The following is a 57,671-nucleotide window of genomic DNA, read 5'->3' on the forward strand; positions in this document are numbered from 1 at the left end:
TCAACACGCTCTACAACGCGTAATTTAAAGGCTAAGGTGTAATCTCGTTGTGTGCGCTTACGGCTTGAGTTAATTGATGTTGTCATAAAGAAGTCCTCTTTATGTCAACGTATTTCAGGACGGGACAGATAAAGCAAAAAAGCCCTGACGTGAGTCAGGGCTTTTCTGTTTTTTGGTACCCGAGGCCAGACTTGAACTGGCACGCTGTTACCAGCGAGGGATTTTAAATCCCTTGTGTCTACCGATTCCACCACTCGGGCAAACTCTTCATATTAACGACGGGAATCATGTCATTAATATCTTTATCTTTGGAGGCGCGACCCGGAGTCGAACCGAGATCGACGGATTTGCAATCCGCAGCATAGCCATTCTGCCATCGCGCCCATACTGCCAAATTTATTAGATTTGGAGCGACATATCGGGTTCGAACCGATGACCTATACCTTGGCAAGGTATCGCTCTACCAACTGAGCTAATGTCGCCTATCATTGAGCTTAATCATTAGAAGCCATGCTAGGCATGCTTTCCCCTGACTGCGGATTGGCATTCTACCGATTTAGACCTCAGAGTCAATCAACAATTTTTAAAAAATGATCTAGGCCGCATCATTTGCCCAATAAAGCGCCACAAGTCCGCGAAGTTGATGTTTCCTTCATCAATTTAGGCTTTTTTGCCGATACGGCAGATGATTAAGTGAGGCAGAAAAGCTGTGGTTGATTGTGAGGATTGAGTCGAACTCAATTAAATTGCCTGAGTATAGAAAAAAAAAGCGCCCTGCTGGGCGCTTTATGTGAAGATTATGCGCAGTTTTCAAGACTCCGCATAACTTACTCCGGTGATTTACGCAGCTAACTTATGCTGGTAGAGATAGCGTCGTTAAACCTAACATAGTTTGCATTACGCCAACCACTTGGCAGCTATAACCAAACTCGTTGTCATACCATACATAAAGAATGGCACGCTTGCCTTCTGCGATAGTCGCTTGTGAATCAATCACGCCCGCGTAGCGAGAACCCACTAAATCGCTCGATACAATCTCAGTAGAGTCGGTGTAATCGATTTGATTTTGTAGCGGTGATTGCAGCGCCGTATCTTTCAGGTACTCGTTCAGCTCATCTTTACTGGTTTCAGCATTCAAGTTCATGCTGATGATGGCCATAGAGACGTTCGGCGTTGGCACACGAATCGCGTTACCGGTTAACTTGCCCGCTAACACTGGCAGTGCTTTAGCAACGGCTTTAGCGGCGCCTGTTTCAGTGATTACCATGTTTAATGGTGCACTGCGGCCACGGCGGTCAGCGGTGTGATAGTTATCAATCAAGTTTTGATCGTTGGTATAAGAGTGAATCGTCTCAACGTGACCATTCTCAATACCATATTTATCATTCACGGCTTTCAGTACCGGCGTAATGGCATTGGTCGTACAGCTTGCCGCTGAAACGATAATGTCTTCTGGGGTAATGTCGCCTTCATTCACACCGTAAACTATGTTCTTGATTGCGCCTTTTGCAGGAGCTGTAAGCAACACTTTGCTCGCGCCTGGGCTCTTAAGGTGTAAACCAAGACCTGCTTCATCTTTCCAAATACCTGTGTTATCAACAACGAGTGCATCGCTGATATCGTATTTAGTGTAATCCACTTCGTCAGGCGAGTTCGCGTAAATCACTTGGATATAGGTACCATTGGCGATGATGGCATTGTTCTCTTCGTCAACTTCCACAGAGCCATTGAAAGGCCCATGGACTGAGTCACGGCGCAATAAACTGGCACGTTTCTCTAAATCACCTTTCTTACCGCCACGTAATACGATAGCGCGTAATCTTAACTTATTGCTGCGGCCTGTGCGTTCAATCAGCAGGCGTGCTAATAAGCGACCGATACGGCCAAAACCATAAAGCACGACATCACGCGGCGCGATATCATCAGCATGGTCGATGGCATCGGCCAACTCTTTTGCCATATAGTTTTCAATTTCGCTGACATCGGTGTGATCGCGCCAGTAATTGACTGCAAGCTTACCAATATCCACTTTACATTGTTTAACTGCGAGTTTGCTCAAAGCTTGAACGAAGGGGAAACTCTCGCGTAAACGTAATTTTTCACCGACATGACGACGAACTAAACGGTGCGCTTTAATGATTTCAATCGTAGAAGCATTGAGTAACGGCTTGCCGTAGACCACGACTTCAACGCCTTGGTTACGGTACAACTTGCCTAACAAAGGCTGCATCGCCTCTGCCATTTCAAAACGTTCTTGCCAACTTTGTAGGTGTTTATCAGCGCTCATTTACAGATCCTTTATCTCACTTTTCAATAAAATGTACTGAAAGGTTTGAGTAACATGACGAAAAGACCAATAATCTAATGCGGGTTTTAGGGAAAACCCTGTTTTGGTCGGCGCCATTGTAATGAAAGTCGCGCTTTGTTGCCAGTAAGATATTTTATGTAAATCTGTAATTTTATTAGATAAATTATCGTTTGGAGAGTGTTTTGAGACAAAATCTAGTAATAATTACATCATTTACCTTAGGGATGAGCCTTTTTGGTCTTTTCGGTTGTGATAATGACCGAAATATCTCAGCAATTTGTAAAAATAATCCTGAAATTTGTGCCGATTTGCATAAGGATGGCTGGTGTTTGGCCGAAAAAACCAAACTTATCCAGAACCGCTACGAATTAAAATACAACGAAAACCCCACAGGCAAACAACTCTACCTGCAATTGACCTACCTTGAGGATTACAGCCGTTGTATTGAACTCGCCTCTGGCGTGCAGCATATCATCCACACCAATCGCACCGCTGATAGAGCCAGAGCTTTTAGATTAAGCACCCAGAATTTAAGCTTGCTCCAAGATCAAACCCGCGAGCGACAAGATCCTTTCATGTCCTATTACCAATGGACACGCTTTGGCGATACCGCAGCGCTAAATCGATTGTTAGAACATGAAAGCGCCGGCGAAGTGACTGACTCTTTCTTACTTGCCCAAGTTGCCACCTATTACAGCAATCGAAATGCCATCAAAGCGCAACAACTCTATCTTAAAGTCTTTGCAGACATCCAATACGATGATTTCGACGTTAACTGGTTACTTGGGCTCGCATCAGCCTATCGCCAGCAACAGGTATTCGATAAAGCCTATATGCTGACGAAGGCAAATTTACTACTTACGCAGCAGAAGTATTCAGAGGAAAAAATGCTAGCCTTGCTCGGTGGCAATAAAACGCTGGCGACTGAACTCGATTTAAAAGCCCAAGCCCTTATCGATGCGCTAAAAAACGGGACTTATTCTCAGAGTCCAGTAAGACAATGGCTTGATCCTCAAGCGGTTGACCAAGCGCCAACTACAACCGAGGCTGTGCCGCCTGCGCCTGTCGAAAAAACAGACTAAGCAATCGATGGCAAAATGTTTGCCATCTTGTAATTTTTTACCCAATTAACGCGTAAAAAATGGCGATTTCGCGACCGATGTAAAAAAAATACCTAATTTGTTAATCAAGACAGCGGTAAAATGCCGATTTAACTTGACGATAGCTGTCAGTTTGGTAATTTTACTACCAGTTGAATTTTATAATCACCAGAGGGATATGAGATGACTATCCGTGTAGCAATAAATGGCTATGGCCGTATCGGTAGAAACGTATTACGCGCCTTGTACGAAAGCGAAAAAGCTTATCCAATCAAGATTGTCGCTATTAATGATTTAGGCGACGCTTCAATCAACGCTCACCTGACAAAATACGATTCTGTTCACGGTCGTTTCAATGCCAAAGTTGACCATGATGCCGAAGCTATTTATGTGAATGGCGACAAGATCCTCACTTTCCAAGAACGTGATCCTGCAAAACTGCCATGGGCTGAGTTGCAAGTAGACGTGGTTTTCGAATGTACTGGTATCTTCACTTCTAAAGAAACCGTTCAACCGCATTTAACCGCTGGTGCGAAGAAAGTCATTATTTCTGCTCCAGGCAAAAACGTCGATGCCACTGTTGTTTACGGTGTGAACAACAACGTGCTGACGTCAGACATGACAGTGATTTCAAATGCTTCTTGTACAACTAACTGTTTAGCGCCTTTTGCTAAGCCGTTAAATGACGAGATTGGTATCGAATCAGGCTTGATGACCACGATTCACGCTTATACCAACGATCAACGTTTATCTGACGTATACCACACAGATTTACGTCGTGCTCGTGCTGCAGCACTGTCAATGATCCCAACTAAAACTGGCGCAGCAGCAGCTGTAGGTTTGGTTGTACCTGAATTACAAGGTAAATTCGACGGTTTAGCGGTTCGTGTACCTACAGTTAACGTATCACTGGTGGATTTATCTTTCATCGCTGCCCGTGATACGACAGTTGAAGAAGTGAATGCCATTATTGAACGTGCTGCCAGCGTTGCGCCATTGAGCGAAGTGTTAGCGGTAAATAAAGAGCCATTGGTTTCTATCGACTTTAACCACAATGCGTTCTCTTCAAACTTTGACGCCACTCAAACCCGTGTGAACGGTCGTTTAGTGAAAGTGATGTCTTGGTATGATAACGAGTGGGGATTCAGTAACCGTATGTTAGATAACGCGGTTGCACTGATGAACGCCAAGTAAGTAAGCGTGAAGTAATCTAGTCACTAGATCTCGCGTTACTCAATCAAGCCTCGCATTTTGCGGGGCTTTTTATTGCCTTAGTTTTAATAAAAACAACAGACATAAAAAATCCCCACTCTATGGCGGGGATTTTTATCAAACGGAGAAAAAGCTAAAGAACGGGCTTAGGCATTACCCTTCACTTTCATATTCAGTGTCTTGGCAAAATCCAGCATGCGCGTCAGCGGGATCAGCGCTTTAACTCTTAAGTCTTCATCCACAAAAATCTCATGGGTGGTTTTATCGCTGTCGGCGAGTGACGCTTCAATGGCCTGTAGACCGTTCATCGCCATCCAAGGACAGTGGGCACAGCTCTTACAGGTTGCACCGTTACCGCCTGTTGGCGCTTCGATTAAGATTTTACCTGGCGCCGCCTGCTGCATTTTATAGAAGATGCCGCGATCGGTTGCCACGATAAAGCGCTCATTCGGCATTGTCTGCGCCGCTTTAATCAACTGACTGGTCGAGCCAACGGCATCGGCCATTGCCACCACACTGGCTGGCGACTCTGGGTGCACAAGGATAGCTGCATCGGGATAAACGCTTTTCATATCGCGCAGCGCGTTCGATTTAAACTCGTCGTGAACGATACAATCGCCCTGCCACATCAACATTTCTGCGCCCGTCTGTTTAGCAATATAGCTGCCCAAATGACGGTCTGGTCCCCAAATGATCTTTTTACCTTCGCTGTCTAAGTGCTCAACGATTTCGAGGGCAATACTGGAGGTCACCACCCAGTCGGCGCGCGCTTTAACGGCAGCCGAAGTATTGGCGTAAACCACCACAGTATGATCTGGGTGCGCATCGCAAAAAGCACTGAACTTATCGATTGGACAACCTAAGTCCAATGAACAAGTGGCTTCTAATGTCGGCATTAAAATGGTTTTTTCTGGGCTTAAAATCTTGGCGGTTTCGCCCATAAACTTGACCCCAGCAACGATTAAGGTTTTTGCTGGGTGATCGCGGCCAAAGCGTGCCATTTCTAAAGAGTCTGAAACGCAGCCGCCGGTTTCTTCGGCAAGGGCTTGGATTTCAGGATCGGTATAATAGTGGGCAACCAGAACGGCATCTTTTTCAATGAGCAGTTGTTTGATACGCGCCTTATAATCGGCTTTTTGCGCATCGGACAAAGGAACTGGCTTAGGCGGAAACGGGTAATCAATGGTTTCTATTGTTGGAGCAAATGGGCTGGGGGCAAACTGACTCATAACACATCCATCAGGATAACTACGTCCGGGAATTATACGTAATTGGGATCAAAAGATTAACCCATTTGTGCAAAGCAAATAAAAAAGGACGCTTTTAGCGTCCTTTTAGTGTCAGTTATTCATGCCAGCGGCTTAGCGCATCGCTAATAACATCTCTTGCGGCTGCTCAAGATATTGTTTCCACAGATTACAGAAGCGAGCAATGATGCCACCATCGATCACTCTGTGGTCGCCTGACCAGCTCACTTGCATGATTTGGCGAGCTTCGACTTCCCCTTTCGCGTTAAAGCGCGGTAGGGTTTGCAACTTACCTAAGGCCACAATTGCCACCTCAGGTTTGTTGATAATAGGCGTTGCCACTGTGCCACCTAAGGCGCCAATGTTAGAGATTGAAATCGTGCCGTCTTTCAGATCCGCTGGCGCCACGCGGCCACTGCGGGCTGCTTGGGTCAGACGGGTGATTTCTGCCGCCACTTCTAAAATGCTCTTGTCCTGCACATCTTTGATGTTGGGCACCAAAAGACCGACTTTAGAATCCACCGCCATGCCGATATTGTGGCGCGCCTTGTAGGTCAACTCAGTGCAATCAGCATTCACTTGGCTATTCATCACAGGGAACTGACTTAACGCGAGTGACATCGACTTCATGAAGAAAGGCATCATGGTCAGCTTCACTTCATCGGATGAATACTTCACTTTCATGCTTTCACGCAGTGCGACTAAGTCTGTTAAATCAAACTCTTCGCAATAGGTAAAGTGCGGAATGCTCGACACCGACTCAACCATCATGCGTGCCATCACAGCTTTTACGCCGCGAATAGGCTCAACCGTGTCAGCGCGTTGAGTCACTGTAGATGTTTGGACTTGGGTTTGAGATGCTTGCGTCGCTTGAACTGGCGCCTCTTTTACCTGAGTCGTACTTGGAGCAGAAACATTGCTCGCGCCTTGTTGGAAACGAGTGATGTCTTCCTTGTACACACGGCCGTGCTTTCCTGTGCCAGGTACTTGGCTCAAATCGATATCTAACGACCGCGCCATCCGGCGAACCGCAGGGCTGGCTAAGGCTTTACCTTGACGAGCAGGCTCTGCACTCACAATCTGCGCTGCTGGTGCCGCATTGGCCACAGTATCAGTGTTTGTTGTCGCCGCAGGTGCAGAAGTCACCTGTTCAACTTCAATGGCAAATAAAGGCGCATGCACTTTAGCTAGCTGACCTTTGCGATAATGCAGTTTGGCAATTTTACCCGCTTTAATGGCAGGAATTTGCACCAGCGCTTTATCTGTCATCACGTCGGCAATCGGTTTATCTTCCTCAACCCAATCACCTTCGCTCACTAGCCATTCGACGAGTTCACATTCAACAATACCTTCGCCGATATCCGGTAGTAAGAATTCTTCAATGCTGACGGATGAACTGGATGACGTATTGGCAGTTGTTGCCACCACAGGCTCAGTCACTTTTACAGTCGTCGCAGCAGTAGGTTCATCCGCAACAGATTCACCTGCGATTTCAACGGCACCTTCAATTTGTACGGCATAGAGCGGCGCATGCACTTTCGCAATATCGCCCTTGGCGTAATACAGCTTAGTGACCACGCCCGCAAATGGCGCAGGGATTTGCACTAAGGCTTTGTCTGTCATGACATCGGCAATCGGCTGATCTTCAACGACTGTGTCGCCTTCTTTGACCAACCATTCAACCAATTCACATTCCACTACACCTTCGCCAATATCCGGCAAAATAAAATCTTTAATCATACCGGACTCCTAGAAGGTCACTGATGCTTTGATGGCTTCAAACGTTTTGAACACATCAGGCATATATTCTTTTTCATGAATGAGTGGGTACGGGGTATCTAAACCACAAACGCGGCTGATGGGCGACTCTAGATACAAGAAGCATTCTTGCTGGATTGTCGCGGCAATTTCACCGGCAAAACCACCAGTTAATGGCGCTTCATGGTTAACCAGCAAACGTCCTGTCTTTTTGACTGAATCGGCAACGGTATCGATATCCCAGGGTGACAAGGTGCGTAAATCAATAATTTCGCAGGAGATCCCTTCTTTAGCGGCCATGTCGGCGGCTTTTTCAAGGATTTCCATTTGCGCGCCCCACGCCACTAAGGTGATATCTTTACCTTCGCGAACCACTTCAGCCTTGCCCAGTTCAATTTCATAATCGCCCGTTGGCACTTCGCCAACCGATGCGCGATACAAACGCTTAGGCTCAAAAAAGATCACTGGGTTTTTGTCACGAATTGACGCCAGCAGCAGGCCTTTGGCTTGCTCGGGGTTACGTGGCACCACCACTTTTAATCCCGGTGTCTGGGTAAAATAAGCTTCGGGTGATTGAGAGTGATAATGGCCGCCAGCGATGCCGCCGCCATAGGGCGTACGGAACACTAACCCACCGACATCGAATTCATTGCCGCTGCGGTAACGGAACTTGGCCGACTCGTTGACGATTTGATCGAACGCCGGAAAGATATAATCGGCGAATTGGATTTCAGCCACAGCAGTCATGCCATTTGAGGCTAAACCATTGGCAAAACCCGCAATACCTTGCTCTGTCAGCGGGGTATTAAAGCAGCGATCGCGACCGAATTTTTCTTGAAGACCGGAAGTGGCGCGAAATACCCCGCCAAAGTGACCCACATCTTCACCAAAAACCACCATGCGCTCATCGGCTTGCATGGCGATCGACAAGGCCTCATTGACGGCCTGTAACATATTCATTTCAGCCACGGCTTATAGTCTCCCTGCACTTTTTGGATAGGCTTGCGGATATTTCTTGATATGTTCTTTAAGATCGGCGAGTTGCTTTCTCAGCACTGGCGTAGGCTTGTCGTACACATCTTCAATAATTTCATCCAGCATAGGCACAGGAATTTTTTCAGCCACTTTTACCGCAGCCAATACTTCTTCACGATATTTCTCATGCAGTTTCACATCATCCGCTTCAGCTAACCAACCTTTGTTGATAAGCCATAATTTGAAGCGTTTAACCGGATCGTGTTGCTGCCACTTGGCTTCTTCATCTTTCGAGCGATAACCAGATGGATCGTCTGATGATGAATGCGCGCCGAGACGGTAAGTCATGGCTTCAATCAGCACAGGCGCATTATGCTCAATCGCATAGGCGCGAGCTTGCTGCGTTGCGGCTAACACGGCCAGCATGTCATTGCCGTCAACACGAATAGTGTGCATGCCATAACCCACACCGCGACTCGCAATACCGTTACCGGCAAACTGCTCTTCGGTTGGGGTTGAAATGGCGTAGCCATTGTTACGGCAGAAGAAAATCACTGGGCATTTCAGTACCGCGGCCATGTTTAGGCCAGCATGAAAATCCCCTTCCGATGCAGCGCCTTCGCCAAAATAACAAACCGCGACTTTGCGCTTACCTTGCATTTTTAAGCTGTAGCCCACACCCGTCGCCTGCGGGATTTGTGTCGCAAGGGGTGAAGAGATCGTTTGATAATGCAATGCCGCACTGCCGTAGTGAATTGGCATTTGGCGACCTTTACCAAGATCTTTCTCGTTACTGAACATCTGATTCATAAACTGTTCAGTGGTAAAGCCGCGATAACGCAACGCCGCATGCTCACGGTATTGCGCGAGGATAACGTCTTCTTGATCGAGAGCGGCCACACTGCCGACAATCGCCGCTTCTTCACCCGTACAGGTCATATAGAAGCTGATGCGCCCTTGACGCTGGGCACCTAACATACGTTCATCGAGTACCCGAGTGAATACACAGGTATCGTAAATTTTAGTGGCTAAGGTTTCATCTATCACAGGCAAAACCGCGGTTTCATAAGTGGTGCCGTCGGCTTGTAGAATTCGAAGGATAGGAATGTGTAGCGATGCCTTATCCAAGAAGCCGACACGGTGCACTGTATCAGTGTTGAGTGTTGCTTTGCTCATATTGTGCTCTTGTTATCTCATTACGCACCAAAGCGTTTTGATGCGTCTGTTTATACGAATATGCCCGACGAACATTACGTTAACGTAAACTACCTATCAACCATTGGCATAGCTCAAACCACAAGTTATCCCTGCCTCGCATGTATATATTGCTTTACAAGCCTAACGCACGTCCGCATTCACCGCAGGGATCAGGCAAATCACAGTGCGATTGCCAATAGGCACTTTGGCATTAGGGAACACGACAGACTCAAACTCATGTTCCACTTTAATGTCTTGCCCACCTTCCCGCGCTAATACAAAGCCCTTCGGGAAAGATCTGAAGTTTTCGACATCGGTGGCGAAAGTAAATTCAAAATCATCGAAATGTTTATTGATAACGCGGCACACTTGGTACAAGTTGACCTTATCGGCATCAAATGCATCTAGCTCCAACGGCTTAGCGGTGATCAAGCGCATGAACATTTCATGGGTGGCGATAAAACGCGTCATGTCGTTCTGCCCCATGGGATACACTTTACCAAGCTCAATGGTAAAGGCATCAGCGCCGTAACGTTCAGAAGAAAAATAGCTGAAGGTCGTGGTCGGTTCGTGGTGGAAAAGTACTGTATCGACGCCGCTTGCGGCTAAAAACATAATTTGCTCGCCGCTAAAGGCGCGCCCTGGACGATAGGGATAGATAGCGAACTTTTCATGCTTCGAGGCGCGCATCGCCGTGTGCAAATCATAATGGATGCGCTGACGTCCATCGGCAACCGTAGTATAAAAACGATCGACATAGGCTTCGAGTTTTTTCGCGCGTACTCGCTCAGGGTTCACTAACCCTGGTGGATTGGAATGCTCACCACTAAATAGACGATTCATGTTTTCGTCAATAATCCGCGTGCCGTTATTAATCGCTAATGGGTTACCAATGAGAAATAAAGTGCGCTGCTTTGCGATGATCTTTTGCTGTAGAAGTTGTTTAATTAAGCTATTGCAGAGTTCAATGGGCGCGGTCTCGTTACCGTGAACACCGCAGGAAAGCACAATATCTTTTCCTTCATTCTTTACTGGTTCGAAAACAATAACACCGGTATCCCACACATCCACTTGAGTATGATCGCCTAAGTTAAATGAAAATTCGCCATCGAACTGTTCAGGATGGGCTAAGGTGAGCGCTAAAAAATCCTTTGAATCTAACAGAGCTTGTAACACAGAATTCTCCTTATAATGATGTGTAACAGTATTGGCGCAATAGCATAAGTACAGGCAGTAATAACCACTTAAGCATTTATCTCATCGCGGTTAGTCTCACTCGCACCTAAAAAACGGCTTCAATACTAACACATGTTTTTAATGCTGTTCTCAGACATTTATCGCCATAGGACCCAGTTTTGAACGGAATAAGATCAACGCGGCGCTTTGCTATGCCGAGTGTAAATTTCCCATCACCTTATCGAAAAATCGTCCAGCATAAATATTCCTGCTAGAGGCTTGCTTTTGCGCGCGAGTTTTATCACAATCCTTAGCCATCTAGACTTCTATTGGATTTAATTATGGCGTTAGCAACCTTTGGTGCCGGCTGTTTCTGGGGCGTAGAGTATTTTTTTAGACAAGTGAATGGCGTATCGAATGCCACCTGCGGTTACATGGGCGGCAATAATAGCGCGACCACCTATGAAGAAGTCAAAAAAGGCAAAACGGGCCACGCCGAAGTGGTACAAGTGGAGTTTGACCCTGCCCTGGTCAGTTATGAAGACTTACTTGACGTGTTTTGGAAAAACCACAATCCAACCAGCCTGAACATGCAAGGTGGAGATATAGGCACTCAATATCGCAGCACGATTTTCTTCCATGACCGTGAACAAAAAGCCGCGGCTGAAACATCTAAACTCGCCTTCGCCCGCTCGGGGCGTTGGGGATTACGCCATATCGTGACTGAAATTGTGCCATTGCAACAGTTCCATGTGGCAGAGGAATATCACCAAAATTACATCGATAAGAATAACTTACCGAGTTGTCATATCGAGTACTAAATACGGTCAAATCAGCATGAGATCAACTACTAATAACTGACATTAGACACAAACAAAAACGCACTCAAATCTGAGTGCGTTTGTTTTTGATACTTTATAAACTTAATGCTGCATTAAGCGTTCAGCGCCTTATCAATTAATGCCTGTGCATCTTTGATAATTTCAGCTAAATGCTGCTCACTGATAAAACTCTCGCCGTAGATCTTAAATAACGCTTCCGTGCCCGATGGACGCGCGGCAAACCAACCATTCGCCGTAGTCACTTTGATGCCACCAATGGCCGCATTATTGCCCGGCGCATGGGTTAACACGTTTTCGATTACCTCACCCGCAAGCACAGTGGCATTTAAGGTTTCTGCATTCAATAACGCAAATTTGGCCTTGTTTTCAAGACTGATTGGGCTATCGATACGCTTATAGAAACTTTGGCCAAATTGTTCTACTAGCTCTTGATGGCGTTGACCTGGAGTTTTACCTGTCACCGCAAGAATTTCTGCGGCAAGTAACCCTAGAATAAAGCCGTCTTTATCCGTGCACCACGTAGTGCCATCACGGCGTAAAAATGCCGCGCCAGCACTCTCTTCACCGCCAAAGGCGATGGTGGCTTCGGCTAAACCATCGACAAACCACTTAAAGCCCACAGGCACTTCGAGTAATTTTTTGCCATGGAAAGCACAGATTTTATCGATAAGTGCACTCGAGACTAAGGTTTTACCTATGGCTAAGGTATCGCTCCAATCCGGTCTGTGTGTCAGTAAATAATCGATAGCGACCGCAAGGTAGTGATTAGGGTCCATCAAGCCGGTACCAGGGCAGACAATGCCGTGACGGTCATAGTCAGGATCGTTACCAAGGCATAAATCAAAGGATTCTTTATGGGCGAGTAACCCTGCCATCGCATAGGGAGACGAGCAATCCATGCGGATTTTGCCGTCTTTATCCAGCGGCATAAAGCTAAAGCTTGGGTCAACTTTATCATTGACTAAGGTGATATCGAGCCCATAACGCGCGGCAATCGGTGCCCAGTAGAAAATCCCTGAACCACCGAGCGGGTCAACGCCGATACGCAGCTTAGCGTTGGCAATCGCCTGCATGTCGATAACATTTTCTAAATCAGCCACATAGGGAGTGATCAAATCAATGGCGTAGACATAGCCTGAAGCCAGCGCTTCGGCATACGCTAATTTTTGCACGCCAGCTAACGCTTGGCGCAAGTAATCATTGGCCCGCGACTCAATCCAAGCCGTGATATTTCCTTCGGCTGGTCCGCCATGGGGTGGATTGTATTTGATCCCGCCATCTTGAGGCGGATTATGGGAAGGCGTGATAATCAAACCATCGGACAGTGCCGCACCAGTGATATTTGCTTCGCGATTGGCGCAAATCACCCCATGGGACACCACAGGTGTTGGCGTGAAACCATCATTCTGCTGGATGTGCACTGTGACTTTATTTGCCGCCAACACTTCAATGGCCGATAAATAAGCGGCGTAGGATAACGCATGGGTGTCAATCCCGAGGATCAACGGCCCATTGATATTCACCGATTGGCGATAATCCACCACAGCTTGGGTAATCGCCCAAATGTGTTGTTGGTTAAAACTGCCATTAAAAGCGCAGCCTCTGTGCCCAGAAGTGCCAAAGGTGACGCGTTGTTGTACGTCATCCATATTTGGCGTGATGCTGTAATAATGGCTCATCAGTTTTGGAATATTGACCAGATCCGTCTGATTAGCGATTTGTCCTGCCCTTTGATGTATTGCCACCTATGGCTCTCCTGCACTTAATTACAATTAAAAACAATGGTTAAACTTAGATCAATAGCTGATTAAATGGCTCACCCGCGGATTAAACGCGCTCGGCAATGCCCGCAGCAACCGTTGCATCACAACCAAATTGCACTAAGACTTCGGATAAAATAGTGCGTTTCTTGGCGGTATTGTTGTTGCTCGTCACCCAGAAACCACTGGTACCGATTTCTTTAGGATTCGCCGAAGCACTCGCTTCCAGTAATTGCTCTTTCGAACGGGCAAAATACAAACGATCGCGCCCTTGGATCTGCAAAATTTGTGAGAATTGCTCTGGGGCTAATTGATACAAACTTTCGAGCAAAAACAAAAAACGCCCTACCGCTCCTTTTTGTTGCGATAACAGATGTTCATCGACTAAACGACTAAAATCATTCACAGCAGGTGCAGTTTGCACTACGGCAGCTTGAATTGGTTCAGCCTCTAAACTTGGTTGGCTTATCGCCAAAGGCTGAGGTGGTTCGACCGCATCGACGGACAGGCCGAGTAATCGACGAAGAATGTCAGAGGCGCTCTCACCAATACGTTCTGTTTTGCTGGCAATATGACGATAGAGCTCTTCATCAACTTCGATATATTTCATAACCTTAATTATCCTTTGTTATTCGACAGGCTTAACCGAAAAAAGTGTATCACAGCGATCGGGGCAGATCATTGCGATCGGTTACCAGTGTATCCATGTCTATCAATCTGATAAAGCGCCATTATTCTAAAAATGCGTGAAATAGCACAGCAAACTAGCAGATAATCGACAATTGCCGAAAAAGCGCCCAAGTTCATCGCTGCATACACGCCAAAGTAGCAACTGACTTGTCAAGCCAACGGCATTAAGGGCACAATTCGCGCCACGTTAAGCTAAACATATTCAACAGGAATCACCATGAACTTTGTTTCTACAGGCCAAGGACCCGCAGTACTCTTGATCCACGGCTTGTTCGGCAACCTAGATAACCTCAAAGGCCTAGGGCAAGTATTAGAAAGCCAGTATCAGGTTATTCGTGTCGATGTGCCCAATCATGGTTTAAGTGAGCATTGGGATGAGATGGATTACCCTCGCCTCGCCACAGCCATGGTTGCATTACTCGACGAACTGGCTATTGAACGCGCCCATATTGTGGGTCACTCCATGGGCGGTAAAATCGCCATGGCGACAGCGTTAGCTCATCCAGAGCGCATTATCAGCATGGTGGCAGCAGATATTGCCCCCGTCGCCTATGAGCCAAGACATGACTTAGTTTTTGCCGCATTAGAAAGTCTGCCCTTAGAAGGTCATACCGACAGACGCTTTGCCCTTAACCACTTAATAGACAAATGTATCGACGAAGCCACGGCGCAGTTTTTACTCAAAAACCTGCAACGTACCGATACGGGTTTTCGTTGGAAGCTGAACTTAAGTGGTCTAAAGACTTGTTACCCAAACATTATTGGTTGGCACAATCAAGCGCCAAATCCAGTACAAAGCTATAGCGGACCAAGTCTATTTATTCGTGGTGGTGACTCAAATTATGTCACGAGTGAGCACAGAAGCGCTATCATGGCGCAATTCCCTGCGGCGCAGGCGAAAACTCTCGAAGGCTGTGGTCATTGGTTACATGCACAGAAACCCGCCATCTTCAACCGGATTGTGTCTGAATTTATTGACAAACAAGCAATGTAAATCAGCAGCAAACTCGACCTAAAGCATATGGCAGCCGCCATCTTGATGTGATATATTCGCGCCTCTTTTGGCCTTAGAACACTCTCGAGGACTAAGAAAGTATGTTATCTCAGTACATGGAACAAATTGAAACCATCGGCCTGAACCTGTTTTTTGCCTCGATATTTTTCTTTATCGGCATGGCCATCCACGATGTGCTTAAACAAGGTAACGTGCCGAAATTTGGTCGATTTATTGTTTGGTTAGTGTTATTTCTCGGCTGCGCCGGGTTTATTGTAAAAGGTATTATCCAGATCACTTGGGAAGGCTCAGGGATCGGTTAACAATAAGAACATGGCAAAAGAAGCGACAGACAGAACCACCATTGACCTTTTTGCCAATGAAAAGCGCCGGGGCCGCCCACGAAGTAATCCTTTGTCCCGTAGCCAGCAGCTTAAGGTCAACAAACGCAATCAAATCCAGCGCGATAAAGCCAACGGATTAAAGCGAATAGAGTTAAAGGTGTCACAAGATTTGTATGACGCCTTGAATGAGCAGGCATTGGCCAGTAACATCAGCCGTAGCCAGTTAATCGAATTAATTCTTCAGCAACAAGTTGAGTGCTGAACGAGTACCAGCAAGATTAACGTAATAAGTGAACTAGACATTAAAGGATAGACAATGGCAACTGTAGGTCTTTTTTTCGGTAGCGACACAGGTAACACCGAAGCCGTAGCCAAGATGATCCAGAAAAAACTGGGTAAAAAAATGGTTGAGGTGAAAGATATCGCCAAAAGTACCAAAGAACAGATTGCAGAGTATGACTTGCTGCTGTTCGGCATCCCGACCTGGTATTACGGCGAAGCTCAATGTGACTGGGATGATTTCTTCCCTGAATTAGAGCAAATTGATTTTACTGACAAACTTGTCGCTATTTTTGGTTGTGGTGATCAAGAAGACTACGCTGAGTATTTCCTTGATGCCATGGGTATGGTTGGCGATATCGTTCAGGCGCGTGGTGGTATCATCATCGGCCACTGGCCAACTGCAAGCTACAACTTCGAAGCCTCTAAAGGTCAAGTTGATGACGACCACTTTATTGGTTTAGGTATCGATGAAGATCGTCAGCCAGAGCTGACCGAAGAACGTGTCGATGCTTGGGTTAAGCAAATTTACGAAGAAATGTGCTTAGCTGAATTAGAAGACTAATTGGGCTAACCATTCGATTAAAGCGGCCTTAACGCCGCTTTTTTTATGCTTATATTTCTGACTAAGAATAACGACATACCACACTCATGACCAACACACCCCGCTGCACTCATTGGGATATCTTTTGCACCGTCGTCGATAACTACGGCGATATTGGCGTCACTTGGCGTTTAGCCAAACAAATGGCTAATGAGTACCACGTTCCCGTTAATTTGTGGGTCGACGACCTCGCAAGCTTCTCGCATATCTTACCGACACTCGATCCACTAAAAGCCGTTCAAAGCTTCAATGGTGTGAATATTAGTCATTGGACTAAGCCTTTACCTATAGAGTTTGTCGCTGGGGAAGTACTCATCGAAGCCTTTGCCTGTGAATTACCCGAACAGGTAAAAGAACAGCTAGTTTATTTACATCAGAACGACCCCGAATCTGTGCCTATCTGGTTGAATTTAGAATATTTAAGCGCTGAGGATTGGGTCGAAGGCTGCCATGGTTTGCCTTCATTACAAACCAATGGTTTAAAGAAGTATTTTTACTTCCCTGGCTTTGGCGCAAAAACCGGTGGGCTCATCTGCGAGCAAGATTTGTTTGCCGAGCGCGATGCTTGGCAAGCTAACTCAGCTAACAAATTACAGCTTTTTAGTCAGCTAGGTCTTAAGGGGATTGAGGCTAAAGATACTGTGATTAGCATCTTTAGCTATGAGACCGAGGCACTGCCGGCATTATGCGAGTTATGGCAGCAATCGGCCGAGAAAATTCATGCGTTAATTCCCAAGGGTCGCAGCTTAAACAGTCTGACGCATTTACTGCCCTGTGATATTGCCGCGCTAGTGCCGGGTCAGCAGATAAATCATGGCAATTTAACCCTGCATATTTTACCCATGACAGACCAACAGGGGTTTGATCGTCTGCTCTGGAGCTGCGATTTTAATATCGTCCGCGGTGAAGATTCCTTTTTACGCGCCCAATGGGCCGCAAAACCCTTCATTTGGCACATTTATCCCCAAGAAGATGATTATCACCTCGTAAAATTAGAAGCTTTTCTCAAACTTTACTGCGATAATCTGCCACCTAAAATTGCTTGTTATTGGTCTGAATTGAATCTTGCGTTTAACCAAGCACAGCAATCTGCCGTGAGCCTTCACTGGCAAAACCTTAATCCTGTTAATTTGCCCTTGTTGCACCATGCTAAACAATGGCCAATTAATGCATTAAATGCTGCAGATCTCGCTACTCGACTAGTTCAGTTCGTTAAAAACAGCTAAGATACTGCGCGAAAACAGAAAAATCTAAATATAGGAAATAGTGTAATGAAAACTGCTCATGAAATCCGTCCTGGTAACGTGATCATGTTAGATGGCAGCCCATGGGTTGTGCAGAAAACTGAAACAACTCGTTCTGGCCGTAACGCTGCTATCGTTAAGTTAAAGTTGAAAAACTTACTGCTTAACTCTGGTACTGAAACGACTTTCAAAGGTGAAGATAAGTTAGAAGACATCATCCTAGATCGTCTTGATTGTACTTATTCTTACTTTGCTGATCCTATGTTTGTATTCATGGATGCAGAATATAACCAATACGACGTAGAAGCTGAAAACTTAGGTGATGCAGCGGCTTATATCGTTGACGGTATGGAAGAAACTTGCCAAGTGACTTTCTACGATGGCAAAGCTATCTCTGTTGAAATGCCAACCACTATCGTACGTGAAGTGATCTACACTGAGCCTTCAGCTCGTGGCGATACTTCAGGTAAAGTGATGAAGCCAGCAACTATCACTGGCGGCGGCACTGTTACTGTTGCTGACTTCGTGAAAGTTGGCGACAAGATTGAAATCGATACTCGTACTGGCGAATTCAAGAAGCGCGTTTAATCGCCCTTCTCGTTTCCAGTCGAAGAAAAGCCAGTGCTTGCACTGGCTTTTTTGTTGCTGTTTTTTAGTCGCGTGATTTGTGGGATGTATTTATGTCGAGTCACTCAAGGAAATAAGACGTTATCCAGCAACATCCCTTCAGCAAATAAGCACTAGCATTGCGGCCCTAAGAAACGTCGCTCCCAAGCACCTATCTCACTCAAATAACTTTGAAACTCAATCTCCTTCACCGACACAAAACCCGTGACAAAATCATCCCCGAGTAAGCGCCTTGCCGAATCACTTTGGCGCATTTGCGTTAATGCAGCGAGAAATGTCTGCGCTAAGTCATGGCTGCTCTCATAAGCACTACCGGTTTCTGGCGCGCTGGGTGCGAGTCTTTCTTCCATTCCCGCAAGACCCGCAGCCAAAGATGCGGCAATCATCAGATACGGATTAGCATCGGCGCCCGCAATGCGATTCTCTACCCGTCTCGCCACCGGCGCACTCAATGGCACTCGTAAACCTGTTGTGCGATTATCGACGCCCCAGCTTAAATTAATCGGCGCTTGGCTACCGGAAATGTAACGTCGGAATGAATTGATATTAGGTGCGAATAACAACATTAAATCAGGTAGATATTTCTGTAATCCGCCGATGTAATGGTGAAAACGTTCGCTGTCACTACCATCAGCATGGCTGAAAATATTGTTGCCTTTATCATCGACGACACTTTGATGTAAATGCATAGAACTGCCGGGTTGGCCCGCTATGGGTTTCGCCATAAAAATTGCATTCAAGCCATGTTTAATGGCAATTTCTTTCGCCGCATATTTAAACATAAAGGCTTGATCTGCAAGAGCCAACGGATCGCCATGCACTAAGTTAATTTCATATTGCGATAGCCCCATCTCATGGATCCAAGTATCACCTTTGATCCCAATCGCATCGATGGCGGCATTAAACTCATCCCAAAATGGCGCGAGTTCATTGAGCATATTCATGCTAAACGCAGATTGACCGTTTTCAGCTCGGCCACTTTTTGAAATGGGCGCCTGATACGGCACACTCGGATCGGTATTGGCTTCAGTCAGATAAAACTCAATCTCAGGGGCCACCACGGGCGTTAACCCAAGGGCTTGGTAACGGGCCAACACATTTTTTAAAATAGAACGCGGCGCAAATGGGCATAAATTGCCATCGAGCAACACACAGTCATGGATGGCAAATGCGCGCGGCACTGTGCTCCACGGGATCATTTTTAGGGTGCTGTAATCGGGGACGAGTAACAGATCAGGATCAGCATCGGGGAAAATTGGATCGTAGGAATACTCACCGGTAATCGCCTGCATCGAAATCGCTTGGGCAATACGTAACTCAGCACCCTGAGCAAAGCTTCGGGCTGGCATGAGCTTCCCCCTTGGATAGCCTGAGATATCAGGGAATAAACATTCGACATCACGTATTGTGCCGTGCTGGAAAAACGCAGTAAGAAGGGTTGAGTCCATTTGATTCATTTGCCACTAATGTTGAAAATAACACCATGAAGGATGCAAAGTATAATCAGGCTTTGATTTGAAAAGCTACATGGCGACGATGAAATTTGTAAAATATAAATGACAATTCCGTAAAATATAATTTGACACCAGCTGAGCGTCTTCATTTAAGAGTGTAATCACGGTTATCCTAGTTCAAGCCTAGCCACTCTCCACTCGCCTTTTACCAACTTTAACCGCCGAACCCAATGACGGCAGATATAAAAAAACCAGCCGCAGCTGGTTTCTTATTCTAACAGTGACTAATTCTATTGTGACTTAGTTTACGCAATCACTATAAAGCCGATAAACGCCAGTACAGCGGCGATCAGCGCATAAGGTAACTGAGTCACTGCGTGGCTCACTAAGTTACAACCAGAGCCTTGGGCGGCCAATACGGTTGAATCTGAGTAGAAGCACGCTTGGCTACCAAATGATGATGCCGACAACAAGGCACCAATCACTAATGGGATATCCGCGCCCACCGATTGCGCTAATGGCATCACGATAGGAATGGTCACCGCAAAAATGCCCCAGCTCGAACCCGTCGCAAACGCGAGGATCGCCATGGATAAAAACACCACAGCAGGCAGCAATTTAGGTGTCATAAACGGGCTTAAGGATTCAATCACGTACTGCGGCAGTAATAACTGATCGCATACGTCCTTAAACACAAATGCCGCAATCACAGTGCTAATCGCCGGTAACATGCTCTTAAAGCCATCAATCATCTGGTCCATCATCTCGGATAACGGCATCAAACGCTGCACAGCATAATAAGGGATAGTGATGACTAAAGTCGCCAGCAAGCCTTTCCACACGTCGATATCAAAGTACACGGTAAAAGCCACTAACAAACCAATCGGCACTAAAAAGTTATGCAGCTTGCCATGATTATCGGCGTGCTTAAATTCCTCTTCTATGGCTTTAACCGCATATTCATCCGAGGTTTGCACTTGGTCGAAATCCACCTGGGCTTCTGCTGGCTCGCCTTGGGCGGCGCGCAGCTGCGCAGTTTTCATCGGACCAATGGCAGGCACTATGCCAAGTACCACAAGTAGCACCATAGCCACGGCTAACCAAGCGTAAAGCATGTAAGGAATCGCTTGCATGTAGACAGCAATGCCCTGACCTTCGGCCGCAACACCGTTATCGACCAATAACCCACCAAAGAATACTGCCCAAGTCGATAATGGCACTAACACGCACACAGGCGCGGCAGTGGAATCCACAACATAGGCGAGCATCTCACGGGACACTTTAAATTTATCCGTTACACGCTTCATGGTTTCACCCACGGTCAGCGCATTGAGATAATCATCAATAAAAATCACGATCCCAAGAATAAACGTCATCAACAGGGAAGATTTGGGTCCCTTAGCAAATCTCAGTGCATTACGGCCGAACGCTAAAGCGCCGCCGGTGCGGACCAAAAGCGCAATCAGCGCACCAAAACCGCCACACACCAGAATCAACCAACCTATGGTTTCATCGGCCATGACCTTCAATGACACACTGGCAAAATTGTTTAAGACTTGACTGGGATCGAGTAACAGGAAACCGGTTACCGCACCTATGATCAGAGATAAAATGGGACGGCGTAACCAAATAGCTAACACCAATACCACCAAAGGTGGGATGAGACTTAACGCTGTCGGTTCAGACATGCACTTAGGTCCTCTAAATAAATCGCCTAAAAGGCAAATGGTTTTAGAATAACGTCTGAAATCAATATGATTCAGAACGTCAACACAGCTGCTTCATGATGACTAACCCTGAAGATAAAACCCGCTAATTGCTTGCTATCTGAGGTGCCTTGCCAAAAACATCGCGCAGAAAATAAAGCGCATCGAATATTGAGTCAACTATAAATTTAACTTGATAGAAAATAATTTTAACGGTCGCAGACAAAACCAACATAACACTTTAAATTTAAAGCATTTTAACTCAATCGCAACGAAACCGTTAATGATCCTATTAGCTTAATAAGCATTCAATAAATATGCCTATTTATCACAAGGTCATATACAGTTTGCATAAGTTGATCTTATCGAGGAACTGTAATTAAAAATCAATCATTAAGCTTTTGCTAAAATACAATTTTCCCCGACTAAGATTTATAGGACGAACAAAGGAAACGAAATAACCGTCAACCACTGAAAATGCATTTCTGTTAAGCGTGATTATTTTCTTCTTACATCTAAAAAACACGTAAAGCAGGTTTTATTTACCACCATCGACAGTCTAACGCTCTTTAAATAATATAAAAATCAGAATATAAAACTTGTTCTTATTTCATTAATTGACTGTTAAAGCATATTTAACTAAGCAGTTTTTATAAAAAAAGTCCCATTCTGTGCAGTTCCCCCCTTTCATCTACAGTGAAATTTCGTTATGGTGCGCTAACTTAAGCCAAAACTTTATGCATGTTCCGAGGTGTAAATGCGCCCTATCATCAAATCCAACAAGCTGGATAGCGTTTGCTATGACATCCGCGGCCCAGTGCACAAGGAAGCCAGACGTTTAGAAGACGAGGGTCATCGGATCCTCAAACTTAACATTGGTAATCCGGCACCCTTCGGTTTCGAAGCGCCTGAAGAAATTGTGCGCGATGTGATCCTTAATTTACCCAGTGCCCAAGGCTACTGTGAGTCAAAAGGATTATTCTCTGCCCGCAAGGCCATAGTGCAGCATTATCAAGCCCAAGGGATTTTTGGTGTCGATATCGAAGATATCTATATAGGCAACGGCGTCTCAGAACTCATTATGATGGCGATGCAAGGTCTGCTTAACACCGATGATGAAATTTTAATCCCCTCACCTGACTATCCACTGTGGACGGCGGCGGCCAATCTCGCTGGCGGTAAAGCGGTGCATTATCGTTGCGATGAAGAAGCGGACTGGTTCCCCGATCTCAACGACATTAAAAGCAAGATTTCATCGCGTACCCGCGGTATTGTGCTGATCAACCCGAACAATCCTACGGGCGCGGTTTACAGCAAAGAATTACTGCTGCAAGTGGTTGAGCTTTGCCGTGAACACAGTTTGATTTTATTTGCCGATGAAATTTACGACAAAATTTTGTATGACGAAGCCAAGCATGTTCCTGCGGCTGGCCTGTCGGACGATATTTTAACTGTTACCTTCAATGGTCTATCAAAGGCTTATCGCGCAGCGGGCTTTCGCGTCGGTTGGATGATGTTGTCTGGTAATCTTAAAGCAGCGAAGAGCTATATCGAAGGTTTAGAAATGCTGTCCTCGATGCGCCTATGTGCAAACGTGCCCAATCAACATGCGATTCAAACCGCGCTCGGTGGCTATCAAAGTATTAACGAGCTGATATTACCTAAAGGTCGCCTGACAGTTCAACGGGATGCCTGTTACGAGCTGTTGAATCAAATCCCAGGCGTCAGCGTGAAAAAGCCTAAGGGCGCACTCTATGCCTTTCCGAAACTGGATATGAAGAAATTCAATCTGCGGGATGATGAGCGCTTAGTGCTGGATTTACTCAGAGAAAAGAAAATTTTGTTAGTGCACGGCACCGCCTTTAATTGGCCTGAGCCCGACCATTTACGAGTGGTTTTCTTACCCTATAAAGAAGATCTGAAAAAAGCATTTACTGAGTTTGGGGCCTTCCTCGAAAACTATCGACAGTAGATTTAGCCTTAGTTAACGGTTTGAGTCATAAAGCGATCCTAGTGGTCGCTTTATTTTTAGCGATTTCGACAAATCCTCCACGCTCATACTCACGTGTCACCCAAGGCTGTGATAATCTAAGACTTCATTAGCGTCAATACTGCTTATTCAACGCGTGTCACGTCTTCCAATGCAGCTTGTCGCCTTTCTACTCACTCATTAGTAGGCAAACTAAGAGTCATTTATGTGCCGTTTTTAGAACACGAATGACGCTTATCCAACGCTGGCCCTCGAATTAACAGGAAAACTATGAGTCACTTATTTGCCCATTTAGCTCGAATGAAACTTATCCAACGCTGGCCTTTGATGTACAACGTTCGCACTGAAAATGTTCAAGAACACTCGCTGCAAGTTGCCATGGTGGCCCATGCACTTGTCATCATCAGTAATAAAAAGTTCGGCACGACGCTTGATCCCCATCAAGCCACGAGTCTGGCGATTTTTCACGATGCCAGTGAAATTCTCACGGGTGACTTACCGACGCCGGTGAAATACTTCAATAAAGAAATTGAAGCCGAGTATAAAAAGATTGAGGCGATTGCAGAGCAGCGCATGCTGGATATGGTGCCTGAGGAATTTAAAGAGGATTATCGTAGCCTCTTTATAAGCGATTACGCCGATCCCGTTTACAAGACCATAGTGAAATCCGCAGATACTCTGTGTGCCTATCTTAAATGTCTTGAAGAAAACCGCGCCGGCAACAGTGAATTCAATACCGCCCGTAAACGTCTCGAAGACATGCTGGCGACAAATCCGGACCCCGCAGTACAGTATTTTATGAGCTGCTTTGTGCCAAGTTTTACCTTGAATTTAGACGAAATTAACAAGATGCTTTGATTTTCCACTCTCGCTAGGAATGCATATGACTTCAAGTGTTTGGCAAGAACGCCGTCATGGTGAAGATAAACAACGGCGTAACGATCACCGCAGCCCTTACCAAAGAGACAGAGCGCGTATTCTCCACTCCGCCGCCTTTCGCCGCCTGCAGGCCAAAACCCAAGTGCTCGGCGTTGGCATGAATGACTTCTATCGCACTCGATTAACCCACTCACTCGAAGTCTCGCAAATTGGCACCGGCATAGCCGCCCAGCTCAGACGCAAATATCCACAACATAAGCAGCTGCTTTGCTCTATGAGCTTATTAGAGTCACTGTGTTTAGCCCACGATATTGGTCATCCTCCCTTCGGCCACGGCGGCGAAGTCGCATTGAATTACATGATGCGCGACCACGGCGGCTTTGAAGGCAATGGCCAAACTTTTCGAATTCTCTCTAAGCTTGAGCCCTACACGTTAGATTTCGGGATGAACTTGTGTCGGCGTACCATGCTCGGGATTTTGAAATACCCCGCGCCGCACTCGAAGCTATTTGTCGCGGGCGAGCATAACGAAATCACCAACCATAGACAGCTCAAACCGTCACAATGGCCGCCGGTTAAGGGCATTTTCGATGATGATAACGACATTTTTGCTTGGGTGCTTGAGCCGTTATCTGAGGCAGACCGCAGTCGTTTCACCTCGACGCAGCAAGGATCACACCCCGCCCTGCACCACTATCCGCATCTGCGCACTCAGTTTAAATCCTTCGATTGCTCGATAATGGAACTGGCAGATGATATCGCCTATGCAGTACACGATCTCGAAGATGCGATTGTGATGGGCATAGTCACGGCATCGCAGTGGCATCAAGATGTGGCGCCGACACTCACAAACAGCGGCGATGCGTGGATACGACAAGAGCTTGCCGATATTGGCAATAAGCTGTTCTCCCATGAGCATCACCTACGTAAAGATGCCATAGGCACACTCGTTAATGGCTTTGTCACCGCGATTGTTATCTCAGAAGATGATGTGTTTGAAGAACCATTATTGCGCTTTAATGCGACCTTAGAGCCCGAATTTGCCATTGCGCTCAATGTGCTCAAGCAACTGGTTTATAAATATGTGATCCGTAAACCTGAGATCCAAATGCTTGAATATAAAGGCCAGCAGATTGTGATGGGCTTATTCGAAGCCTTCGCTTCCGATCCTGAGCGTTTACTGCCACTGAACACCCAAGAGCGCTGGCGCGAAAGCGAGCAACAAGGCTTAAACAGTCACAGAATTTTAGCGGACTATATTTCAGGGATGACAGATGAGTTCGCGGGGCGACTGTATCAACAGTTATTTAGCCCCAAAGCCGGCTCAAATGTGGAACTGAGCAAGGAAATGTAGCCAAGCAGACATTGCGCTGCCCGACTTGCTATAAAGCCAGACCGTTTGTAAATGTGCGAATTTTTATAAAAGCTAAACTTTCTATAGCGCCCGCTGTCACAGACATTCTTTATCAAAGGCGAAAGATGAAAGACAAAAAACCACCTTGCGGTGGTTCTTGTTTTGATAAAAATCAAATAGTTAAGAAATGATTGTAATGTGTCACACAACTAAGAGATTAGCTATGTCACACATAAACCACACAATTAGACGCAATGAGGTCTATCACTTCAACCTCCGCATTGGTGAAAAAACATATAGAAAGTCACTTAAGACTGATTCACCTAGCCTATGTCGCAGGTATTTATCTGCTATCATGCCACACATTAGTAATTGTAAACGCTTAGGAAAGGGAATGAATAAAGCGGACATAGATGTTTTTATTGAGATGCTTATTTCTAACAAAGTTAACGAGGTTGTTAGATTAGGTAAAGCGATGACACAACCATTATCACTTACAGCAAACAGTTATTTTGAACAATGGTTCAATGAGACAAGCACTCAACGCGATAATCAATACAATTACGACTCAACGGATTGGGGTTACTTGAATATAACGCCTCCACCTTACCCAGAATACCCTAGCTATGCGAATTGGTTATCATCTCGCTTAGACAGAGTTGCAGCATATCAACCAGACTATCAAGCGTTTACCTCTTATGATGTAGATAATGACGATGTTGCTGTTGACACTGAGCATCCCCATTATGATGACTTACAACATCCGACTATTCATCAAGCTAAATACGATTATCTAAATGCACAGGTAACTAAATTCACAAATAACATAAATAAAGCACATAGAGAAGATAACCCAATTCAGTTAAGAATAACGCTGAACGAATTAACAGAAAGATTTACAGACTTGTTACCCAATACCCCACCCTTAGTACAAACACCATCGGATAACAACAAGTTAGGTACTCTATTATTTAAAGATGTTGTTGAAAAATATATAGAATACGCTGAGAATAAAATGCCAAAGAGGCAACAAGCAGACCCTAAAAGACATATGAAATTATGGTTACAGGACTTTGCAGACACGCCAATTGATAATGTTAATCTTGGAGATATTCTTGATGCGTGGGAGACAATCAAGAGCTTTCCTAAAAATACTAAAAGTGAATCAATCGAATCCGTTTGGGAACTGACAAAAACATGTGATGTCTCGGGGCAACCAATGACATTTCAGAATGCCAAAAAGTATAAACAAGAATTAAGAAAATTCTTTACTTGGGCTTGTGATTTACAACATCTCACAACGAATAACCCTATCGCTACAGATAATGCATATAAATTATTGATAGACGATAAAAATAAACAAACCCCAAGAACGAAATTCAACAACAACCAAGCATTAAATATTATAAACCACTGTAAAAACAATTTAGAAAGTCCATTTAGTTGGGCAGTTTTATTAATGGCATATCATGGCATGCGTAATAGTGAAGTAACAAGTTTAACTAAAAGTGATATTGTTACCGACCCTGATAGCCAAATATGCTACATCAACATAAAAAATGGTAAAACTGTAAACGCTAAACGTAAAGTCCCAATCCATAATGAGATTATAAAATTAGGATTTATTGAATACGTACAACAATTTGAATCCCTGATATTCAATTTTGGCTCTACCAAACTAACAAGTTACTACTCCCATGAACTCAGACCGTTACTCAACATCCCTGAGCTTGCTGAAGATGGCTCACGTTTATCACTATATTCATTTAGACATGCAGTCATTTCAAAGTTAACTGCCGCAGGTTCTAATAGAGGTATTCAAAATGCAATTGTAGGGCATGCTCAAAGCGAGACACAAGCAGGATATACGCATATTGACCTTCATCAACTACAAACATACGTGAATATAATTACCTACTAAGAAGACTGTTTAAATGTATTGTCAAAACTCGTCAGAGAGCACATAAGCAACGTTTCAGTCTAAAAGGTAGTCGTGCAAGCGTATTACAAAAAAAGTCACAGAAGCTCATTCTGTGCCTATAACCAAGGGGTGAGAATTATCCTAATAAAAGTCAATTCATAGTCATAAACATACACGTTCTTACCGCACAAATAGCGCAAAGACTCTTAAAATCAAGTAAAAATTCAAGTAAAAAATCAAATAACCAGCAATAAAAATCAATGTCAGAGGAACTGTAACACCATAAAAACATCATATTTAATAATAGCATAGACTCAGAGCGGCATCAGCAAGCTATGCTATAACTTTATATCTAAAATAATTAAAACATGAGCAAGTAATAGTGAGTATGGTAATACGAGCTACATATAGAGTAATATCCTATATTACACATCATAATAAGTTAAGGACATGCAATGACTGAAACCACAGAACAACGAACTAAACGTAAATTTAAGGATGTATTTAAGGAGTATAAACCCAAATATCTAACATCCATTCAATTTAATGCTGAAGCCTCTGAGCAACCGGAGTGTATCATTGAACTTTACCAGAAACTTAGAAAGTCCATTAGTAAAAAGCATGATGGTGTATTGATATTCTGGCTTAGAACCTTGAAGGCTAAAACTCAATTTAGGTTTCCAATGATTTGTATTTTTACACAAACAGCATTAGATATTGATAAAGTTAAAATGACTGATGAATGCTTTGTATATAAAAAGCTAAACAAGCAATGGGATGAATCGGATTTTAACTCTTGGATAAACAAAAAGGAAATGTTTAATGATAATGTTTATAGAGACTTTTACAACTTAAGTCCCGAAGGTAAGCGCAGTATTAGCAGACTGGCAATCATCAATAAAAGTCTAGCCTTAAAAAATCATAATGAAGAAGCAATCAATATCAACAACATGCATCTTGATGATATTGATAGATATACACCTTTCTAAAATTGATTTATTGCAAAGCATCTATTAACATGAAGTTAATTATAGATAACTTCTCCACCAACGATTAATTCAGTGACTTGTTCGCCATTAACAATGCAAGATATTCTACTTTTACCCCATGTTCCATATACATTTTTAATTTCAGCATCCATAGCGACTCGATAACGACGACCATCTTCATAAGGTACGACTACCGTATTTGAGCCCCACGGCACTTTCGCTCCATACGTTGCAGCATCTTCTAGGGCGATTTTACAATAAACTTGCGCATCAACATTTGAATTAGTTTTACTTGCAGAGGGTTCTTCACTTGTAGAGGATGAATTATCACCCATATATCCCCCACTAAACAGAAAGAGCATAAATATAATACCAACTAGCCACCAAACTAAATTCTCGGTAGACCTTTCTTTAACAGGACGCTGCTCGCTTGATTGACTATTACTAACCTTTGTAATTCCATCATTTATTTTCGGACTTGGTTTTCCACTCCATAAATCTAAAGCATTTTCTTTATCGTGGCCATTATCAGTCAACTTAAGGTCATTTGAACAGGTTGAGTCTACACCGATACTAGAAGGTTTAGCTTTTGTATAGTTATCATAAAGAATGGAATAGTATTTTACATCCAACTTTGCATTAGCCTTCTCACCAGTAATAAGTTTAATTTCTATATAGACAACATTACTTATTTGCTCAGTTTTGGTTAAAACCTGAATATCTGAGTATTGAATGTTCCGTGAAGTGAATACATTGCCGTAATGTGTAATGCAGCTTTTATCAATAGCCCATATACCTTTTTCTAAATCACCACTTAATACTTCCAATCGTTCAAACATGGCTAAACATCCATATCAGATAATCAAAAACACTCTTTGTCGAAAAGTAATTTCCTTGATAAAGAATGCACTTATGACTGATTATCATATGAATTGCTTAACAAGTCACCCTCTCTACCGCAGTAAAATTGATATACCTCAAGATAATTAGCACATTGTTAATTTTAGGTCAGTGATAGCTATCATTATAAATTCTTTCAAGTAACTTCACATCTATACCCTTTGAATACACTTTAAGCTGAATACAAAAATGGCCTAGAACATAGGATAAAAGAGAGCAATCAGCTCTCAAGTCTAGGGTTTGGACTTGTGAATACAGCGCCCGTAAGTTAAGATGCTCTTAGATAATCAATGGAGGTAACACAATGGCTAAATATCACTACATCAGAGTATCGACAACACAGCAGCATACAGACCGTCAGGAGCTTAAAACGCCAGAAGGTTACACGCAGGTCATCGATAAAATTTCAGGGAGAACAACAAACCGTCCTTCGCTTAAAAACATGATTATCAATCTAGCTATTGGTGATGAAGTGCTGGTGGACGATATCAGTCGCCTAGCTAGGTCTCTTAAAGACTTAAATGAGTTACTCCATCAAATAACAAGTAAAGGCGTATCTGTCAGATTTATTAAAGAAAACCTTACTTTTGCAGGAGACAAATCTAATCCTACAAACGAACTTTTACTTAATCTGATTGGGGCAGTTTATCAATTTGAGGTGGATATCAAAAAAGAAAGACAACGTGAAGGTATTGCAGTCGCTAAAGATAAAGGAGTTTATCACGGAAGAACAACTGCTATGCGTAAAAAGGCTGAGGCAATCAGTTTACTTAATGATGGTGTGAGCCAGCGAAAGATTGCGGAACAACTTTCAATTAGCCTTTCATCAGTTCAGCGTATCGTGAAGCAGCATAAAGAAGATATTTTATAATTTTAGACTAAGTTAATTTGCTGCTTGGTCTTTTGCTTAACACCACTCCATGTATAAGTATAAAAAAGCCCCAAGCTAGGCGCTTAAGGCTTCATTTTATGGACACATTAAGTTATTGTTTAATCAAATAACTTGTACACATTACATATCAATTGAGGACAACCCCACCTTGCGGTGGTTTTTTATTTTTGTTGCTATTTCAAGCTCGACTTATAAAGCGCCGATAGCGTCTTTACAAAGTTGAGTGATACGATCCCAATCGCCGTGTTCCATTGCATCCGTAGGCGCAATCCAGCTGCCGCCAATACAATCGACGTTCTTCAGCGCTAAATAATCTTTATAACTGCTTGGCGTAATGCCACCTGTTGGGCAGAAGCGAATATCCGCAAGCGGTCCCGAGAAGGCTTTCAGTGCATCCACACCACCCGAGGCTTCGGCTGGGAAAAATTTAAAGTGGGTGTAACCAAGCGCCATCCCCGTCATCACTTCTGAAATGCTCGCAACGCCTGGGATCAATGGTACAGGACCATGCATACCGGCTTTGAGCAGTTCAACCGTCGCGCCTGGGGTAATAATAAACTGCGCACCAGCGGCAATCGCAAGATCAAGCTGAGCTTCGTTTAAGATAGTACCAGCGCCCACTAAGGCCTCTGGCACTTCTTTGGCGATTTTAGTGATAGCTTCGAGTGCGCAAGGTGTACGCAAAGTCACTTCTAACACGCTAATGCCGCCGGCAACCAGTGCTCGCGCTAATGGCACCGCATGTTCAATCTTGTTAATCACCATAACAGGAACAATAGGGCTGCGTTTAAAAATATCTTGTGGCTGTAGTGACCAGTTATTCTCAAGCATTGCGTTATTCTTCCTTTGTATTAATAAAGTTCATCGATGGCATTAGTACAACGCGCACCAGTTTCAGGACTGCTTAGATTGGAACGTAGCGCACTAAATAACTCGCGGCCCATGCCATAACGTGAGCGATGTAAATCGACTATTCCGGCGGTTCTGGTGGCAAGTTCTGCTTCAGAGACGAGCAGGCTCAGTTCGCCTGTTAACGCATCGACACGGATCAAGTCGCCATCTTTGACTTTGGCAATTAAGCCGCCATCTAAGGCTTCCGGCGTCAAATGAATGGCCGCAGGGACTTTACCCGACGCGCCAGACATACGACCATCGGTCAGCAGCGCGACTTTAAAGCCTTTGTCCTGAAGCGTACCCAATAATGGGGTTAACTTGTGCAGTTCTGGCATACCGTTGGCTTTCGGACCTTGGCCTTTTACCACAACCACACAATCTCTATCCAGAGCACCGGCTTGGAACAAGGCATCGAGTTTGTTTTGATCGTCAATCACCACAGCGGGCGCTTCAACGACACGATGTTGTTCTTGTACCGCTGATACTTTGATCACAGCGCGGCCCAAGTTACCTTTCAGTAATTTCAAACCACCGTTGTTTTGGAAAGGTGAGGCAACTGAGGTTAACACTTCAGTATCTAAACTGGTTGTTGGACCATCCACCCAGCGAAGTTCACCGTCGAGCAGTTTTGGCTCTTGGGTATAACGGCGTAAACCAAAGCCCGCAACGGTATTCACATCTTCATGCAATAGACCCGCATCGAGCAATTCTTTAATCAAGTACGCCATGCCGCCCGCGGCGTGGAAATGGTTGATATCGGCGTGACCGTTTGGATACACGCGCGCCACTAATGGCACTGCATCGGATAATTCAGAAAAATCATCCCAGTTCACGATAATACCGGCAGCTCTAGCCGCGGCGACGATGTGCATAGTCAAGTTAGTAGAACCGCCAGTAGCCAAAAGTGCCACAATGCCGTTAACCACAGACTTTTCGCTGACCACTTCACCGATTGGAGTATATTGGGTACCCATTTCGGTTAAACGACACACTTGCTTAGCCGCCATCTTATTTAAGGCTTCGCGCAGTGGATCATCAGGATTCACAAATGACGAGCCTGGTAACTGCAGACCCATCACTTCTAGCATCAGCTGATTCGAGTTTGCAGTGCCGTAGAAGGTACATGTTCCTGCACTGTGGTAAGACTGGGCTTCAGCTTCAAGCAGTTGCGCGCGATCCACTTTACCTTGGGCAAATTGCTGACGAATACGGGCTTTTTCTTTGTTCGGGATACCTGATTTCATCGGCCCTGCGGGCACGAATAACATAGGTAAGTGACCAAAGCTTAAGGCGCCGATAAGCAAACCTGGAACGATTTTATCGCAAATGCCGAGCAGTAAAGCACCATCAAACATGTTGTGAGACAAGCCCACAGCCGTTGCCATAGCAATCACTTCACGACTCAGTAAGCTCAATTCCATACCGGGTTGACCTTGAGTCACACCGTCACACATGGCTGGCACACCGCCCGCCACTTGTGCAACACTGCCGACTTCCTGACAGGCTTTTTTAAGCAATTCAGGATAGCTTTCATAGGGTTGGTGCGCAGATAACATGTCGTTAAATGCCGTCACTATGCCGATGTTCGCCTTATTCAATTGACGCAATGCATTTTTGTCGTCTGGATTACAGGCGGCAAAACCATGGGCTAAGTTGCCACAGCTCAATGAGCTACGGTGTACACCATGGTTACGGGCATCATTCAATGCGGCGAGATAACCTTCACGTGACGCTTTGCTACGGGCAATAATTCTGTCGGTAACAGCTTGAACTACTGAGTGCATCTTGACTCCTTAAGCGCTCCAGAACACATCAACGGGCGTTTTACGCTGCGCTAATACGGCTCTGATAGGCATAGCATGAACATCATCACTTTCTAACGCTTGACGATATACGGATAATTTCTGTTCCCCGACCAAGTGCAGATAAATTTGTCTGCTGTTCAGAATCGCACTCTTAGAGAGCGTGATCCTGCCGTGGGGCGCTGTGGTGGGGTTAGTCGCCACGCACAGGGCTTGGGTTGTGAGCGCATTTTCAAGCTCAGCGCTACAGGGAAACCAAGAGCAAGTATGACCATCGTTACCCATGCCTAACACCACAACATCAAAAGGACGTGGGAAGTTAGACAAAGACTCGGCGGCCATATCGGCGCCCGCTTCTGCGGTCGAAAACATGTTTTTTAAACCGCGGAATTTGGCATTCACCGCACGGTTTTGTAATAAATGTTCACGCACGAGACGCTCATTAGAAGCATCGGCGTCGGCTTCAACCCAGCGCTCATCGGCAAGCGTGATATAAACGTCACTCCAATCGATGGATTTCATGCTCAATAGTTGAAATAACTTAAGCGGCGTCGAACCACCGGAAACGACTAAGCTCGCTTTTCCGCGGGCATCGACGGCTTCCTGCAACTGGCTCGCAATCTTGCTGGCCAATTGCTGTTCTAACGCACTTGGCGTATCGAAAGATTTGAATACGGTTTCTTTAATCATCAAAGTCTCCTACTCGTCCCACGAACGGCCATCTTTGGTAATCAAAGCAACTGACGCAACTGGACCCCAAGTACCCGCAGGATAAGGTTTTGGTTTTTCGTTGCTTTGTTCCCACGATTGGATAATGCCATCCACCCAAGTCCATGCCTGCTCGACTTCGTCGCGGCGCACGAACAGCGCTTGATTACCGAGCATAGCTTCGAGCAATAGACGCTCATAGGCATCGGCGATACGTTCATTTTTAAAGGTATCGGAGAAGCTCAAATCGAGTTTAGTGGTTTGTAGACGTTGTTTTTGCTCCAAACCTGGCACTTTGTTCATCATCTGGATTTCAACCCCTTCATGGGGCTGCAGACGGATTGTCAGCTTGTTCGGTGGCAGATTACGGTAGCTTGAGCGATACAAGTTATGCGGTGGGTTTTTGAAATACACCACAATTTCAGAGCTCTTAAACGGCATACGTTTACCGCTACGTAAATAGAAAGGCACGCCCGCCCAACGCCAGTTGTCGATATCCACACGAATAGCCACGAAGGTTTCTGTGTGTGATTGAAGGTTGGCGCCTTCTTCTTCTAAATAACCCGGTACTGGGCTGCCCTTTAAGAAGCCAGCACTGTACTGACCGCGTACGGTATTTTCATACACATTGTCAGAATTAATCGGACGCAGTGATTTGAGCACTTTGACTTTTTCATCACGGATGCTGTCAGCGTCTAAGTTAACAGGTGGGTCCATAGCAACGAGCGTTAACACTTGCAGCAAATGGTTCTGGATCATGTCACGCATTTGACCCGCTTTGTCGAAGTAACCCCAACGGCCTTCGATGCCCACTTCTTCTGCGACTGTGATCTGGACGTGGTCAATCGTACGGTTGTCCCACTTAGAGGCAAATAAAGAGTTCGCAAAACGCAGGGCAATCAAGTTCTGTACGGTTTCTTTACCTAAGTAATGGTCGATACGGTAAACCTGACGTTCTTTGAAGTAAGCGGAAACTTGGTCATTGATAACGCGAGAAGAGTCTAAATCTGAGCCGATGGGCTTTTCGAGCACCACGCGTGAATCTGGGTGGATAAGATCTTGTTCATGCAAACAACGGCAAATGTCGCCGAATATTGCAGGTGGCGTAGCAAAGTAACTGACCATAACGCGCTCTTCTGGTTTGAGCAGATCATGGAAGGCACTGTAGCCCGCTGAATCGGTAAAGTTAGTGCCTATATAATGGCAGCGGGACAGGAAACGTTGGAGAGTCTCTTCGCACAAAGGCTCTTTCACGAAGGTGTTTAATGCAAGCGTGACTAATTCGATAAACTCATCTTGAGTAAACTCGTCTTTCGCGACACCGATCACTTTCGTATCTTTATCGAGAAGTTCAGCTTTATCTAGCTGGTATAAAGAAGGTAACAACTTGCGTCGTGCCAAATCGCCTTTAGTACCAAAGAGTACGAAGTCACAAGCTTTGGCGCCTGATGTTGTTTTGCCCATTGCGTTACGATCTCCTTTGTATGTCGTGTCCCTTCATGTCGATGAAGAAATCCACACTTTTGTTGTAATATAACAACAGAATTTGTTAAATGCATCTATTTTTATAAATATTAACATTCTTGCTAACTAGTCACTTGCTGCATAAATCTGATATGCTTTTTGTGCTTAAATTACTGAAGGTAGTAAAGTCTTATTTCAAAATTGTACTGAAAAGTTACTACATAGAGTCTATTAGTGGGCCGCCAGTCTTGATCTGCTCCCACGAAATAAAAATAAATAAAATTACATTCTCAATTTAGCGGACATACGCGTATGAATACCCTAGAAAAGGTTCAAAAAAGCCTCACCCATTTTAGTAAATCAGAACGCAAAGTTGCAGAGGTGATCTTAGCATCACCACAGACAGCTATACATTCTAGCATCGCCACACTGGCTAAGATGGCAGATGTCAGTGAACCTACTGTGAATCGTTTCTGCCGCCGCTTAGATACTAAAGGTTTCCCTGATTTTAAGTTACATCTAGCACAAAGTCTTGCGAACGGTACACCTTATGTGAGCCGCCACGTTGAAGAAGATGATTCGACTGAGTCTTACACGACAAAAATATTCGAATCTTCAATGGCTTCGCTCGATACCGCACGTCAAAGCCTAGACATTTCAGCCATTAATAAAGCCGTTGATATTCTCACTCAAGCTAAGACTATTTCCTTTTTTGGCCTAGGCGCATCCGCTTCAGTTGCCCATGACGCGCAAAATAAATTCTTCCGCTTTAATGTCCCTGTCATCTGTTTTGACGATGTTCTAATGCAACGCATGAGCTGTATTAACAGTAATGAGGGCGATGTGGTGGTATTGATTTCCCACACTGGCCGCACTAAGTCATTGATTGAAATAGCGCGTTTAGCGAGAGAAAATGGTGCAGCTGTGATTGGTATTACCGCCCGCAACTCGCCTTTGTCAATGGAATGTACACTGCCCGTGACAATGGAAGTGCCAGAAGATACTGACATGTATTTACCTATGGCCTCGCGTTTAGCCCAATTAGTCACTATAGATGTATTGGCAACGGGTTTTACCTTACGTAGAGGCCCACGTTTCCGCGATAATTTGAAACGAGTGAAAGAAGTGTTAAAAGAGTCTCGCATCAATAAAGATCCGATACTGTAACTCACTTCCTTTTCTAAAAATGGCTAGTGTTGATCCTTAACCTAGCCATTTATCGTGCAAATATCAGCGATACCTCACAATTTTCATACATAACTTTAGATCAATTTGATTGTAACTTTACTACAAAATTTGGAATTGCATGGTAATATAGTCCCAAGATTTTTTTTAACTTTAACGGAGTATCCTTATGTTCCGCAGAACCAAAATCGTCACCACTCTAGGTCCCGCTACCGATCGTGATGATAACCTACGCCGCATCATCGCGGCAGGTGCAAACGTTGTACGTCTTAATTTCTCCCACGGTTCCCCCGAAGATCATCTAAAACGAGCAACTCAAGCGCGCGAAATCGCTAAAGAGTTAGGCGTTCATGTGGCCATTCTTGGTGACTTACAAGGCCCTAAAATCCGCGTTTCTACTTTCAAAGACAATAAGAAAGTACAACTCGTATTAGGTCAAGCCTATGTACTTGATGCCGAGTTAGCCAAAGGTGAAGGCGACGAGACCCAAGTGGGTATCGATTACAAGCAATTGCCAGACGATGTGACTGTTGGTGATATCCTGATGTTAGATGATGGCCGTGTTCAATTACGCGTTGAGCGTGTTGAAGGCCGTAAAGTGCATACCACAGTGACTGTGGCAGGCCCTTTATCTAACAACAAAGGTATTAACAAACAAGGCGGCGGACTTTCTGCTGCTGCGCTGACCGAAAAAGACAAGGCTGACATTCTCACTGCAGCAATGATCCAAGTGGATTATTTAGCCGTGTCTTTCCCGCGCAGTGGTGCAGACTTGGACTATGCACGCGATCTTGCCCGTCAAGCAGGTTGTAATGCGTTGATCGTTGCTAAAGTTGAACGTGCTGAAGCGGTTGCGACCGATGCCGCGATGGATGATGTTATCTTAGCGTCTGACGTTGTTATGGTTGCCCGTGGTGACTTAGGTGTTGAAATTGGTGATGCTGCACTCGTTGCAGTGCAGAAGAAGTTAATCGCCCGTTCACGCCAACTGAATAAAGTCGTCATCACTGCCACCCAGATGATGGAATCGATGATTTCAAGCCCAATGCCAACCCGCGCCGAAGTGATGGACGTGGCGAACGCTGTGCTTGATGGTACCGATGCTGTGATGTTATCTGCTGAAACTGCTGCCGGTGACTTCCCAGAAGAAACCGTTAAGGCAATGGCAAACGTGTGTGTTGGCGCAGAATCTCACCCAAGTGTGATTGTGTCTAAGCATAGATTAGATGTGCGTTTCACTTCAGTTGAAGAAACCATTGCGCTATCAACTATGTATGCAGCAAACCACCTAGAAGGCGTTAAGGCGATTATCGCTCTGACTGAATCGGGTGCAACACCACAGTTGATGTCTCGTATCAGTTCTTCACTGCCAATCTTAGGTTTATCACGTCACGCAACAACCTTAGCCAAAATGGCCTTGTACCGCGGCGTCTTACCAATCTACTTCGATTCAACTATCCACCCAGCCGATGAGCTAGCGCAAAAAGCGTTAGAAGCATTAACAGCTGCAGGTTATTTGAACAGCGGTGATATGGTGCTGATGACCAAAGGCGATGCAATGGAAACGATTGGCGGCACTAACACCTGTAAAGTGTTGATCGTAGCTTAAGTTGCTTTAGCTTTAGCTTTATCTAACGACTAAAGCGCGTTAGAAAAAAGCCAATAAAAAACCACCTCATGAAGGTGGTTTTTTTATATCTGCAGTTATCTGTAAGTGCTGATTTCAGTTGGTGCTAATTTGTCGTTCTCTCATTGCTGAGGGAAATCTCAGCGGTCCTATCTCGCACAAGCGGAGTAATCATTGAACCTAATACCGCTTAGACCAGACCGCACTAACATTAAACGCTAACATCAAACACTAGCAATCACTATAACGCTTCGAAATCATTCACATTAATTGCCGCTAAGCGCAGCTTATCAGCATGCTGCAATTTCTGCTCTTCATCGGCAGTGATAACGCCTGTCTCGAGTGCTTTTGCAAACAAGACGAGATTAGGCACTTTGGCTGGCAGTTCACCGGCACGCTGCGCTTTCTTCAGCTTTTTATAAATATCTTTACAGGCATATTGCGCAACAAACGCTTGCTCAACTTCTGCAATACCGCCTTTATCTCCTTCAAATTCAGGACATAGGAAGGTAATACGGTCACGAGCAGGACCAGGCTTCAACATGCCGCCGACTAAATCGGTCGCCATTTTGTCGCTCGGCGCATTGAAGTGATTACCCAGCGGGAAGATTAAGCCGCGCAGTAACCATGCCACAGGACGGCTCGGGAAGTTACGGATCGTGTCTTCCAGTGCTTTAGCCGCTAAGTGCAAACGATTGGCCATTACGTAACGTACCGCGGGTAAATCGTCCTGTTGACGGCCATTGTCTTCAAACAACTTCAAGGTTGCTGAGCCTAAATACAACTGGCTGAGCACATCGCCCATACGCGCCGACAGCATTTCTTTGCGTTTTAAATCGCCGCCCATGATCAGCATGGATAAATCTGTCATTAAGGCTAATGCAGATGAAATACGCGACATATCTTTATAGTACTGCTTAGTTTCACCGCTCACTGGCGCACTGCCAAAACGGCTACCACTTAAGGCGCTAAACAACGCACTGAAAGCATTACGCGTGGCATAACCCATGTGGCCCATTAATAGCGCATCAAAACGCTCTAAGGCTTCATGTTGGTTTTCCATCGCAGCGGCTTCCATTTCGGCAAGCACGTAAGGATGGCAGCGAGTCGCACCTTGACCAAATATCATCAAGGAGCGGGTTAGAATGTTCGCACCTTCCACAGTGATCGAAATCGGATTCGACATATAAGGGTGGCCTAAATAGTTTTTAGGTCCTAATTGAATGCCCTTACCCGATTGAATATCCATGGCATCGTTCATCACAGAACGACCTAATTCAGTCATGTGGTACTTAGCAATCGCAGTCACAACCGAAGGTTTAACTTTAAGATCGATACCCGTAGTGGTTAAACGACGTGCGGCTTCTAACTGATAAGTGTTGGCAATAATACGCGCCAGCGCTTCTTGCACCCCTTCAAACTGGCCAATCGCCATACCAAACTGATGACGCACATAGCTGTAAGCCGTTGTGGTCTTCGTCGCCATGTGACCAGAAGCCGTTGCCAATGCAGGCAATGAAATACCGCGGCCCGCCGACAAACACTCAACCAGCATACGCCAGCCTTTACCAGCAAAATCAGGGCCACCGATAATCCAATCCAGCGGGATAAACACTTCTTTACCTTGGGTGGTACCGTTCATAAACGCCATACCTAGCGGATTATGACGACGACCAATAACTACTCCAGGATGATCCGTTGGGATCAGCGCACAGGTAATGCCTAAGTTTTTCTTATCGCCAAGCAGACCTTCAGGATCGCGCATTTGGAAGGCTAACCCCAGAACCGTCGCCACAGGCGCCAGCGTGATATAACGCTTATCCCAGGTGAGTTTTAGCCCGAGCATCTCTTCGCCATTGAAGGTATCACGGCACACAATACCCACATCCGGAATAGCGCCAGCATCACTGCCCGCTTCTGGACCGGTTAATGCAAAACAAGGAATTTCATCGCCTTTAGCTAAAGCAGGTAACCAACGTTCTTTCTGCTCACTCGTACCATAATGGGTCAACAACTCACCAGGGCCTAAAGAGTTCGGCACCATTACTGTAACAGCAGCGCTTACGCTGCGGCTGGCTAATTTGCTGACAATGGTAGAGTTAGCATAGGCAGAGAAAGCTTTACCACCGAATTTCTTCGGAATGATCAGGGCGAAGAAACCTTCTTTCTTGAAGTATTCCCACAACTCTGGCGGTAAATCTTTACGGTTATGCACTATGTCGAAATCATCGATCATCGTCAGTGCTGTCATCACTTGATTATCGATAAAGTCTTTTTCTTCAGCGCTCAGCGTCGGTTTACCGTAGCTGTGCAAGGTATTCCAGTTAGGATTTCCGCGGAATAACTCCCCTTCCCACCAGACATCACCGGCTTCCATCGCTTCGCGCTCGGTATCTGAAAGTGGCGGCAAGACCTTCTTGAAAAAACTAAAAACTGGGCGGGTAATAAACTGCATCCGGATATTTTTCACCGCAAACAACACGACAATGGCTATCAGGGCAAGAATTATAATCGTCAACATTATCAAGACCTTTTAATTAAGAAGAAACGGGGACTGATACGCCAGCCGCCATGTATGGGATCACTTTACGGATCACGGCTTCGATGTCGTTATGCTCACCAAACTCAGCAGCAGCGATATCGTTTAGGGCATCGGCGGACGCCATAGTGAATACGATAGTGCCTAAGGTAAAGTGTAAACGCCAAAACATTTCAGCGGGTGGAATATGTGGCGCACTGGCCGACACGGCTTTAACAAAAGCATCGAGATGCTGGCCGTAATGGGTAGTGATAAACCAACGTAAATGTCCTTGGCTTTCGATATAGCCACGGCCTAAAAGCTGCAGGAAGATCGTGGTGCCTTCGGTACGTAGCGCGTTTAAATCCAATAAAGGATCGACCAGCGAAGACAAGATCTCTTCGAGTGTTGCTTGTGCTGGCGCGGCATTTAAGCGATTAATTTGGTTTGAAGCCGCAGGCATAAACACGTCTAAATAACGCGCTAATACTGCACGGATCAGCTCTTTTTTAGAACCAAAGTGATAATTGACCGATGCTAAATTCACCTCAGCCTTACTGGTGATGAGTCGCAACGAGGTCTCAGAAAAGCCCCGTTCGGCGAACAGTTTTTCTGCGGCATCAAGTATTCTAGTTTTTGTATCGGATCGACTTGCCATTCCGTGACCTTGAATTAATTTAAAACACTCGTTTAAATTAAACATTGGCACCACGGATGTCAAACTAAAATTGGACAAACTCACCGCTTTCTAGCCTGCATACCCACTGCATGTCGAACATCTACGAATTAAGTGTGACTAACAAGCCCATTAACCCTTGTGCAATATCCCTTAGCTTTAGGTAAACTGTGTAACACAAAAACAACAAGGACAAGTAGACATGGTTATTTCATTGAATCGTCGCAGTAAAATCGCCCTCACAGTCGCCTTAGCGCTGGGATTAACGGCCTGTAATGATGCACAAAGCAAAACCGACAAGCCTGCTAGCACTGAAGCGGCTGTCATCAACACCGCCCCAGATAAAGCACAAGCCATTGCTTTTATTAACGATGCTGAAGCCAAAATGGCTGAATTATCGATTGAATCTAATCGCGCCGAGTGGATTTACAGCAACTTTATTACCGATGATACCGCGGCTCTGTCTGCCGCGGTCGGTGAAAAGGTCAGCGCAGCGTCGGTAAAATTTGCAACAGAGGCGGCTAAGTACGCTAATGTGCAGCTCGATCCCGTTAATGCCCGCAAACTCAATATATTACGCAGTGCGTTAGTATTGCCCGCCCCGCTCGATCCTGCGAAAAATGCCGAGCTTGCGCAAATTAGCTCAGAATTAAATGGCTTATACGGCAAAGGAAAATACTGTTTTGCCGATGGCAAGTGTATGACCCAGCCTGAGCTATCGAGCTTGATGGCCGAATCACGGGATCCCGCTACGTTGCTGGAAGCGTGGAAAGGCTGGCGTGAAATTGCCAAACCTATGCGTCCCTTGTTTCAACGTGAAGTGGAACTGGCCAATGAAGGCGCGAAGGATCTTGGTTATGCAAACCTGTCTGAGCTATGGCGTAGTCAATATGATATGAAACCCGATGATTTTTCACAGGAACTCGATCGTCTTTGGGGCCAAGTGAAACCCCTTTATGAATCATTGCACTGTTACGTGCGCGGTGAACTCAATAAAGAATACGGCGATACCGTTGCACCGACTACAGGACCTATCCCTGCACATTTACTCGGCAATATGTGGGCCCAGCAATGGGGAAATGTGTATGATTTAGTCGCCCCAGACAATGCCGACCCGGGTTACGATGTCACTGAGCTACTGGCAAAAAATGGCTATGACGAGCATAAAATGGTGAAACAAGCCGAAGGCTTCTTCACGTCTCTAGGATTTGCGCCATTGCCAGAAAGTTTTTGGGCACGTTCTCTATTTGTTCAGCCAAAGGATCGTGATGTGGTTTGCCACGCTTCGGCATGGGATCTCGATAATCTCGACGATATTCGCATAAAAATGTGTATCCAAAAGACCGCCGAAGATTTTAGCGTGATCCATCACGAACTTGGACATAACTTCTATCAACGCGCTTATAAGCAGCAACCATTCCTGTTTAAAAACAGCGCCAACGATGGTTTCCATGAAGCGATTGGTGACACGATTGCGCTGTCGATCACCCCAAGCTACTTAAAGCAGATTGGCTTATTAGATGAAGTGCCTGATGCCTCTAAGGACATTGGCCTCTTACTGAAGCAAGCTTTAGATAAAATTGCCTTCTTGCCCTTTGGTCTGATGATAGATCAGTGGCGCTGGAAAGTGTTTAGTGGTGAAATCACGCCTGCCCAATATAACCAAGCATGGTGGGATCTCAGGGAAAAATACCAAGGCGTAAAAGCACCGACGAAGCGCAGCGAAGCTGACTTTGATCCAGGCGCTAAATACCATGTGCCAGGTAATGTGCCTTACACCCGCTACTTCCTCGCGCATATTCTGCAATTCCAGTTCCATCAAGCGCTATGTGAAACTGCGGGCGATAAAGGTCCGGTTCATAGATGCAGTATTTATGGCAATCAAGCTGCGGGAGAGAAACTCAATAAGATGCTCGAGTTAGGCTTAAGTAAGCCATGGCCTGAAGCATTGAAAGAAGTCACCGGCAAAGAAACCATGGATGCCAAAGCTGTGCTCGATTACTTCGCACCGCTTAAAACATGGTTGGATGATCAAAATACCGCCGCAAATCGCCAATGTGGTTGGTAATGACGCGTTAAGTCATCGCCAAATTGCATAAAGCAAAATGCCCAACGAGATTGGGCATTTTTATTCCTGCTTGTTATTCAATACTTTTTATCAAATACTGGGCCTGTTTTGGTCTAACGCCAGCCCATGCCTTTACGATTGGCTTCACGGTTCTCAAGCTTGAGCTGTTCAGACTTAGTTAACATCACATACAGCGCCCCAGTGCCGCCCTGCTCAGTTTTCGCCGAATGATAGGCCAGCACCATATCCAGTTGTGATAACCAACAACACACAGCGGATTTGAGTAATCCCGCAAAGGGTTGGCTCTGATAACCTTTACCGTGGATCAACATCACACACCGCTCACCGTGCGCCTGCGCTGCCAGTAAGTAGTTGAGTACGGCCTCGCGAGCTTGATTAAGCCGATAGGCATGCACATCGAGCTCCATCTTGATACTGTATTGCCCCATGCGTAACCGCTTGAAAACGCCGCCTTGTACCCCTTCACGTTTAAAGCTGACAATCTCATCCGGCGCTTGCTGCACAAACGCTTTCAAATCCAGTGGCATACACGTTAAATAAGCTTCCCTTTGTAAGGCATCGCGTCTGTGGATTTGCTCTGCCGTTAACGCTTTGGGCGCGAAACTCACCGCAGGCATCTCGCCTTTTAGTGGTACAACTCCAGCCATTTCCTCAAAAAACAGTGCTGATTCATCATCCAGCATGGCAAGCTCCTTTACTTCACACTCTTGTACAGAAACACACTTTGTAATCATTCAAGGCTTTAGTTCAGCGGGCGGCTCCATTATAGTGACGCCATGATTGCCAGATTAGAATAAAGTAATGAAATTTTTGCCGCTAGTCCTGATGTGCCTATTGTCGCTGCCAAGCTTAGCCAATCCAGCTAAAACGCTTACAAAATCCACCGATGATCAATTGATCAACGCTAATTATCCTCTATTTATTAGCGCTTTTAATCAATTGTCCCCTGAAGTGACTCGTGAGATTTATGCCGATGACGCTAGCTACTTGTCAGAGAGTCAAAGTAAAGAAATTTACTATGGCCGAGATAATATCGTCGCGATTTACCAAAAGTTTTTCGATAAAATCCGCGCGAAGAAAGCCACTATCGACGTCGATTTTCGCATCACCAAGCGTAAAATTATCGGCGATGGTGCCATAGATACAGGCTATTATTTGGTTCGATTTTACCCAGCAAAAGAAACGGGCGAACCTGTGAGTGAATTTGCAGGCAAATTTGCCATTGGTACAGAAAAAGTGTCCGCGACCCAATGGAAAGTGAGCTTAGACACCAATAATCGTGCAGAACCTAGCTATTACCTGAATGCGAAACCTGTGCCTAACTTGTATTATGGTCGCCAGTTCCCGCCTTTACCTGCGGGTAAGAAATTACCCTAAGTTTTGTGCTGACGATATTTAACGCATTCAGATACATGCTTAATGCATTAAAATGAAAGTATAATGCGTTAGAATAAAATCCTAATTTATTGAAACAAATCATCATTTAATCGATACCGCAAAGAAAACATGATTACAACTGAACAAAGCTGCCCCTGTGGCAGTGGCAAACGATATCAAGATTGCTGCAATCCACTGCATATTCATGTCGATTCTGGGCAAGTCGTTGCGCGCACGCCCGAGCAACTCATGCGCTCACGTTACTGCGCATTTGTGTTGAAAAATTTTGATTACATTTTGAAAACACATCATCCCGAGTACCTAAACGGCCTCACCCTAGCGAGTCTTAATACTGGCCCTCACCCGCATTGGCTAGGACTAGAAGTACTCAGCAGCAGTGAATCCCCCGCCTACAGCTCACAAGCTGCGAGTCAAGCAATCGCGGAGCCAAGACATGGCACAGTGACATTTAAGGCTTGGTACAAACTCGAAGGTGAAATTGATGCTATCTATGAGCGTTCAGAATTTATCTATCAAACGGGTCGCTGGTATTACAGCCAAGGCCAGCAAATGACAGCCAAGTTACCCGGCAGAAATGATGCTTGCGTTTGCCATAGCGGTAAAAAATTCAAACAATGCTGCTTAAAGTCTCTCTGAGTTAAAATCATAAGCTGTTGCTATGAGCATGCGGCGCAAAATTGTGCTGAAGGATTACAGTGATGGTTTTTAGCGCTGATTGAACAAGCATAGAGATTAAAAAATAAAGACAGGCTAGGTTTATGCTCTAGATGTGTAGGTTAGATGTGTATGCTAGATGCGTAATCTAAGTTAGCAATCTTGCCTGCCCTTACTTTAATCGAAAGTTATCAAGAGTCATCGCGAGTTATCGAAAACAACGGTTTAAAAGCTGCTCACACCTGCTTAGTGGGTCAAAACTGAAGGGCTTTTGGCCGACAAGATAAATTGTGCAAACTCAGGCTCCCGCAATGCAGGACTGTAGAGATAACCCTGCGCCTGATGACAAAAGCTTTTCGCTAAAAAGGCTTCTTGCTCAAGGGTTTCTACCCCTTCTGCCGTCAAGGAGATATTCAAAGCACTCGCCATGGCGATAATGGCTGAGACAATTTCGCGGCTTTCGCGACTCACAGTGAGATCTGAAATAAACGACCGATCTATTTTGATTTTACTGATCGGGAACTGCTTCAAATACCGCATAGAGCTGTAACCCGTACCAAAATCGTCAATCGCGAGCCCCACGCCTAATTCAGCCAATTCTTGGCATAACAAGGTCGCATGGCGAATGTCGCCCATCAACTCAGTCTCAGTGATCTCTAAAATTAACGTCTTAGGTTTCAATCGATAACGAGTTAATAGCTGCCACACCTGCTCGAATAAATTGCCACTGAAAAACTGACGGGCCGACACATTCACGTGCATTGTCATGTCCGCGTTATGGTGTTGCCACAGGTTCAACTGGCGACATGCGGCCTCTAACACCCAGCTGCCGATGGAATTAATCATCCCCGATTGCTCGGCAATGTCGATAAAAGATGCGGGAAATAACACGCCTCTTTTAGGGTGATGCCAACGGATTAAAGCTTCAGCGCCAATATAGGTATTCTGCTCCAAATCCCTCAGTGGCTGATAATAAAGCTCAAACTGACGACCACGGATGGCACTGTGTAAATCGCGCTCTATCTGTGCATCTTCTTTAAAAGCACTCAATAAAGTGCTGTTAAACACTTGGATTGCTGTGCCTTTTTTCTTTTTAGCATACTGAACAGCAATATCGGCACAGGTTAACGGCGCAAACAAACTCGCCACCGAGGCGATATCCACCACAGCTAAGGCAGGCTTGGGCTCGACTTGTTCGCGACCGATTAAGATAGGCATAGCCAGATGCTGATACAGACGCGTACTAAAATAATCGAGATCGTATACTGCGTTATCATCAGTCAGCAGCACGGCAAATTCATCGCTGCCGACACGGGCAATTTCGGTGGCTTTATTGATCTCGGAGAAATGTTTCAAACGGCGGGCGATTTCAATCAATAAGCTATCGCCATTCTCATGCCCATAGGTATCGTTAAACCGCTTAAATCCAACCAGATCGACTAATAACAACAGTCCCTTATTGGTACGTTCAAGCACTCGATTAAAGTGGGTGCGGTTATGTAGCCCCGTTAATCCACAGCGCCAAGCGAGGCGTTCAAGCTCTGATTTGTAGTTATGCTCATCGGTATTTTCTTCACACGAGACCAAGGCATAATGATTGCCGCGATCGGTAATGAATTGACTCAGCACGTATGTCAGCCAATAGCGGCTGCCATCGGCACGACTAAACTGCGCTTCGCCTTTGGCAATTTCGCCCCTAAAAATCTGCGCTAGGGTTTGCTCGGCTAATTGGGCATGCTGCTTAAAAAAAGCCAATTCACGGATATTCGCGCCGATTATCTGCTCACGGGGGATGCCAGTGATTTCACTGTGCGCCTGATTCACATACTCGACTTTTTCAGTATGCAAATTAATGAGCATGCTGATCTGCCGAGATTGCTCAGTCGCGCAGCGAAACAAGCTCAGGCTTTCTTCTTTGTCGTAGCTGTGTTTCGTCGCTAAGGTCAGGGCTAATTGGTCGGCCATCTGGCACGCGAGGTGGATTTCGCTGTCGTGCCAATGGGGAGTGAACTGCGCCCGCTCGATGCAGAGCACACCTTCCAGACGACCATTGATGCGAATGGCGATGTCGAGACTCGAATTGATGTGCCGCGGGATAAAATAGCACTCTGCCAATTCACTTAAACGGGGATCGGTCAGCGTATTGCCAGCATCGATATGGCGCAGGGTTTTAAGCTCGTGCACATAACGGGGACAAGCTTGTAATAGTTTAGGCCTATGAATGTCTTGCAACATCATAGAACCAAATTGTGCAACGAGTGTTTGGGTTTGTTGATCAGCTGAAAACGTCCACACTGACACCAAAGAAACCGTTAAATTCTGGCACAACAACTCTGTGGCTAACTCTGCTGTCTTGGTGAAATCGCCCTGCTGTTTTGCAGTCGACTGAACCAAAGACTCCAATAAATGCTGATGCTGACGTCGCTTCACGCTGATTCCCTACAAAACTTCGTGTTGGGCTAAAGGTCTTTACTACGCGCAAACGTAGCTTGAAATGTGCAATTAAGCTGATTGAATTATTCTTATTTGGAGGCAGATTACACTATCTATTGTAAGTGCAGCAACATGTGGCACAATTTATTACAACTCAGTTAACAACTGCAGCATTTTTAGACAGTTAAAACGATTAAGCTCGAACTCTATTTGCTAAAATCTATCCGCTAAAAGTGCTGCACAAAAACTTATAAACCGTTTTCCAATTGGAAAATCATTTTCTCGGCGCTCACACCAAAGGTCAGCAGTAAATCGATACCCGCCGCCGTGGTCACAAACTCAGTTTGTACTTCAGCAAAACGAGCTTGGGCACGGCTCGCCATACTTTCTGCATCTGTTTGCGCGCTATCGCCAACAAAGTTCAAGGTAAGTAAGGTATCGTGTTCATCAATGACGGCGCCGATATCGACAAAACTGCCACAATCGGTGCAAGTGTCATTTACGGTCGGACTCTGTGCTTCTATTATGCCTTTCATCTGTATTCCTTATTTATAAAGCGACTGATTAACGGCATCACTAAACTATGCTCGCTAATTTATTTGCGCGGTAAGTGGCTAACTCGATAGGTTAATCAGAATTATAGGTAATTAAGCCTCAAGATAACTGGCTTTAGCTCACGCTTATTTACTGAAATGGCGCAGATTGACGCTATTGGTATTGAAGAGGACTTGCTGGAAATGGGTAACTAGGCAGAAGCAAGCAGAGGCACCAGATTACGTTGGATTGCCAATTGATCGGCAAAATGCATGATTTCGACCTTAGGCGCGCTGAGTTGGCCCCGCTGCCTAAGCTGGGTGACATGATCACAGTTACTCAGGGCCTCGGCCATTGCTACGCTCTCACCGCCTCGGATCACTAAGGCTTCCGGTCGCAGTGCCTGCTGTAATTGAAATGCCCGCGGACCTTGAGCCATAAAAATACTGCTGTTATCGACTACAGGTTCGGCAGAAGATAAATCCGCCATTAAGCTTTGCTGCGGTGGTAATTCGAACTGACGCTGTAATTTTTGCGCCATATCAAGCTCGTTTTGCCATTGAAATTGCGCCATGTCCCGTGCGTCAACCGACAGTAACGACAGCAACAGGGCGAATTCGCCCCGTCTGTCGTTTTCTATCGCCGCGTTTAAGCGGGTGCCAATTTGGGCTTCGTTGACTAAAGGAACATCAATTTGCATAAAAAAACATCGTCAAAACAATTCGTTGTTAGTTAATCGACCATTTGATGCATAACTTTAGGAAAATTTTTAAATTGGGTATTTACATGCAAAAGGTTTCTGACTACTATGGCGGCCGCAATTGAGGAGGGGTTCCCGAGTGGCCAAAGGGATCAGACTGTAAATCTGACGGCTCAGCCTTCGAAGGTTCGAATCCTTCTCCCTCCACCATTTGCACTGCAAGTTTTATGTGTTGTTCGAAAATGATGTAGAGTTTTACAAAAGCGTTAAAGGTATTCGTGGAGGGGTTCCCGAGTGGCCAAAGGGATCAGACTGTAAATCTGACGGCTCAGCCTTCGAAGGTTCGAATCCTTCTCCCTCCACCATCTTTATCTCTAACGCAGATAATCATTTTCAAGTACCAAACATGGCCAATGTTTGGTTGAGTTATAAAAGTAAAGAAAGTTTGTGGAGGGGTTCCCGAGTGGCCAAAGGGATCAGACTGTAAATCTGACGGCTCAGCCTTCGAAGGTTCGAATCCTTCTCCCTCCACCATTTCTTTCATTGTCTATACCGCTCTTGTTCAACTTCCGTTTTGTCTATTCCAGTTTTATCTGCCATAGCTTCATCTATTCATTTTATTCTAATTACATTCTTTGTATTAAACTGCACTTCTATTTGAAGCCATCTTTTTAGTTCGCGATATTTGTCTTTAACATCAATCACGCCTAGCTCTACTTCAAGCTAATGATCCCAAACGAGTAACGCCAAGCAGATCCAATAAAACCGCTTTACCCGTCCCTGTGATATGCTCTAAAAATGATCCCTTTCGAAGTGACTATGATGATATCTAACACAATTCAACCGCCAGTTGACTCACACAGCGCTCACAGACTCTGCCCAACGTGGGAAGCCCATGCGATAGGCAAGATTGAAGCGGATTTTCAGCGCAGCGCCGATACCCATTTGATTAAGCTTGAATTACCTATGCTCGATGGCATAGATATTTATCTTAAAGATGAAAGTACCCACCCGACAGGCAGCTTAAAGCATCGCCTCGCCCGCTCACTCTTCCTCTATGCCCTGTGTAACGGCTGGATTAAACAAGGCACGCCGATTATCGAATCCTCATCGGGCAGCACGGCGATTTCTGAAGCCTATTTTGCCCGCTTACTCGGTTTACCTTTTATTGCCGTGATGCCCAAAAGCACGGCTAAAAAGAAGATTGAGCAGATCACTTTCTATGGCGGCCAATTTCATTTTGTCGACCATTCCAGTGAGATTTATGCCGAATCGGCACGCCTCGCCGCAGAGCTTGGCGGCCATTACATGGATCAATTCACCTACGCCGAGCGCGCGACCGACTGGCGCGGCAATAATAATATCGCCAATTCGATTTTCAATCAGATGGAGCGCGAGCCACATACTATCCCGCGTTGGATAGTGATTAGTCCGGGTACAGGCGGCACATCGGCGACCATAGGCCGTTACATTCGCTATCAAAGGTTGGCGACCCAGCTTTGTGTAGTCGATCCGCAAAACTCGGTGTTTTTTGATTTTTATCAGAGCGGCGATGCCAGCTTAACCTGTTGCAATGGCAGTAAGATTGAAGGCATAGGTCGACCAAGAGTTGAGCCATCGTTTATTCCTGGCGTTGTCGATACTATGCTGCAAATCCCCGACGCAGCATCAGTGGCGACAATTCATTGGTTAGAACAACTGATTGGCCGTAAAACCGGCGCATCGACGGGCACGAACCTTTACGGTGCATTGCAACTTGCCGTACAAATGCAAGCGCGCGGAGAGCAAGGCTCAATCGTGACCCTAATTTGTGATTCGGGTGAACGTTACCTCGATACCTATTACGATGCTGATTGGATTGCAGCTAACGTCGGTGATATTACACCCTATCAGCGCCAACTTGCGGCATTTAATCATTTTGGTCAGCTAAGCGAGCTTGATTAAGCCCTTATGACTAAGCGCCTTTAATAATTGCGCTTATTAACCGATTCGATTAAATACCTTGCTTTGAGTCGATGGCATTTAAGTCCACCGCTAAACGTCAGCCATAAAAAACGCCCCACAGTTGTGAGGCGTTTTTTATCGTTGGTAGAGTAACCCAAGAGCATTAATCAATATTCAAATACTTATGGGTTTGGATCGATAAACGCCAATTACGGGCAATACATACCTTCATCGCCAGTTCAGTCGCTCTGGGCTTTTGACTAATCGGCTGCAGGCAAATCGTTTTCGTGGAAATATCGATGCCTTGCAGTAACTCATCCAATTCAGCAATGTGATTTTCAGTGGCGATAGGATGCTTGATCTCATTGGCACGGTTCAGCGCCTGCGCTAATACCTTATAGCCACCTTTCATGTTCACCTTGGGCGATACCGTCACCCAAGTGTCATCGGCACAATTGATGTCGAAGGTGCCACTTGTTTCGATTTGGGTAGCAAAGCCTTGACTATGCAAGGTTTCAGTTAATTCGCGTAAATCGTACATACAAGGCTCGCCGCCGGTGATCACTATATGGCGCGCAGTAAAACCTTTAGCATGAAAAGCTGCGATAAGACTTTGCGCCGTATGATCTGCCCAGCGACCAATAGTACCGTCTACGGTAATGACTTGCTCTGGCGTCACTTTATTCGCTTCAAGCACATCCCATGTCTGTTTAGTATCGCACCAAGCGCATCCCACGGGACAACCTTGCAGGCGGACAAATATGGCGGGCACTCCGGTAAAGACACCTTCACCTTGAATGGTTTCAAATACTTCGTTGACTGGGTAGTTCATGCTGGCGTTCCACTTTTCTGGGGCGGCATTTATAGTGGATTTTAGCTTGAGCTGCAAGTTTTTGCGCCGAGAGAGCCTATTTGATCTAGATCGCCAGAGTTTGCAACGCCTATGGCCTGAGTTACACTAACGGCCTATTTATGCGTGTTCTACGGTTAAGTGAAATCTTTTATGTCAACGAGCTTAGTGTCAAAACCCTTAGCGTCCAAAGCAGTGGTAGTATTCAGTGGCGGACAAGATTCGACAACCTGTCTTATCCAAGCCCTAACCCAGTACGATGAAGTACACGGGATCACCTTTGACTACGGTCAACGTCATCGCGAAGAAATTGAAGTCGCCAAATCCTTAGCCAAACGCTTGAAGATCACTAGCCATAAAGTCATGGATGTCACCTTACTCAATGAGTTAGCGATATCTGCACTTACCCGTGATGCGATTCCCGTTTCACATGAGCTAATGGAAAATGGGCTGCCGAATACTTTTGTGCCTGGACGTAATATTCTGTTTTTAACGCTTGCGGGCATTTATGCCTATCAATTAGGCGCTGAAGCGATTATCACAGGCGTGTGTGAAACCGATTTTTCTGGTTACCCAGATTGTCGCAACGATTTTGTTAAAGCGATGGAATCTGCCTTAGTTCAAGGCATGGATAAACAACTTAAGATCATCACGCCCTTAATGTGGCTCAATAAGGCACAAACCTGGGCGCTGGCGGATAAATACCAGCAACTCGATCTGGTTCGCCACCACACCCTCACTTGCTATAACGGCATCATTGGCGATGGTTGTGGCGATTGCCCGGCTTGTCATCTGCGTAAACGGGGTCTGGACGACTATCTGCAAGATAAAACCGCAGTCATGGCTTCACTCGACGCTAGCGAGCCTAATGCATGACACGCAGTCCCTATTGGGTCGCGCTGGTGGTGAGTCTGATATGTGCGGGTTTGTATGTCGCAGGCTTAGCCAGTCCTGCTGTCGACAACCTACTCGCCTATCGCCGCAGTGCTATTGCTGATGGTGAATGGTGGCGCTTAATCAGCGGTAATTTACTTCACACGAATCAGTGGCACCTGTTGATGAATCTTGCGGGTCTGTGGGTTGTGCTGTTTTTGCATCATTTCCACTACCATCTCAAAGGCTTAAGCGCGCTATTTCTTGTGTTATGTCTACTCGAAGGTATAGGTTTATATTTAGGCTACCCGCAATTGCTCGGTTATGTCGGCTTAAGCGGTATGTTGCACGGCCTATTCGCCTACGGCGCGGTGCAGGATATTATCCGCAAGCTACGTTCAGGCTATCTGCTGTTACTTGGTGTTATCATTAAAGTCGGCAACGAACAGCTTTATGGCGCCAGCAATGATGTCACCGCCATGATAGGCGCGCGCGTGGCAACTGAGGCGCATTTGGTTGGCTTAATCTGTGGGCTGATTTGTGCTTTAGCGGTTTTCATCACGCTAAAGTTTCGCCACGTAAAAGCCTCTGCTTAATTCACTGACAGACATTAAAAAGCCGTCGCAGCATGATTGCTGGACGGCTTTTTTAATCTTTAGCGTTAAGGTTAACCTAGGCCTTGATCAACAAGTCCCGCAGATGCTTGACTTCATCACGCATCGCCGCTGCTTGTTCGAACTCTAAGTTACGCGCATGTTCGTGCATCTTCTTCTCAAGCTGATCGATTTGATGGCTCAACTCAGTCGCATCGGCTTTATGGTAATGGGACTTAGGTTCAGCCACTTTGCCATACACAGCTTTACTGTCGCGGCCGTCATCGACATCCATCACATCGGTGATCCGTTTAACCACGCCCTTAGGAGTGATACCGTGCTTTAAGTTGTGCGCGCGCTGGCGTTCACGTCGGCGGTCAGTTTCACCAATGGCCTTCGCCATCGAATTGGTAATGCGATCGGCATAGAGGATTACTTTGCCATTGACGTTACGCGCAGCGCGGCCAATGGTTTGGATAAGCGAGCGTTCTGAGCGCAAGAAGCCCTCTTTATCCGCATCTAAAATACACACCAATGACACTTCTGGCATGTCTAAGCCTTCACGCAATAAGTTGATCCCTACCAACACATCAAACTTACCTAAACGCAGATCGCGGATGATCTCCACCCGTTCAACCGTGTCGATGTCCGAGTGCAAATAACGCACTTTTACGCCATGTTCGTCGAGGTATTCAGTCAAATCCTCCGACATACGCTTGGTCAATGTGGTCACTAACACCCGCTCGTTAACAGCGACGCGCTTGGCGATCTCAGACAATAAATCATCCACTTGAGTCCCAACAGGACGCACTTCTAATTCAGGATCGAGTAAACCCGTTGGCCGCACGACCTGCTCGGCAATCTCACCTTCGCTTTTTTCCAGCTCGTAGACACTCGGTGTCGCCGACACATAAATGGTTTGCGGCATCAATTGCTCAAACTCTTCGAACTTGAGCGGTCGATTATCCAAAGCAGACGGTAAGCGGAAACCGTATTCCACCAGTGTGGTTTTACGGGAACGGTCACCTTTGTACATGGCGCCGATTTGCGGCACAGTCACATGGGATTCGTCGATAATTAATAGACCGTCAGCGGGCAAATAGTCGAGTAAGGTTGGCGGCCCTTCCCCCGGTGCGCGGCCTGACAAATAGCGCGAGTAGTTTTCGATGCCAGAGCAGTAACCTAACTCCACCATCATTTCCACATCGTATTGCACTCGCTCATGGATACGCTGGGCTTCAATTAACTTGTTGTTATCGAGTAGATATTGCTTACGCTCACGCAGTTCTTCTTTTATGAACTCAGTGGCGGCAATGATTTTTTCCCGCGGCGTCACATAGTGAGTCTTAGGGTAAACCGTCGTACGGGCGATGCGCTTAATGATATGGCCAGTTAACGGATCAAACTCGCTTAAACGCTCAATCTCATCGTCGAACAACTCAACACGAATGGCATTACGCTCAGAATCGGCAGGGAAAACATCAATCACTTCACCACGCACGCGATAGGTGCCGCGCTGTAGCTCGATATCATTGCGTTTATACTGCAATTCACTGAGACGAATTAAGATATCACGCTGCCCCATCACATCGCCTTGGCGTAGGTGCAGCAACATTTTTAAATAGGAGTCGGGATCGCCCAAACCATAAATGGCCGACACAGAAGCGATGAGCACCACATCTTTACGCTCTAACAGCGCCTTCGTCGCCGACAGGCGCATTTGCTCTATGTGGGCATTAACCGACGCATCTTTCTCGATAAAGGTATTCGATGCAGGCACATAGGCTTCAGGCTGATAGTAATCGTAGTAAGAGACAAAATACTCAACCGCATTATGGGGAAAGAACTCTTTCATCTCGCCATAAAGCTGCGCCGCCAAAGTTTTATTGGGCGCCATGATAATCGTGGGGCGACCTAACTTTTGGATCACATTGGCAATCGTGAAGGTTTTACCTGAGCCGGTCACCCCTAGTAAGGTTTGGCAAGCTAAACCCGCTTCGAGTCCATCGACTAATTTGGCTATCGCTGTAGGTTGGTCGCCTGCGGGGGCGAATTGCGATTCAAGCTGAAAAACAGATTCTGACACGCGCACATATCCTTTTAATGAGTCGCCCCATTCTAATCAAGTCACCGACTAAGCTCCACCGTTATCCTTCCTGTCGTCAATTCAATACGCAGTAACACCGCCAGATGACAATTTAGTGGAAGAAACATGAAACTTTTAGACCAAGCCATTTTCAACGATTTTTGCTCATAAAACACCCGCAAACTAAGCAAAAATGCCAATTTAATACACAAGAAATCAATTTCGTTCGATTACAAAATTGCAACCTTGTTTTCACCCTCAACAAAAACCACTTGCTTTTAATACTCAATTGATAATATTGAAGTTTATTTTCCCCATCCAAAATAGTGCATTTTAAGTCCGACTCCCATACGCCAAGGCTTTGACGACCATTTATTTGGACAACTCACAGGGTTATCCACAGATTTTGTTGATAAGTCCACATAACCGAGAAACCACGCGGGATTGGAGGCTGTCATGCCTCCGAATAACAGCCAGTCAACATTTGGTAATTTAATTACATTTGATAAATGTTGCTACTTGTATCGATTTCACTAATTGCAATTGGCCCAGATTTTTACTGTGCAACGCGTCACTAGCTTTTAGCAACAGTTACGGCTAATTTGATAAAAGCTAAATTAAAATCAGTCACATATTGCGTGTTGAACTGGACACTTTAACTCTCAAAGATAAGCAAGCAGCTAGGACTTCTCGTTTACTAGCTTGTTTGCACTAACGTTAAAACCAGCATAAAACTCAGTGATCAATGCTATATAAATCACATTTATCTTTAACGTGTCGACTTATCAATATTGAGATACGCGTCATCGCCATTAATAGTTCACATTTACTGTAAAGGTATTCCATATATGCGGCAGAAAGATAGAGCTGAAAGGCAGCTTAACTCTTAACTTACTGACTGTACGCTATTGATAGTTGATAGTTGATAGTTGATAGTTGATAGTTGATAGTTGATAGTTGATAGCCAATGGTTCATCGATCATGGTGACTTACCCAGCACGTAGAAAGAAACTTTACTTAATCGTCTACCTTACGCCAACAAGCCTAACGGTTTAACCCAATCGTTATTTACCGCTAATTCAATCCCCTTTTCATGCAGCCCAATAACTTCACGCCGCATCGCTATCTCAACTCATCTTGCTTACCCAATGCTTATCAATCTGCTAAAAAGATGAGATAAACCCGAAGCGATAGCTGGCTGCACTTAAGCTTTAAGCTGTTTAAGCCTATTCATTGGCCTTAAGCTCGGCTGATTTCTAAAAAATGCTTATTTTTTAACGAGTGATTTCAATTTCATAGAAATTTCACCCCGCAAACGATGGCGGCGTTCAAAGCTATATTGCGAATTGTTAAGTGGTTTTTCACTAAAAATGTCGAATTCTGCACCACGATGCACATTAGATGAGCACTTAACAGCATAATTACACTTTTTTTAGTAACTCGAGTTGACTCATCCCACAGAGCGTTTTACTATGCGCTCCGTTCTCAACGAGTCGCTACGACTGTGTGAAACGATTCCCCTGTAGTTCAGTCGGTAGAACGGCGGACTGTTAATCCGTATGTCACTGGTTCAAGTCCAGTCAGGGGAGCCAATTTAACGCAGAGTAAAAGCAAGTAAGAACAAGCAGTAACAATATGTAATCGATTCCCCTGTAGTTCAGTCGGTAGAACGGCGGACTGTTAATCCGTATGTCACTGGTTCAAGTCCAGTCAGGGGAGCCAATTACATTATGACACTGCTTGTTTAAAACGATTCCCCTGTAGTTCAGTCGGTAGAACGGCGGACTGTTAATCCGTATGTCACTGGTTCAAGTCCAGTCAGGGGAGCCAAATTAAAACACAGAATAAAGTCGATAGTCATATCGCACCCGATTCCCCTGTAGTTCAGTCGGTAGAACGGCGGACTGTTAATCCGTATGTCACTGGTTCAAGTCCAGTCAGGGGAGCCATATTCAAAGTGTTATTTCTTAAAAGTCGATAGCAATATCGCACCCTCTACTCCCCTGTAGTTCAGTCGGTAGAACGGCGGACTGTTAATCCGTATGTCACTGGTTCAAGTCCAGTCAGGGGAGCCATATTTTCTAATTCAACAACCCATTCCTCAGTTTCACTCCTGCTTGGCAACTTATTCTTTTCGTTTTGTTTTTAAGCAAATGCAGTTACACTGTTACCAGCTTATTAAACAAATTTCTGAGTATCTT

47 protein-coding genes and 11 tRNA genes are annotated in these 57,671 nt (G+C 45.4%); 31 read left to right on the forward strand and 27 right to left on the reverse strand.

Going from position 1 to position 57,671, the window contains the following annotated elements:
• The 5 genes from MO387_RS06005 to MO387_RS06025 all read right to left on the reverse strand — a co-directional run.
• On the reverse strand, positions 1-86 hold an 86-nt coding region (locus tag MO387_RS06005; RefSeq protein ID WP_242326061.1), incomplete at its 3' end, for a valyl-tRNA synthetase.
• Between the two features lie 87 nt (positions 87-173).
• Positions 174-260 (reverse strand) — tRNA-Leu (locus MO387_RS06010).
• A 49-nt stretch (positions 261-309) separates the two neighbouring features.
• Positions 310-383: transfer RNA gene (locus MO387_RS06015), tRNA-Cys, on the reverse strand.
• A gap of 23 nt (positions 384-406) precedes the next feature.
• Positions 407-482, reverse strand: a tRNA-Gly gene (locus MO387_RS06020).
• A gap of 371 nt (positions 483-853) precedes the next feature.
• Positions 854-2,287, reverse strand: a complete 1,434-nt coding sequence (locus MO387_RS06025; RefSeq protein ID WP_107947500.1) for a glyceraldehyde-3-phosphate dehydrogenase — start codon at positions 2,285-2,287, stop codon at positions 854-856.
• 203 nt (positions 2,288-2,490) lie between these two features.
• Here MO387_RS06025 and MO387_RS06030 point away from each other — a divergent pair, with 203 nt between their 5' ends.
• Together MO387_RS06030 and gap are read left to right on the forward strand one after the other, a co-directional pair.
• Entirely contained in the window at positions 2,491-3,390 is a 900-nt protein-coding gene (locus MO387_RS06030) for a DUF2989 domain-containing protein (protein WP_107947498.1), read from the forward strand.
• A gap of 201 nt (positions 3,391-3,591) precedes the next feature.
• Positions 3,592-4,602 (forward strand): type I glyceraldehyde-3-phosphate dehydrogenase, encoded by a 1,011-nt coding sequence (gap, locus tag MO387_RS06035; protein ID WP_006081590.1) that lies wholly within the window; start codon positions 3,592-3,594, stop codon positions 4,600-4,602.
• Between the two features lie 164 nt (positions 4,603-4,766).
• On the opposite strand, the gene nadA is transcribed toward gap, so the two are convergent.
• From nadA to astE, 5 genes are all read right to left on the reverse strand, one after another.
• A complete protein-coding gene (nadA, locus tag MO387_RS06040; RefSeq protein ID WP_006081589.1) occupies positions 4,767-5,849 on the reverse strand; it encodes a quinolinate synthase NadA in 1,083 nt (360 codons plus the stop codon).
• 132 nt (positions 5,850-5,981) lie between these two features.
• Positions 5,982-7,607: a dihydrolipoyllysine-residue acetyltransferase gene (locus MO387_RS06045; protein ID WP_107947496.1), complete on the reverse strand. Its 1,626-nt coding sequence runs from the start codon at positions 7,605-7,607 to the stop codon at positions 5,982-5,984.
• Between the two features lie 9 nt (positions 7,608-7,616).
• Positions 7,617-8,594 (reverse strand): alpha-ketoacid dehydrogenase subunit beta, encoded by a 978-nt coding sequence (locus MO387_RS06050; RefSeq protein ID WP_107947494.1) that lies wholly within the window; start codon positions 8,592-8,594, stop codon positions 7,617-7,619.
• A 3-nt stretch (positions 8,595-8,597) separates the two neighbouring features.
• Complete coding sequence (locus MO387_RS06055) at positions 8,598-9,776, reverse strand: thiamine pyrophosphate-dependent dehydrogenase E1 component subunit alpha (protein ID WP_107404477.1); 1,179 nt, start codon at positions 9,774-9,776, stop codon at positions 8,598-8,600.
• A 162-nt stretch (positions 9,777-9,938) separates the two neighbouring features.
• Positions 9,939-10,973: a succinylglutamate desuccinylase gene (gene astE, locus MO387_RS06060; protein ID WP_107947492.1), complete on the reverse strand. Its 1,035-nt coding sequence runs from the start codon at positions 10,971-10,973 to the stop codon at positions 9,939-9,941.
• A 341-nt stretch (positions 10,974-11,314) separates the two neighbouring features.
• Here astE and msrA point away from each other — a divergent pair, with 341 nt between their 5' ends.
• A complete protein-coding gene (gene msrA, locus MO387_RS06065) occupies positions 11,315-11,794 on the forward strand; it encodes a peptide-methionine (S)-S-oxide reductase MsrA (RefSeq protein ID WP_011839905.1) in 480 nt (159 codons plus the stop codon).
• A gap of 113 nt (positions 11,795-11,907) precedes the next feature.
• Here msrA and pgm read toward each other — a convergent pair whose 3' ends face one another.
• Both pgm and seqA read right to left on the reverse strand, forming a co-directional pair.
• Positions 11,908-13,560, reverse strand: a complete 1,653-nt coding sequence (pgm, locus tag MO387_RS06070; protein WP_107947490.1) for a phosphoglucomutase (alpha-D-glucose-1,6-bisphosphate-dependent) — start codon at positions 13,558-13,560, stop codon at positions 11,908-11,910.
• Between the two features lie 82 nt (positions 13,561-13,642).
• Positions 13,643-14,185, reverse strand: coding sequence for a replication initiation negative regulator SeqA (seqA, locus tag MO387_RS06075; RefSeq protein ID WP_107947487.1), 543 nt, complete (start codon positions 14,183-14,185; stop codon positions 13,643-13,645).
• A 297-nt stretch (positions 14,186-14,482) separates the two neighbouring features.
• On the opposite strand from seqA, the gene MO387_RS06080 reads away from it, so the two are divergent.
• The 6 genes from MO387_RS06080 to efp all read left to right on the forward strand — a co-directional run bounded on the left by MO387_RS06080 (position 14,483) and on the right by efp (position 18,318).
• A complete protein-coding gene (locus MO387_RS06080; protein WP_107947485.1) occupies positions 14,483-15,259 on the forward strand; it encodes an alpha/beta fold hydrolase in 777 nt (258 codons plus the stop codon).
• 101 nt (positions 15,260-15,360) lie between these two features.
• The gene (locus MO387_RS06085) at positions 15,361-15,582 is read left to right on the forward strand and encodes a DUF2788 domain-containing protein (protein WP_006081578.1); all 222 of its coding nucleotides are present in this window, start codon (positions 15,361-15,363) and stop codon (positions 15,580-15,582) included.
• A gap of 10 nt (positions 15,583-15,592) precedes the next feature.
• Positions 15,593-15,865 (forward strand): LexA regulated protein, encoded by a 273-nt coding sequence (gene ybfE / locus MO387_RS06090; RefSeq protein WP_006081577.1) that lies wholly within the window; start codon positions 15,593-15,595, stop codon positions 15,863-15,865.
• A 54-nt stretch (positions 15,866-15,919) separates the two neighbouring features.
• On the forward strand, positions 15,920-16,447 hold the full coding sequence (gene fldA / locus MO387_RS06095; RefSeq protein WP_006081576.1) for a flavodoxin FldA: 528 nt from the start codon (positions 15,920-15,922) through the stop codon (positions 16,445-16,447).
• A gap of 86 nt (positions 16,448-16,533) precedes the next feature.
• On the forward strand, positions 16,534-17,712 hold the full coding sequence (earP, locus tag MO387_RS06100) for an elongation factor P maturation arginine rhamnosyltransferase EarP (RefSeq protein WP_107947483.1): 1,179 nt from the start codon (positions 16,534-16,536) through the stop codon (positions 17,710-17,712).
• Positions 17,713-17,757: 45 nt separating this feature from the next.
• On the forward strand, positions 17,758-18,318 hold the full coding sequence (efp, locus tag MO387_RS06105) for an elongation factor P (protein WP_006081573.1): 561 nt from the start codon (positions 17,758-17,760) through the stop codon (positions 18,316-18,318).
• Between the two features lie 152 nt (positions 18,319-18,470).
• Here the strand turns inward: efp and MO387_RS06110 are convergent, their stop codons facing one another.
• Together MO387_RS06110 and MO387_RS06115 are read right to left on the reverse strand one after the other, a co-directional pair.
• Positions 18,471-19,805 (reverse strand): glutamine synthetase family protein, encoded by a 1,335-nt coding sequence (locus MO387_RS06110; protein ID WP_107947481.1) that lies wholly within the window; start codon positions 19,803-19,805, stop codon positions 18,471-18,473.
• A gap of 311 nt (positions 19,806-20,116) precedes the next feature.
• A complete protein-coding gene (locus MO387_RS06115) occupies positions 20,117-21,499 on the reverse strand; it encodes a Na+/H+ antiporter NhaC family protein (protein ID WP_006081571.1) in 1,383 nt (460 codons plus the stop codon).
• A gap of 775 nt (positions 21,500-22,274) precedes the next feature.
• Between MO387_RS06115 and MO387_RS06120 the strand changes: the two genes are divergently transcribed.
• From MO387_RS06120 to MO387_RS06140, 5 genes are all read left to right on the forward strand, one after another.
• Positions 22,275-23,489 carry a pyridoxal phosphate-dependent aminotransferase gene (locus MO387_RS06120; protein ID WP_006081570.1) on the forward strand — a complete coding sequence of 405 codons (1,215 nt, stop codon included), beginning with the start codon at positions 22,275-22,277 and terminating at the stop codon, positions 23,487-23,489.
• A gap of 288 nt (positions 23,490-23,777) precedes the next feature.
• On the forward strand, positions 23,778-24,365 hold the full coding sequence (gene yfbR / locus MO387_RS06125; RefSeq protein WP_006087181.1) for a 5'-deoxynucleotidase: 588 nt from the start codon (positions 23,778-23,780) through the stop codon (positions 24,363-24,365).
• A 25-nt stretch (positions 24,366-24,390) separates the two neighbouring features.
• A complete protein-coding gene (locus MO387_RS06130; protein ID WP_107947479.1) occupies positions 24,391-25,740 on the forward strand; it encodes an anti-phage deoxyguanosine triphosphatase in 1,350 nt (449 codons plus the stop codon).
• Between the two features lie 394 nt (positions 25,741-26,134).
• Positions 26,135-27,661, forward strand: coding sequence for a tyrosine-type recombinase/integrase (locus MO387_RS06135; protein ID WP_107947477.1), 1,527 nt, complete (start codon positions 26,135-26,137; stop codon positions 27,659-27,661).
• Between the two features lie 455 nt (positions 27,662-28,116).
• Positions 28,117-28,650 (forward strand): hypothetical protein, encoded by a 534-nt coding sequence (locus tag MO387_RS06140; protein ID WP_107947475.1) that lies wholly within the window; start codon positions 28,117-28,119, stop codon positions 28,648-28,650.
• Between the two features lie 35 nt (positions 28,651-28,685).
• Here the strand turns inward: MO387_RS06140 and MO387_RS06145 are convergent, their stop codons facing one another.
• A complete protein-coding gene (locus MO387_RS06145; RefSeq protein ID WP_107947473.1) occupies positions 28,686-29,489 on the reverse strand; it encodes a hypothetical protein in 804 nt (267 codons plus the stop codon).
• A 365-nt stretch (positions 29,490-29,854) separates the two neighbouring features.
• Here MO387_RS06145 and MO387_RS06150 point away from each other — a divergent pair, with 365 nt between their 5' ends.
• Positions 29,855-30,421, forward strand: a complete 567-nt coding sequence (locus MO387_RS06150; RefSeq protein WP_006087187.1) for a recombinase family protein — start codon at positions 29,855-29,857, stop codon at positions 30,419-30,421.
• Between the two features lie 210 nt (positions 30,422-30,631).
• Here the strand turns inward: MO387_RS06150 and MO387_RS06155 are convergent, their stop codons facing one another.
• From MO387_RS06155 to zwf, 4 genes are read right to left on the reverse strand one after another with little or no spacing between them, the layout of a single operon-like run.
• On the reverse strand, positions 30,632-31,273 hold the full coding sequence (locus MO387_RS06155) for a bifunctional 4-hydroxy-2-oxoglutarate aldolase/2-dehydro-3-deoxy-phosphogluconate aldolase (RefSeq protein ID WP_006081567.1): 642 nt from the start codon (positions 31,271-31,273) through the stop codon (positions 30,632-30,634).
• Positions 31,274-31,293: 20 nt separating this feature from the next.
• Positions 31,294-33,120, reverse strand: a complete 1,827-nt coding sequence (gene edd / locus MO387_RS06160) for a phosphogluconate dehydratase (RefSeq protein ID WP_107947472.1) — start codon at positions 33,118-33,120, stop codon at positions 31,294-31,296.
• 9 nt (positions 33,121-33,129) lie between these two features.
• Positions 33,130-33,828 (reverse strand): 6-phosphogluconolactonase, encoded by a 699-nt coding sequence (pgl, locus tag MO387_RS06165; RefSeq protein WP_242326141.1) that lies wholly within the window; start codon positions 33,826-33,828, stop codon positions 33,130-33,132.
• Positions 33,829-33,837: 9 nt separating this feature from the next.
• Complete coding sequence (gene zwf, locus MO387_RS06170; RefSeq protein ID WP_028759998.1) at positions 33,838-35,310, reverse strand: glucose-6-phosphate dehydrogenase; 1,473 nt, start codon at positions 35,308-35,310, stop codon at positions 33,838-33,840.
• A 312-nt stretch (positions 35,311-35,622) separates the two neighbouring features.
• On the opposite strand from zwf, the gene MO387_RS06175 reads away from it, so the two are divergent.
• Both MO387_RS06175 and pyk read left to right on the forward strand, forming a co-directional pair.
• Positions 35,623-36,477: a MurR/RpiR family transcriptional regulator gene (locus MO387_RS06175; protein WP_006081563.1), complete on the forward strand. Its 855-nt coding sequence runs from the start codon at positions 35,623-35,625 to the stop codon at positions 36,475-36,477.
• 187 nt (positions 36,478-36,664) lie between these two features.
• Positions 36,665-38,104 (forward strand): pyruvate kinase, encoded by a 1,440-nt coding sequence (pyk, locus tag MO387_RS06180; protein WP_105252459.1) that lies wholly within the window; start codon positions 36,665-36,667, stop codon positions 38,102-38,104.
• Between the two features lie 259 nt (positions 38,105-38,363).
• On the opposite strand, the gene MO387_RS06185 is transcribed toward pyk, so the two are convergent.
• Both MO387_RS06185 and MO387_RS06190 read right to left on the reverse strand, forming a co-directional pair.
• Positions 38,364-40,643, reverse strand: coding sequence for an acyl-CoA dehydrogenase (locus MO387_RS06185; protein ID WP_242326143.1), 2,280 nt, complete (start codon positions 40,641-40,643; stop codon positions 38,364-38,366).
• 16 nt (positions 40,644-40,659) lie between these two features.
• On the reverse strand, positions 40,660-41,298 hold the full coding sequence (locus MO387_RS06190) for a TetR/AcrR family transcriptional regulator (RefSeq protein ID WP_006081559.1): 639 nt from the start codon (positions 41,296-41,298) through the stop codon (positions 40,660-40,662).
• 220 nt (positions 41,299-41,518) lie between these two features.
• Here MO387_RS06190 and MO387_RS06195 point away from each other — a divergent pair, with 220 nt between their 5' ends.
• The gene (locus tag MO387_RS06195) at positions 41,519-43,384 is read left to right on the forward strand and encodes a M2 family metallopeptidase (RefSeq protein ID WP_242326145.1); all 1,866 of its coding nucleotides are present in this window, start codon (positions 41,519-41,521) and stop codon (positions 43,382-43,384) included.
• A gap of 113 nt (positions 43,385-43,497) precedes the next feature.
• On the opposite strand, the gene smrA is transcribed toward MO387_RS06195, so the two are convergent.
• Positions 43,498-44,088 carry a DNA endonuclease SmrA gene (smrA, locus tag MO387_RS06200; RefSeq protein ID WP_107947465.1) on the reverse strand — a complete coding sequence of 197 codons (591 nt, stop codon included), beginning with the start codon at positions 44,086-44,088 and terminating at the stop codon, positions 43,498-43,500.
• 118 nt (positions 44,089-44,206) lie between these two features.
• Between smrA and MO387_RS06205 the strand changes: the two genes are divergently transcribed.
• Both MO387_RS06205 and MO387_RS06210 read left to right on the forward strand, forming a co-directional pair.
• A complete protein-coding gene (locus MO387_RS06205; protein ID WP_063884404.1) occupies positions 44,207-44,782 on the forward strand; it encodes a nuclear transport factor 2 family protein in 576 nt (191 codons plus the stop codon).
• Positions 44,783-44,911: 129 nt separating this feature from the next.
• Positions 44,912-45,439 (forward strand): YchJ family protein, encoded by a 528-nt coding sequence (locus MO387_RS06210; protein ID WP_107947463.1) that lies wholly within the window; start codon positions 44,912-44,914, stop codon positions 45,437-45,439.
• A gap of 264 nt (positions 45,440-45,703) precedes the next feature.
• Here the strand turns inward: MO387_RS06210 and MO387_RS06215 are convergent, their stop codons facing one another.
• The 3 genes from MO387_RS06215 to MO387_RS06225 all read right to left on the reverse strand — a co-directional run bounded on the left by MO387_RS06215 (position 45,704) and on the right by MO387_RS06225 (position 49,124).
• Complete coding sequence (locus tag MO387_RS06215) at positions 45,704-47,887, reverse strand: EAL domain-containing protein (RefSeq protein WP_107947461.1); 2,184 nt, start codon at positions 47,885-47,887, stop codon at positions 45,704-45,706.
• Between the two features lie 251 nt (positions 47,888-48,138).
• On the reverse strand, positions 48,139-48,426 hold the full coding sequence (locus tag MO387_RS06220) for a DUF406 family protein (RefSeq protein WP_063884401.1): 288 nt from the start codon (positions 48,424-48,426) through the stop codon (positions 48,139-48,141).
• Positions 48,427-48,635: 209 nt separating this feature from the next.
• Entirely contained in the window at positions 48,636-49,124 is a 489-nt protein-coding gene (locus tag MO387_RS06225) for a VC2046/SO_2500 family protein (RefSeq protein WP_006081552.1), read from the reverse strand.
• Between the two features lie 125 nt (positions 49,125-49,249).
• On the opposite strand from MO387_RS06225, the gene MO387_RS06230 reads away from it, so the two are divergent.
• The 4 genes from MO387_RS06230 to MO387_RS06245 all read left to right on the forward strand — a co-directional run bounded on the left by MO387_RS06230 (position 49,250) and on the right by MO387_RS06245 (position 51,068).
• Positions 49,250-49,334 (forward strand) — tRNA-Tyr (locus MO387_RS06230).
• 70 nt (positions 49,335-49,404) lie between these two features.
• Positions 49,405-49,489 (forward strand) — tRNA-Tyr (locus MO387_RS06235).
• 84 nt (positions 49,490-49,573) lie between these two features.
• Positions 49,574-49,658: transfer RNA gene (locus MO387_RS06240), tRNA-Tyr, on the forward strand.
• 264 nt (positions 49,659-49,922) lie between these two features.
• Positions 49,923-51,068 carry a PLP-dependent cysteine synthase family protein gene (locus tag MO387_RS06245; protein WP_107947459.1) on the forward strand — a complete coding sequence of 382 codons (1,146 nt, stop codon included), beginning with the start codon at positions 49,923-49,925 and terminating at the stop codon, positions 51,066-51,068.
• 163 nt (positions 51,069-51,231) lie between these two features.
• Here MO387_RS06245 and queE read toward each other — a convergent pair whose 3' ends face one another.
• A complete protein-coding gene (gene queE / locus MO387_RS06250; protein WP_107947457.1) occupies positions 51,232-51,900 on the reverse strand; it encodes a 7-carboxy-7-deazaguanine synthase QueE in 669 nt (222 codons plus the stop codon).
• Between the two features lie 171 nt (positions 51,901-52,071).
• Here queE and queC point away from each other — a divergent pair, with 171 nt between their 5' ends.
• A complete protein-coding gene (gene queC / locus MO387_RS06255) occupies positions 52,072-52,794 on the forward strand; it encodes a 7-cyano-7-deazaguanine synthase QueC (RefSeq protein ID WP_107947455.1) in 723 nt (240 codons plus the stop codon).
• Positions 52,791-53,387 carry a rhombosortase gene (rrtA, locus tag MO387_RS06260; RefSeq protein ID WP_107947452.1) on the forward strand — a complete coding sequence of 199 codons (597 nt, stop codon included), beginning with the start codon at positions 52,791-52,793 and terminating at the stop codon, positions 53,385-53,387. The genes queC and rrtA overlap by 4 nt, the downstream gene beginning before the upstream one ends.
• Positions 53,388-53,463: 76 nt before the next feature.
• Here rrtA and uvrB read toward each other — a convergent pair whose 3' ends face one another.
• Positions 53,464-55,470 carry an excinuclease ABC subunit UvrB gene (gene uvrB / locus MO387_RS06265; RefSeq protein ID WP_006081546.1) on the reverse strand — a complete coding sequence of 669 codons (2,007 nt, stop codon included), beginning with the start codon at positions 55,468-55,470 and terminating at the stop codon, positions 53,464-53,466.
• 1,516 nt (positions 55,471-56,986) lie between these two features.
• Here uvrB and MO387_RS06270 point away from each other — a divergent pair.
• From MO387_RS06270 to MO387_RS06290, 5 genes are all read left to right on the forward strand, one after another.
• Positions 56,987-57,062: transfer RNA gene (locus tag MO387_RS06270), tRNA-Asn, on the forward strand.
• Positions 57,063-57,116: 54 nt separating this feature from the next.
• Positions 57,117-57,192 (forward strand) — tRNA-Asn (locus MO387_RS06275).
• Between the two features lie 32 nt (positions 57,193-57,224).
• A tRNA-Asn gene (locus tag MO387_RS06280) sits at positions 57,225-57,300 on the forward strand.
• A gap of 43 nt (positions 57,301-57,343) precedes the next feature.
• Positions 57,344-57,419 (forward strand) — tRNA-Asn (locus MO387_RS06285).
• Positions 57,420-57,469: 50 nt separating this feature from the next.
• A tRNA-Asn gene (locus MO387_RS06290) sits at positions 57,470-57,545 on the forward strand.
• Positions 57,546-57,671 lie beyond the last annotated feature (126 nt).

The organism is Shewanella sp. N2AIL (assembly GCF_022690845.1).
In the GTDB taxonomy this organism is placed as follows: Bacteria; Pseudomonadota; Gammaproteobacteria; order Enterobacterales; family Shewanellaceae; genus Shewanella; species Shewanella baltica.

Bases quoted from the DNA above. Each gene is read 5' to 3' on its own strand.
- pyk (WP_105252459.1), top strand. From the start codon at position 36,665: ATGTTCCGCAGAACCAAAATCGTCACCACTCTAGGTCCCGCTACCGAT.
- MO387_RS06190 (WP_006081559.1), bottom strand. From the start codon at position 41,298: ATGGCAAGTCGATCCGATACAAAAACTAGAATACTTGATGCCGCAGAA.
- MO387_RS06080 (WP_107947485.1), top strand. From the start codon at position 14,483: ATGAACTTTGTTTCTACAGGCCAAGGACCCGCAGTACTCTTGATCCAC.
- MO387_RS06145 (WP_107947473.1), bottom strand. From the start codon at position 29,489: ATGTTTGAACGATTGGAAGTATTAAGTGGTGATTTAGAAAAAGGTATA.
- earP (WP_107947483.1), top strand. From the start codon at position 16,534: ATGACCAACACACCCCGCTGCACTCATTGGGATATCTTTTGCACCGTC.
- msrA (WP_011839905.1), top strand. From the start codon at position 11,315: ATGGCGTTAGCAACCTTTGGTGCCGGCTGTTTCTGGGGCGTAGAGTAT.
- smrA (WP_107947465.1), bottom strand. From the start codon at position 44,088: ATGCTGGATGATGAATCAGCACTGTTTTTTGAGGAAATGGCTGGAGTT.
- yfbR (WP_006087181.1), top strand. From the start codon at position 23,778: ATGAGTCACTTATTTGCCCATTTAGCTCGAATGAAACTTATCCAACGC.
- seqA (WP_107947487.1), bottom strand. From the start codon at position 14,185: ATGAAATATATCGAAGTTGATGAAGAGCTCTATCGTCATATTGCCAGC.
- rrtA (WP_107947452.1), top strand. From the start codon at position 52,791: ATGACACGCAGTCCCTATTGGGTCGCGCTGGTGGTGAGTCTGATATGT.
- efp (WP_006081573.1), top strand. From the start codon at position 17,758: ATGAAAACTGCTCATGAAATCCGTCCTGGTAACGTGATCATGTTAGAT.
- MO387_RS06150 (WP_006087187.1), top strand. From the start codon at position 29,855: ATGGCTAAATATCACTACATCAGAGTATCGACAACACAGCAGCATACA.
- MO387_RS06120 (WP_006081570.1), top strand. From the start codon at position 22,275: ATGCGCCCTATCATCAAATCCAACAAGCTGGATAGCGTTTGCTATGAC.
- pgl (WP_242326141.1), bottom strand. From the start codon at position 33,828: ATGATTAAAGAAACCGTATTCAAATCTTTCGATACGCCAAGTGCGTTA.
- MO387_RS06175 (WP_006081563.1), top strand. From the start codon at position 35,623: ATGAATACCCTAGAAAAGGTTCAAAAAAGCCTCACCCATTTTAGTAAA.
- MO387_RS06220 (WP_063884401.1), bottom strand. From the start codon at position 48,426: ATGAAAGGCATAATAGAAGCACAGAGTCCGACCGTAAATGACACTTGC.
- MO387_RS06195 (WP_242326145.1), top strand. From the start codon at position 41,519: ATGGTTATTTCATTGAATCGTCGCAGTAAAATCGCCCTCACAGTCGCC.
- fldA (WP_006081576.1), top strand. From the start codon at position 15,920: ATGGCAACTGTAGGTCTTTTTTTCGGTAGCGACACAGGTAACACCGAA.
- queC (WP_107947455.1), top strand. From the start codon at position 52,072: ATGTCAACGAGCTTAGTGTCAAAACCCTTAGCGTCCAAAGCAGTGGTA.
- MO387_RS06130 (WP_107947479.1), top strand. From the start codon at position 24,391: ATGACTTCAAGTGTTTGGCAAGAACGCCGTCATGGTGAAGATAAACAA.
- MO387_RS06205 (WP_063884404.1), top strand. From the start codon at position 44,207: ATGAAATTTTTGCCGCTAGTCCTGATGTGCCTATTGTCGCTGCCAAGC.
- nadA (WP_006081589.1), bottom strand. From the start codon at position 5,849: ATGAGTCAGTTTGCCCCCAGCCCATTTGCTCCAACAATAGAAACCATT.
- MO387_RS06210 (WP_107947463.1), top strand. From the start codon at position 44,912: ATGATTACAACTGAACAAAGCTGCCCCTGTGGCAGTGGCAAACGATAT.
- MO387_RS06085 (WP_006081578.1), top strand. From the start codon at position 15,361: ATGTTATCTCAGTACATGGAACAAATTGAAACCATCGGCCTGAACCTG.
- edd (WP_107947472.1), bottom strand. From the start codon at position 33,120: ATGCACTCAGTAGTTCAAGCTGTTACCGACAGAATTATTGCCCGTAGC.
- MO387_RS06155 (WP_006081567.1), bottom strand. From the start codon at position 31,273: ATGCTTGAGAATAACTGGTCACTACAGCCACAAGATATTTTTAAACGC.
- MO387_RS06110 (WP_107947481.1), bottom strand. From the start codon at position 19,805: ATGGACTCAACCCTTCTTACTGCGTTTTTCCAGCACGGCACAATACGT.
- queE (WP_107947457.1), bottom strand. From the start codon at position 51,900: ATGAACTACCCAGTCAACGAAGTATTTGAAACCATTCAAGGTGAAGGT.
- gap (WP_006081590.1), top strand. From the start codon at position 3,592: ATGACTATCCGTGTAGCAATAAATGGCTATGGCCGTATCGGTAGAAAC.
- MO387_RS06045 (WP_107947496.1), bottom strand. From the start codon at position 7,607: ATGATTAAAGATTTTATTTTGCCGGATATTGGCGAAGGTGTAGTGGAA.
- MO387_RS06245 (WP_107947459.1), top strand. From the start codon at position 49,923: ATGATCCCTTTCGAAGTGACTATGATGATATCTAACACAATTCAACCG.
- MO387_RS06055 (WP_107404477.1), bottom strand. From the start codon at position 9,776: ATGAGCAAAGCAACACTCAACACTGATACAGTGCACCGTGTCGGCTTC.
- MO387_RS06135 (WP_107947477.1), top strand. From the start codon at position 26,135: ATGAATAAAGCGGACATAGATGTTTTTATTGAGATGCTTATTTCTAAC.
- ybfE (WP_006081577.1), top strand. From the start codon at position 15,593: ATGGCAAAAGAAGCGACAGACAGAACCACCATTGACCTTTTTGCCAAT.
- MO387_RS06185 (WP_242326143.1), bottom strand. From the start codon at position 40,643: ATGTTGACGATTATAATTCTTGCCCTGATAGCCATTGTCGTGTTGTTT.
- zwf (WP_028759998.1), bottom strand. From the start codon at position 35,310: ATGGGCAAAACAACATCAGGCGCCAAAGCTTGTGACTTCGTACTCTTT.
- MO387_RS06115 (WP_006081571.1), bottom strand. From the start codon at position 21,499: ATGTCTGAACCGACAGCGTTAAGTCTCATCCCACCTTTGGTGGTATTG.
- MO387_RS06225 (WP_006081552.1), bottom strand. From the start codon at position 49,124: ATGCAAATTGATGTTCCTTTAGTCAACGAAGCCCAAATTGGCACCCGC.
- MO387_RS06025 (WP_107947500.1), bottom strand. From the start codon at position 2,287: ATGAGCGCTGATAAACACCTACAAAGTTGGCAAGAACGTTTTGAAATG.
- MO387_RS06140 (WP_107947475.1), top strand. From the start codon at position 28,117: ATGACTGAAACCACAGAACAACGAACTAAACGTAAATTTAAGGATGTA.